This window comes from Paenibacillus sp. KS-LC4, assembly GCF_036894955.1.
Lineage (GTDB): Bacteria > Bacillota > Bacilli > Paenibacillales > Paenibacillaceae > Pristimantibacillus.
In genome coordinates, this window is record NZ_CP145905.1 from 5090343 (window position 1) to 5148013 (window position 57671).

Here is a 57671-nt window from a genome sequence, read left to right on the forward strand (position 1 = left end):
CTTTTCGCGGCGCCGGAAGCTTTTTTCTTATTCGTTTCACAGTCATCTCTTCATTCATTGCTTATTCATGACGTGTTGACCAAATCGACTACAACGTGACTAGGCGTGACTGTTCCAGACTAATCATCAACTTAAACGCCAACAGCGCGGAAACGGTAAACCTTGCTTGCATAGTCATTATGGAATTGCGGAGACGCAAGCCCCGCATACAGCAGCTCGTCGCCGCCATACGTCTCGCCATTCTCTTCCCATACATAATCGCGGCTTGGATCAAGCCCTTTCAGTACGAAGCGGTCAAGAGGCGCATTCGGCTCCTGCAAGACGGATGTGTAGACAGCAAACGCCTCGCTCTTGTCTTTGGAAACGAACATCCAAGCCGCAATATTGCCTTCGAAAGGGCTGGACAGACGATAGAAATCGCCGAACTGTACGAGATGGCGGATTTCTTTATAGAGCGCAATCTGACCTTTCACCGTTTCCTTCTCATCGTCGGTGAACTTCGTCAAATCCAGCTCATAACCAAAGTTGCCGGAAAGCGCCACATTGCCGCGAGTCTCAAGCGGCGTATTGCGGCCGACCTGATGGTTAGGAATATCCGATACGTGGGAGCCCATTGAGCTAATCGGATAGACAAGGCTTGTGCCATATTGAATTTTCAGCCTAGACACGGCATCGGTATTATCGCTTGTCCAGGTTTGCGGCATGTAATACAGCATGCCCGGATCAAAGCGTCCGCCGCCGCCCGAGCAGCTTTCGAACAAAATATGCGGGAATGCAGACGTGATGCGCTCCAGCACCTCATAAAGACCAAGCATGTAACGATGGGCCGTCTCACGCTGACGCTCGGCTGGAAGCAGCGCTGAGCCGATCTCGGACATATTGCGGTTCATATCCCATTTTACATAAGTAATCGGCGCGCTAGCGAGAACATCCGAAATCGTTTTAACAATGTAATCGCGAACGTCGGCACGGGACAGATCCAATATGAGCTGATTGCGCGCCTCTGTACGGCGTCTTCCCTCGACATGCAGACACCAATCAGGATGAGCACGATACAGCTCGCTGTTCGGTGATACCATTTCCGGCTCGAACCATAGGCCGAACTGCATATCCAGCTTGCGAATACGCGCTACCAGATCATCAAGACCGCCCGGCAGCTTGTTTTTGTCAACGAACCAGTCGCCAAGCGACGAATTATCACTATTGCGCTGTCCAAACCAGCCATCATCAAGGACGAACAGCTCCATGCCTAGCTCCTTGCCAACCTTAGCTATATCCTCAATTTTATCCGCTGTAAAGTTAAAATAAGTAGCTTCCCAGTTATTGATCAAAATCGGCCTGCTCTCATCACGGAAGCTGCCGCGGCAAAGACGCGAGCGATAGAGATCATGGAAGCTGCGGGACATGCCGCCCAGCCCTTCGGAGGAATGAACGAGCACCGCCTCTGGCGTCTGGAATTGCTCGCCCGGCTCCAGTCTCCAATTGAAATCAAACGGATTGATACCGATAAACAATCTTGCGGTATGGTATTGATCAACCTCAACGCCGCCGACAAAGTTGCCGCTGTAGACGAGGTTTACACCGTACACATCGCCATGATCCTCTGTCGCCCCTTCGGACAACAGCGCGATAAATGGATTTTGCGCGTGGCTGCTGGCGCCGCGACGGCTTTCCACCGATTGCAGTCCCGGCTCAAGATGGCGGCGATGAATGTAACGCTCGCGTGCCCATGCACCAGACAGCTGAAGCATATCATAGTGGTCATTCGGCAAATCCAGGCTCATACTAAGCGCCCGCAGCAGCTGCAGCGTATTCTCTCCGCCATTAATGACACGAGCTGAGCGGGTAATCGCATTATACGATTCGAATACGGTATAGCTCAGTACGACACGCAGGCCAGAATAGCTGTCTGCAAGTGTCATTTCAAGGGTCTGTGCTTCATCCTCGCCCTCAACATAAACAGAAGGCAATCCTTCAAGCGCAGGCTTGCCTTTTATGATACGGTGGGAATCGTAACGCAGATCCGTTACCGTCGTTCCGTCAGCCAGCTGTACTTGATACGCAGGATAGCGGAAATCCGAGTTGCCGAATGCCGGATATTCCTGTGGCAGCGTGTCTAGCGATATTTTAAAATCATCCGCTTCCGTTGAAGGACTAAAAGAGCAGCGCTCCTTCAGCTCAAGCAGTCTTCCGAGCTGGCTTCCACGTACCCGCTTGCCCCAATACACATGTGCCGGATAAGCGCCTTTCACCAATCCGATTACATAGCTGGTTTCTTTCGATTGCAGATGAAAAAGCTGATTTTGTTCGTCAAAAATAATAGCCATTATTCGTTAGCCTCCTTATTATGTCCAGCTGTCCCGCTGCTTTCACGCGCCATTAGCGTCGTATTCATCATGACATGCAGCGGAACCTCGCGGCCCTCAATCCGTTCTAAAAGCAGCTGCACGGCTGTCTTGCCCATTTGCTCCGTATACGCCTTAACGCTCGTTAGCGGCGGCTGTATGAAAGCTGATACCTCAATGTCGTCGAAGCCAACAATCGCCATTTGTCCCGGCACCTCCACACCGTGCTCATGCAGCGCGTGAAGCGCACCGATTGCCATTGGATCGCTGCCGACAAAGCATGCCGTGGGACGCTCTTCCTGTCCTAGCAGCTTGTTCATCAGCTCATAGCCGCTGCCTGTTGTCCATTCCCCCGCAAGCACCCATTCCGGGCGCAAAATGCCTTGCGACTCCAGCAGGCGCTGCATATGCTTGCGCCGCGGCTCGTCGGCGGCTTGAACGACTCCTCCGCCAATATAGCCAATGCGGGTATGTCCAAGCTCCAGCAAATGCTCCATTACATCGTCAACCGCCTGCTCAAAATTCAAGTTGACCGTGTCATAATCCCGCAGCTTGCCCAGATGGTCAATCAAAACCACCTTGTGGCCCTCGTACAGCATTCGAACATCGCGCTGCGCTACACCGCCAACGACAATGAGGCCATCCAGCTGCGGATGAGGCTCCATAGTCCCACCAATGCGCCATACTTTAACGATGGCGATCCCCAATTCCTCACAGCGGCGTTCAACCCCTCTGCGAATCGACAGAAAGTAAGGATCAATATCCTCATGTTCAAGCGTAAAGCTCAGCAATAAGCCAATTTGCAGCTGTGAGCGCTGGCTTTCTTGCTTGAGCCGTTTTAGACGCGATGGCTTGTACTGCAACTTTTCCGCTATCGCGAATATGCGCGCACGCGTCTCTTCGCCAACAGCGAGCGTCATATCGTTGTTGAGCACACGCGACACCGTAGCGGCGGACACCTCCGCCATAGCCGCAATTTCTTTAATCGTTGCCATATCCTCCACCACATTCGTTTAGTTAATAAATTTACTAAATATCCTACGCTTTATTTTAGCAAATTTCTTAGAGCACGACAAGCCCGGTCTCGAGGAACGCAAAAAAGAGCCCTCCCTTGTACGGGAAGCTCCTGCTGGCTTTTCCTTATTTTACTCCTAACTGGCTTAACTTACTCATGTCCAATCTAAGGCTTACAAGCATTACGACACATGCTTATGGTAAAGCTCAATAAAACGCTCAGCCGTAACCGGAGGGCTATAAATATAGCCTTGCACCAAATCGCATTTATGCTCGCGAATAATTTGCAGCTCCTCGTCCGTTTCGACGCCTTCTGTCACAACCTTCATGTTCAGGTTATGGGCAATGACAACCAATGATTTAAAAATCATTTGCTTCTTGAAATCCGAGACAATATCATGAATAAACGATTTATCCAGCTTCAAATAATGCAGCGGAATGTTCTGCAAATAGCTAAGGGACGAATAGCCCGTTCCAAAATCATCCAGCGAAAGCCTAATGCCCAGTTGCTGCAGCTCGCGCAATATTTTCAGCGTGTGATCGGGATTATCCATAAATATCGTCTCCGTCAGCTCAAGCTCAATTTGCTCTGGCCTGACAGAGGCTTCCGTTATAATAGACTGGATCGTCTCCACAATATGCTTTTGTTGAAATTGCAGCATCGACATATTGACGCTGACCGTTAGCGCCGTGACGCCTTTCTGCTCCCACATTTTAATTTGTCTGCATGCCGTTCGCAGCACCCATTCCCCAAGCGGAATAATGAAGCCCGTCTTCTCGGCAAGCGGGATAAAATCAAGCGGCGAGATCATGCCAAACTCAGGATGGCTCCAACGTATCAAAGCTTCAGCCCCGTATATTTGTCCGGATTTCAAGTCCACCTTCGGCTGGTAATACAATACGAACTGCTCGCCTTCAAGAGCAGGGAACAGACCATTCTCCAGCTCCTGCTCCCGCTTTGAAACATCCTTCATTGATGGAGAGTACAGCCTGCTTGTATTGCGCTGCTTCTTGGCGACAAAAAGCGCTGTGTCTGCCTCCTTAACCATACGATCGCCGGTTTCCTCCGTCAGCTCGTGCTGCAAACTAATGCCAATACTTGCGGTTATGTAAAAAAGTCTGTCATTCAATCGTATAGGTTCAGCAATAGCAAACAAAATATCATCAGCTACAAGCAGCAGCGGATTCATATGATTCACGTCATTCAAAAGCACGACAAATTCATCTCCGCCAAAACGGAACACCTGCCCATTAGCACCAATGGTCTGTTTAAGGCGGTCTGCAAGCTGCTTGAGCAGTTGGTCGCCCATTGCATAATCGAGCGTATCGTTAATAACTTTAAAGCGATCCACATCAATATAAAGCAGCGCAGCCTGCTTGCTGCTGTAAGGCACGGTCTGTATTTGCTTAATATGACGCGTATAGCCATAACGATTGGGCAAGCCCGTTAGCAAATCATGAGTCGCTTGAAATTCAATCAGCTCCTCGCTCGCCTTGCGATGATCAATCATACGATTGAACTGATGCGCCATAAATTCAAATTCATCCTTCGTGTCAATGTCCAGCTTCTGATCCGTGTCGCCCTCCACTAGCGCTGAGGACACATGCACCACTTTGCGAATGTTCTGGAGCACGATTTTGCGAATGAGCCATATCATGAGCATCGTTGTGAAAATAAAAGCAACCAGAGAAATAATAACGGTGTTGCTTAAGCCTTTATAATAGTCCTTGAGCATATTGCCCTTCGGAATGATCGTTTCAAAATACCAGGTTTGATCCTTTATATGTATCGGGTTAAGCAGCCTCATTACAGTCCCGCTAATCCTCGGGTCAGAGGTATACATAATGGTCAGAGCCTGCTCCTTCAGCTCCTCTAAAGATTCGCCATCTGGCAGCGGCAAGTAGGGCTTGGATACCAATGCGCGATCCAGCCCATTTGCAAGATAGCTGTCTTCTGCCGTAATCATCGTCGTGTAGCCGCCCATAGGACGAATCTTCTCCACTTCCTGCTGCACCATGTCAAGCGAAATATCCGCTCCAACGACACCTAGAAAGTTGCCCGCATCATCCAAAATGGGATAAACAAACGACGAAATTAAAAGCCGCTCGCCGTTAATATCATAATAATAGGGCTCCAATAAAGCGAATTTCTTCGTCTTCTTAGGAATTTGGTAATAGTCCCCGTCGCCGATATGCTCATAGTTTTTATTCGGGTAAGCAACGATCCTGCCGCCTTGACGCACAATATAGGGAACAAAACGCCCCGTCTCATCATCGTAGCTGCTCTTATTGCGAAAATTCCCATCCCGATTATCGAACGCATTAGGCTCCCAAACCGTAAAAACACCAAGTATATAAGGCTGTTCCTTCACAAAATTTTCAATAAGCCTAATGGCCTCCGTGCGGTCAGCCATGTTATATTCCTTCATTTGCTGCAAGGATTTCTGTAGACTCTCAAGTCTAATTAAGGCATTATTAATGTCAATGGACATCTTGGTTATGTAAGCATTGGACTGGTTCTGAGCAACCAGTTCCCCTTGGCGCAAGCTAACGTCGTAAAGCTTCATTAATTGAATGGAAGCAAGTAAAGTGAAAGACAGGATCATGAGGGCTCCCAATGTAAAAATTAATTTATGCGCAATACCAACCCTCATTGTTTTCAAGTGCCTATCCTCCTCCAAATGAAGCTGCTTATAGAATCGACGAATTTTGCCAAATTATGATATAGTTCTAGTATACTTGACGCATTAAACCAAACACAACGCCAAATTAATTTAATATTTTAAATTGCCGCGACAAATTGCGACAATTATTGTCGAATCTCAAATGAACTGCTTTATTACCTGATAAAAAGCTGTTTTCCCGAAATTTCCGCTTGGCTGCTGCTGTGCAAAAATCTGTATTCCTCTGGTTCGTCTTCTGTATGACCGAAAGCTCCCTTACAAGAGATGGGAGCTTTCGCACTTTCCGGTTTTACTTCGGCGGGCTCAATCGAACCTGCTTTCTGCTAGGAAAAAACAGCTCTTTTAACGTCTCTTATCGTCTGCCGCGTCCTTGGAGCGTTGAAACTTGCGAATATCCTCGCGCAGCTCCTCGGCCGTTCTTCCTTCTGTTTCAAGGCCATACTCTTTCGCAGCTTGGCGCAGCATTTCCAGACGCTTAGCCCGATGCTCCGCTTTGAAGGCTTCCCACTTCGCTGGATCTTTTTCCTTCGCTGCCTTTAGCTCGCCCTTTAATTGCTCGGAGGTTTTGCCTTCAACAGCAATGCCGAAATATTCAGCCATATAACGAAGCTTGGCTAGACGATACTGCTCATGGCCCAGCGCGTGCTCGCGATGCTGCTTTTTGTGCTCATCGTGAAAATGGCCCTTGGCAGCCGGCAGCTTGTCAGTCTGCTGCTCCGCCTGCGGGCGGGCTGGCTCTGCGGCATAGGCTCCAGGAGCCATGATGGCTGCCGCAAGCAGGCATGCGGCTGCTGATCGCACTATTTTTGACTTGTTCATCCTTGGACACAGCCTTTCTTCTGAGCATAAGCGAAGAAATAAATGTCTATTTCAGACGCCTTTCATCGCCATGCCTAAGTTCATGATGCTAGGGGGCGAATTTCACTTCAACCCCTTACTTGGTTATTTTGCCCATCAGCAATTTAACATAATCATGAGAATGGCAGAAGCAGCCAAGGTGAAACGGCTATCGCCGTCCTTTAGCGGCGCGGCTCGTTTCATTCCGAGAAATATAAGCCCATTTATAAGTGCAAAACTTATAATTGGGCTTATATTTATAAAAAAAACGCCAGAGCCTCTGCTCTGACGTCCGACATTTTTGCTATTGGCTGGCAGGATTGCTTTGTGCCCCAGATGAAGCGCCGTTCTCCAGCTGCGAAAGCTCGGCAATCAGCTCTTCCCGGGAAAAATGCTCGCCAATAAACACGGCTACATCATTAACTTTCCCCTGCGGTGTTATTTTCATAAAATCGCTTTCCCCATACGCATATTGAAACAAAAAACGGCTCGCCGTATCCGTGAACGTTACGATGCCCTTCGCCCGGTACACATGCTCCGGTAAATGGTTCAGCAGCGCCTCAAACTGGACGCTGTCAACAGGCCCCTGTAAATAATGGGTCAGCGCCATTACATGGTCATGCGAATGATGATGCGCGTGCAGCTCCTCCTGCTCCTGCGAATGATGGTGATGAATATGAGCTTCATCATGCTTATGGGAGCAGCCTGGGCCACAGGCATGTGCAGACTCTACGTGCTCTTGATTGGCAGGAGGCAGCGAAGCGGAAGAGCTTGCAGCAGCCGCTTGCTGGGTATCCAGCCAAGACCACTCGTCTATGATGCAGCGCATCGTCGCAACGATTTGTGCGTGGGCGTTCAGCTCCCGCAGCGCCTGCTGCGCTTCAACCAGTTGCTCCGGATCCAGCTTGTCCACCTTATTGAGCAATAAAAAGCTCGCGCAGCGAATTTGATCCTGCATCAGCTTAAGCGTGCGTCCTTTGCCGGCACGAGTTCGCTTTAACAGCTCGGGGCCATCTACGACCGTAATAACCGCTCTCAGGTCAATGCGCATATACATGGCCGCCTCGGTCACGCCGTCCAAAATCTCCATCGGATTCGCCGCGCCCGTCGATTCAATGACGATAATATCAGGCTGATGCTCATCCATCAGCAGCTTCATCTCCAGGCTCAAGTCACCGCGAATCGTGCAGCAAATACAGCCGCCCAGCAGCTCGGCCATCGGCACCTCGTCCCCGACCTCTTGCCCATCCAAATTAATATCGCCCAGCTCATTCATAATGACGGCTGCTTTCTTACCCTCAGTCTGCCAGTAATCGAGCATACGCTTCAACAGCGTCGTCTTGCCGCTGCCGAGAAACCCGGTCAGCAAATAGACGGGCACTGGTGGTTTGCTATTTTCCATCTTCAAAACTCCCGTATCCATTATCGTCCTTCTACATAAGCTTTATTATATCGTAATTGTTACGTTGTCGCACCATAAATACGGCCCCAGCTATGTAAAAGCCCGGAGCGCGGGATGCTCCGGGACGATTAAACCTATTTCATGGTTATGCATGCTCTGGAAATGATGCAAAACCTTATAAAGTTAAGTGACCTGCCTTCAGGCATCCATAATCATTCATTAGATGAAAGCACGAGTGATGATAACGAGTAGAATGAAAAGGACGAGGATCGCCCCTACGTTAGTGAAAAGACCACCGCCGTGGCCGTAGCCTGCACCTGCTAAATTGTAGCTCATTTGTTCAACTCCTTTTTGTTCAGATATACGTTCCTGCGACCCAGCGCCTAGCCCGGCACCGAGCCGCCTGATCCTATAACTGGACTATAGCCAGCAAGCGCGAGTAATAATAACAAGCAGGATGAAAAGCACGAGAATCGATCCTACGCTTGTGAAAGCTCCGCCTACACCGTAAGGGGCACAGCCAGTTCCAGCGTTTGCCACATTGTAGCTCATTTGTCCATCTCCTTTTGTTGAAGTACACAGTATCCTATGGACGAAATGGCGAAACGGTATAGGCACTTGCAAGAAATGTGCGTTTGCCCTGCTGGCTGCGAGCTTGCTGGCTTTAGGAGTCTTTTATGCAAAAACCTTGTCAAATCCGGCCTTTGAGCGGCTTAGCAGCTCATCCGGCGTTTCCTCAGGAGCAGTCTGGGTCAATATCTCCTGTACAACTGGCCCCTTGTAGCCGATGTCTGCGAGCGCAGCGAGAAAGCCTTTCAGGTCAACAACCCCTTCGCCCGGGTAGAGACGGTCATTGTCCAACAGCTCAGCAACAGGCAGATCACGTGCGTCATTGATGTGGACATGCACGACCTGATCAGCTCTGAGGCCCCGCAAATGCTCCGGCGTAAAGCCCGTCGTATGGCAATGATAAGCGTCTACCAGCAAGCCGACATTTGGCCGATTAATCGCCGAGATAAGGGCAAGCGTCTCCTGGGCCGTCCATATAAAAGGATTCGCCCATGCTGTCCGCAAATGATGCGGCCCCACAAACTCCAGCGCAAACCGAATGCCATATGCGTCCAAAATGTCGGCAATTAGCCGCAAACGGGATACCGCAAGCGCTGTGAACAGGGCCGATTTGTAGTCCGTCGAAGGTAAAATATACGTACAGCAGGCTGTACCTCCCAATTGTGCAGCCGCAGCCGCATGCAGCGGAAGCTGCTTCAGACCTTCCCGAAACTGCTCATCCGTGCCGCGCCATTCCACATTCAGCCCTATTGCACCTAAAGTCACCTGATGGTCAGACAGCAGCTTTGCCGCTCCTTGCTCTCCATGCTTGTCTACAAGCGCCTTGGCATCTAGATCAACGACATTAAAGCCATATGCTGCCGCTTTTGCAATCAGCTGTTCATCTGTAATAGCGCCTAATCCCGACTTGCTTAATCCTCTAATCATTCCCCTACACCTCTTCCCAGTTAAATAGCACGCCTAAATATTCATCCTTCTTATTGCGTAAGCCTTCATAAGCAGCAGGTGCATCAGCAGGGCTCATCATATGACTGATGAGCGGTTCGATCTTCAGCTTGCCATCCTGCATCAGGCGGAATACGACCTCAGAATTACGAACAAGGGAATGCTTCACGAAAGCTTCCGGCGTTAGCGGATAACGCCATTCATGTGCTCCCTTGAACGTCACGCAGCCGCGTCCATTCAAATGAATGCTGTTGAGCAAATCGGTTACATTGCTTTGCAGCTCTCCCCTAGGGCTGCCAAGCAGTATCGCTTCCCCATATTGGCCGACAAGCGCTACATTGTCCAATATCACCTGCGGCACCCCAGTCGCCTCAATAAGCGTAGATACCCCTTTGCCGCCCGTCAACTCCATAACCTGCTTATACGAATCCGCCCCTGCCTCAATGGCGTGCTGAATGCCGCAGCTTTGGGCGAGATCCCTGCGTTTTGTGGCCAAATCCATGCCAATAACCGAAGCGCCTTGAAGCCCGGCCAGCTGCGCAGCCATATTGCCGATGAGGCCAAGGCCTGTCACTGCAACATAATCGCCAAGCTCAATGGACGATACTCGCGTGCTTGTCATCGCTACCGTAGCCATTCGCGTGAATGGCGCCCACGCTAGTGGCAGGCTGTCCGGCACTTTAAGAAATACACCGCTTGTCGTTGTCAGCTCATAGCGGGAATGCTTCCCGTAATGAAACACCCTATCGCCAATTTGGAAGCCCTCAGCAGCCTCTGGTCCCATAGCCACAATTTCACTTGCTGCCGCATAGCCCGGCACAGACGGCATCGTGAACCAGCCTTCGCCCCCGGAAAGACACGCAAGCTCCGTGCCGGGGCTAATGAGCGTATAATGCTTTTTCACCAGCACCTGATTGCCTGTAAGCTCTGGAACCTGGGCTTGCAGCTCCTCCTGCTTCACTTCTACTTTCCATGGGGCTGTAAACTCAATTTGCGTATTTTTCATGAGATGCACTCTCCCGTTATGTAGTGGTTGGAGGACTACCGCTTATGACGCTCCGAATAGGACTGGAGGCTTCGGCCTTGAATTGGCTGGGCGTCAAGCCCGCCTCCCGTTTAAATATGCGGCTAAAATGATGAATGCTCGAAAGCCCACTGCCCGTCGCTATCTCAGTCAACGTCTCCTTGCCCGCCATAATCCTTTTTTTGGCATGCTCCATGCGCACATATGTCAAATACTTATGAAGCGTGACACCCGTCTGCTCTTTAAACAAGCTGGACAAATAGCCCGGCGACAGCCCCGACTGCTCGCTTATGCGGTCATTGTCCAGTTCAGGATCGGCATAATGCTGTTGGATAAAGTCAATACATTGCTGAATCGGCGCCCATGCTTTCGCCTGCTGGCCTTCCTGACGCTTTTGCCCGCTTTGATTACGCAGAAAAAGCACCAGCAGTTGCAGCGCAATTGCCTTAAGCTCCAGCTCGCTAGTTGCTCCGCCTTCAATGAATCTTTTTCGCATAATGGGAAAAAGCTTTTTCAGCTCCATGCGGTCTGACCCGCCGATGGCGGAAACGGGATGCAAGCCTTGCAGCAATTGCTCGCGCTGCGGAACGATCAATTGCTCGCCGCTCGCAATGCCAATCGACTGCCAGCGTCCCCGCGCCTCATCCTGATATAAATCAAAATGGAAAATATACTGAATCAGCGGCTCGCTGGATGTGGAGCGAATGAAATGCGTCATCAGCGGCGGCATAACGATCGCATCTCCTTCCTTCAGCTGATAGCGCACGCCATTTAGTATAAAATCGGCCTTGCCCTGCTCGATAAACGTAAACACATGGTCATAGTCCAGCCACTCGCCCGATAGCTCGGCGGATTTGGTGGTTTTAACAAAACGTACGAATGGAGATATGTTCTTTAATACTGCCGCCGAAAATGCCATCCGCTCGCCTCTCCTCCTGCAAAAATAGATTATAAGCTTTAGTTTAACATGAAGGAGACAATCGTTGGAGCGATAGATCGTTTCGCTATAATGGACTTGTTCGCAAAATAGGCTGCTTCCATATCGTTTTATTTTAACGTAATAACGCTTCCATTTCTTTAGTGGAAAGTATGACTATTTAACAAAAACTACGATATATTTTTCACAAGGATGGGGTAGGAAAATCGGATTTTCTGGTGAATATAGTTCAACTGAGGAGCGTGCACGTTTACACTTAAATGAAAGGAGGGTCACCCTAATCATGTCTCTGTTCTATTATATGGCATCAAGCCATGAGCTTCCAACAGGCTCGTTCGGGATGAAATGTACGACGATGACGCTAATCGACTACGTCACTCACGTGAATCCAGAGGCTAAAAATCATGGACATATGAAAACATTGCTGGAAAGCGACCCGAAGGGGGAACGGTTGATGGAAAATTATGAGACAAACGAGGATGCCGCAGGGCTATATGTACGCGGGCCTATGCAGGATCAAGAAACCTCGCTCATATTCCGTTTTCCCTATGTGTACGAAGTCCACCCCGATGGCGGCTCGTTCGAGATGAATGAGGAGATCAAGAATGCCTCTCCTACCGCTTATACATGCGGCAAAAAATGCTTAACGGAGCTGTTCCATTACCTTGACCGCAATCTGAGAAATGGCGAGGAAATCGAGCTTTTCTCCTGCTGGACGGATGGATTGGAGCGTTTTACGGAAAAGGAAGTACAGAGGCTTGAGCCTGATCTGATACTGGAAATAGCTGAATTGCTCCAGGCAGAGGCGTTCGAATGGAAGAGGCAGCAGTACATCGTCGTTAAAAAATAATCTTGCGACAAGCGCCGAAATGGAGAGCTTCTGGTGCGTAACGCAAAAGCGCGTCGGAGTCATGGCTTCTCTCCATTTCTTTGTGCATATTCTGTCCATGAATCGGTAGTGCGGTTCGCTGTATGACTGGATGAATGAATGGACGGTAAGCCTTATGCGGCTTATTGCTCTTTTTGTCCGCTAGCCTTGCGAAGCTCGTTGGCAAGACGGTGCGCTTCTTGCATGCCGGCTGTGTCGCCTTTTTGCTTGCAGGCTGCCCAAGCGGGCTGCAAATAACGTTTAATAAGAGCGTTGGCATCCTCGGCTTTCATCATATAGGATTCCTCCTTCGTAATAATGGCCATTGCGGCCGTAATCTGTGCTGCTGTTGGCCGGATGCCAGCTCGAAGCTGAGCGGTAGATAGGCCGAATGTCATCTCAAAATGGGGGTAATCCTTGAACGAGGTCCAGTCCCCTCCCCATGCAAAACCAAGCCGCTTTGCTTCATCTACTACCTCGGCCCAATCTGCTATCTGGTTAACGTTGCCGTCGCGTTTCGTGTCCCAAAATACCTGCTTCCCGTCCGGGGACAGCAGAGCAAAATCTATCGCCACACCAAAATTATGGTAGCTGTAGCCGCCTCTGGCGTTCGTGACAATGCTGCCCGCCGCCGTTCGGCCTTGCGCGTAGAGCTTGTCCTGCTCCGCTGCTGAACGATATCCCTGAGTTATTACAATCAATACACCGCGAGCATAGCAGTGCTCTATCAGTCGCTCTGTGGCTGTGGCGACTACTGGAATCAAATTTTCCAGTCGAGCAATCGATTTATTCTTTACCTGATTCAATGTTAGCATCTGTATCGTCTCCTTCCCGTTGTGCAGTTCTATCCACTTTCGCTTTTAATTCACTCTCAATAAGCTTCAGAATAGCAGCTGGAATCCACTTGCCCCACCCTGCCCGAAAAGCATTGGCCGTTAAAGACTGCCAGCTATGATAAATGAGCCCAATTGTAATTGCGTAGAAAAATGGACCCGGCATGTTCAGGGCCAAGTCTATCAAATTTGCCAGCGCGGGCAGCACGAGTAGAAATAGCGTTCGCGGTGCACCTCTCCGTAAGCCGTAGTCAGAAGAATAGGTTCCATCCTTGTGAGCTGCAGCAATCCCCGTGATCCAATCAAGGGAAATAGCCGTAATGAGCAGCACAATCGGAATGAACCTATCCGTACCATAAATTAATGCTACCCACGGTGCTAGAAAAGCGCCTATAGCTGTAAAAATCGCCTTGTCTGGTGTCAAATCTACCGAAAATATCTGTTTAAACATGCTTCTCCTCCTCTCTTTGCTTGTACAAATGAGCTGTCCAATAAGTTCCTAAATTTAATAGCGGCATGGCGGATGTCCTTCTTGTAATGACATATCTTTTCGTTTATTTAGTTACCATAAGGAATGAGAAAATCAAAACGTCAAAACTCGTCGCTTCCGCTCGAACTGACGCCCGCTTAAAGATTAACATCCGATATTTTAATTTGGGGTAAGGCAGCCGGTCTTCGCTGTGCTGCCCTTTTACTTTAAACAAAAGTGTCCGGCTTGCTGACGAATCGGCTATCAATAATAGTGGACTGATTTTATAACCGACTGTTCGAATAGTCCCGCTACCCATCGTTGTTGCACCGTCGTGAAACGGGTGGAGCGTAGGCATTTTAGGCGCGCCGCCCCACCGCTTATGCTTCTAATTAAGGCACACCAAATTAACGAGGCTCCCATCCTCGCCGACTATCCAACCGGAATGTATTTCTAGCCTTTGAATATTAGGCATTAGTACACCTCCTATTGTCCAATGATGATATATTTAAATGTCGTGTCCGAAAACCACGAAGGCAAACATATATAGCTTGATGTAAAATCGTTTAGATTAGCGTGTTTAGAAAAATCCGTTCTTGTTGCATTATTTTGTCTTGATCTGATTGGATAACCTGAAATCGTATCCGGGACTAGTTCCTCACAATAAAGTGTGTAACCTCCATAAAACGCATTGTTCATAAGCAACACGATTCTTGGCGTTACGTTATGGCCTGTTATCTCGACAATATACCCACCATCACTGCCTCCGCCATATGAGGGGAATCTATTTGATGTAGTTATCGAGCCATTAGTCACCGTTCCTGCTACAATTTTATACCCGACTGGCATAGTTCCTAGTAAACCAAAAATGTCCACGCCTTGCCGGATGTTAGTAGCTATAAAATCAGGGTCATAGATCAAAACCGTTCCAAATCCTGCGCCATTAAGCCCCGTTGTGTAAAATCCGGTTTTAGGCTCTATAACCAAATTTCCCATTGAATCAACTTTGATCGATTGTGCTAGGGTATACCCCTCGCCAAGCGCTGCCCTTGAGTAATTCGGCATTGTTCCTGTAACCAAACCCGATTCCGTCCCTATCGTCTTTCCTGCTAACACCTCGGCAGCGACAGCTGTCCCATACTCACCCCCTTCACCCTGTAATGTAAAAGCCGAGCCATTATAAACGAGCGTGTAGATTGAGCCTGCTTTAAGTAATCCCGCTGTTGGGGCACTGCCAGAAGGCTTGAGAATTCCTTTTGCACCCAGTCCATTAATATTAAGTGTTGGATTTGCCCCACTAGCTGCATGCAGCTTAATTGTGACACGTAAGCCTTCCGTGAGAGCCGCCACTAGCCCTATTGCCGCTGTATATGCTGATCCTGTTCCGCTTGTTGTACCATATCCAAAGGTTTGAACCGTATCCAACCGCGCAATATCATCCGCAGCAACAGGTGGAGCCACCTTTCCTCGACCGCTAGCATCCCTCAAAATCGTCCGATTAGCAGTAGCTGCCGCATCCGGCCTCATACTAATCCAATTCGGTGTAAAAGCTACATCAGCCGTCGTAGCAATAGCTCCCGTATCAAAATACTCAACTGAAGCTGACGTATGATTAAATCGAATACCCCTCGCACCTAAACTTGCATGAGTATTACTATAACGGTATTCATTGTTATTTGCCGTATAGCAGTTTTGTGCAAAAAGAGCATATCCCGTACTATTCGCACTCATATCAGCCCAAGACCCTGCACTGATCTCGCGCGCAGCTGTCTCGACGAATAACGCCCCTGTCATTTTGCCGCCGGATTTATCCAGCTTCTTCGTATGCAGCTCCCCAATCGCCCCAGCCGCATCCTTCGCTTCCGTCGGCACACTCTCCATATCACCAAGCTCAGCCTTCGCCTCATTCACTTCCTGACCCAGCTCATTCATATCCGTCTCGGTCACAATATCATTAAATTTCCAATCTGTTTTAGCCATGTGTATATTACTCCTCCTTCACAAAAATCGTTTGAATCATGAGTGTATCTGATGCAATCGGCAGGTTTACAGCGTTGTCGCTGACGGTTCCGGCTGCATTTTTCAATTCAATGCGAGTGACGGTAGCGACCGCGCCATCCGGAATCAAATAATTCAGGCTAAGTACGCCTTCGCTGACCGACTTCACTATAAAATCCGTAATCTCATAAGCCCCGCTATTGAGTACAACCTTCGTAATTTGCGAATCAATAAACTCCGCAACCTGCTGCTTAAACGTTGGCGTAATCACTTCACAATCACCTCTGCTTCCCTATCTGTAAATGGTGTAACGCCGAGCCTCCAGCCGCCAAGTCTAGTATTCCGCACGAGCGGAACGCCAACAATTCTCTCTTCCAGCACAACGCCATTCATAATCGCTGTCTGCTGCCGATACATAATATTGGCAGGCTTAATCGCAGAAACGGTGCGCTCCACCTCTTTAAAAATATTAGCGTCGTCAATTGCTGCTGTTACCGTCAATATGAAGCTTTGCACATCAACACTGGCAACTCCGCGTCCTTCTCCTACGAGAAAATCCAACCGCTCCTGCAAATATCGCATCGTAAAAGGAGGCTTGGTCGAATAACGATTGACGATCCGTCTCCGGCGAAAATCAATGCTCTCCACATTCGGATCGGCCTGAATGCCCAGCAACCGCTCTCTGCGCTTAATAGCAGGTAGGCTCGCCGTCATGACGAACCCATCATCCAGTTGCTGCAACTGTGCCTGCTCCAGCAGCTCCAGCTCTACATCTTCCGTAGCGGCGAGCTTGATAAACTCTCTTATGTCCGCATACAGCTCCGGCCAATAGGATGAAACCGGCTTAGTCATGTACAACCACCGCCCCCAATAACGGGATTTCATCCTCAGCCAAAGCTAAGTTGGCAGCAGCTCCGTTAAGCGTTGTGCCAAATACATCTACAACCCCTGAAACGGTCAAAAGCCGCGCCTCGATTTGAGCAATGCGAACGGTAAGCTCCTGCAAGTTCATCCACTCTTGGCGCAGCTCCAGCAAATACGCAGAGATTTTATCCTCAATATCGCTTTGAACCTGTCCTATCGTCCTACCTTCCGCAAGCATGATGGTGGTTTCCACAGCCACCTGCACCGCGTCGACACCAGTTACCGTTACCTCATGTCCAATAGGAGCCATTCCAAGCCCAAGTCCACTGTTGATGGTTGGATCGACAGCTGTCTGAACAAGCTCAAGGAGCGTCTCCGCTGGCTTTGTCCAATCCGCAGCAATTACGGTGCATTTGACCGTGCCGCCACCGTTCCAAACCGGGAAAATCTTCGCCCCGCCTACGCCGTCAATTGAGCTGATCATTTGCTTGTAATCGGCTATATTACCGCCAAACGCCGGCTCATTCACAACGCTGTAATACCTTGCCCGCAAAGCCTCATCCGTTTCCGCTTCCTCGCCAGGCACCAAAATTTGCGTTAGCTCGGCGCGCGCCAATCCATCAACATAAGCAAGCGGCAGCAGCGTTCCGTATTTCTGATTGCCAACAACGCCTGCTGTCTCGCAGGTCAAGGTGAAAAGTCCCGTTCCGATTTTCCCCGTCACCGTATACCTCAGATCATCAATGGCAAACCGGCTCTGCAAAGGCACATCTACAAGCTGACCATTGCTGCCGAAAAACTCCCCTTGCCGCTGGGCGAAGGTCGCTGGCTGCCTTTCCACACCAAACTCAGCCGTGCGCCGCTCCAGCCACTCGCCCGTAGCCGTATCCGCGAACAGCAATGTCTGATTCACATCAAGCTGCGCATACATTTCTGACAGCTCGGCAGCCGCTGGCGCCAAGGCATCATAAATAACGCTGCCCTCCCGCTTATCTACATCATCTGAAACCCGCTCCAGCATACGCTGTAAAATAAAGCTGTACGTAAATGCCTCATACACGGGCCATCACCTCCTCTTTAAAGCTTCCTTCATCGGTTACTACCGTAAAACTCACCGCTGCCTTGTCCCCCTCAACCGTCAGTTCAAAATCGGTCACTTCTGCTATGCGATCATCCGCCAGCAGCGCTTCAGTAACGCGCCGCTTGAGCTCGGATCGCACATAGAGATGAGAGGATTCATTCAATAAATCCAGCTCGGAGCCATAATCAAAGCTATAGATAAAAAAGCGATATCGCTCCGTTTGCAAAATTTTGAAAACAGCCTGCTTAATTGCACTGAGGCCATCGGTCATGCCGGACATACGCTTATTGGCAAAATCGATATAATACGTCCGGCTAGGCTCAATCGCCGTTTCGGTCTCCAGCTCGCCAATTACTGCACCTTGTGGAATCATGCGCTCACCCGATCCAGCACGACAAACTGTTGTCCGCCTTGAATCCGAAGCAGCAGCACAATATCATTCACTTCCAAAGCGCGGCGAATCCGCTGCACATCGCTCACGCCTTCCGGAATAATTAAAAAATCCTCCGAAAGCGTGAAACGTTGGTCAACGTTCACCTCCAGAGGATTTGTGCCGGTTACCCGGCCGATTAACACAGCGACGGGATTTCCCGACGCATGGGCGGCAGCGCCCGCTTTTTTAATCGCATCAAGCAGTGCCATCATATCACCTTCAATTCTAATGTCATCGTATGCGCGTCCGCTTCAAGCTTGTGGGAGCATTCATCGACCAGAAAATAATGTCCAATGTCCAGTTCCTCAATGACAATCGGAACATAGGAGCCTGCACGTACGCGTAAATCACCAATCGCTTCAATGCTGAGGCTGCGCTGCTCCCGATTTTTCAGCTTCAGCAGCTGATCCAGCAATTCATTAATTTGCGCACTGTTCATTTGCTCGTCGGCTACCTGATAAAATTGCAGCAGACCCCATTTGGCGATATTCGCGCTGTCCTGTCCAATGTAGACGTCGCGCTTCCCGGTTTCCTTATTGTTTTGCACTACTTTGATCTTATTGTAAGATTCGCTGTCGATTGAGCTTTTGTACCCAAAATCCGTCATCAGGCTCCAATCGCCAATAATAGCATCCGTCTTCATGTCCTCGATATTGCGAAGCGTCAAAGCACCTGCCTCATCGTACAATACAAAGTTGCCCTTATCGTTAATCAGCGTATAATCGAGCGCCTTGCACATGATGTCGAGCAGCTTTTTGTTATCCTCAACCATAGAAGGAATGACATATTCCGTCTCCGCCAGCGTTCCTATTTTCAAGCCCGTATCCTCAGCAATTTGCTTAATCATTTGGGTAGCAGTTTTGTTGCTGAACACATACGTATCGCTCATTAGCAAATAACGAAGCTGGTCATACGCCTTGATCGTAACACTTTCATCCCTGCCAAAATTGTATTCAAACACATAGCCGTAAAATATGACCTGCCCATCCTTCGACAGACGCACGACATCGCCATTATTAACGGTGAAAGCCTGATGCTGATAAGGAGCGCCCTTAATAAGCGTAAAATCCAAGCTCGATGCAGAGCCTGTCCGCTTCGTTTTATACGTTAGGGAAGGAACGAGATTTGTCACATTCCACACTTTTCCATTCCGGTTATCAATTAAAATTTCCAGCATCTTATCACCCCGGCAGCTTCAGCACCCTGCCGATTTGCAGCCTGCGCAGCTCAGAATCGGCGATGCCATTCAGCTTCTGTATTTCCTTCCAACGCGACTCGTTACCGAGTTGCTTTCGGGCTACCCCAATGAGCGTATCGCCTCTTACGAGCGTATAGGTTTTCGGGGTTTCCTTCGTCTGTCGCTCTTTCTTGCTGCCCTTCTTTTGGCTTTTATTAATCTCTACAGGCCTTGCCTTGTAGAACACATACTTCTTCAGTCCAAGGCTGTATTCAATATCACCAGAGCCCGCCGCTTCCCGCCATTCAAACTTCTCAATGCTGACGGCAAGATTCAGATCGAAGGAGGCACCTGTGAAAATAAAGCGGATCGGACGTTTCTTTTTCATCCAGTCCTGGATCAAGGTCAAATAAACATAGGGCTCAAGCAGCGTCTCACTGGCGATAAACGAATAATTCGCTCCGGGCGCAGGAAAAAAGCTGTCGAAGGAAATCTCCGTCAGCTTCGGGCTTTGAATCACATTAATTTCGCCAAGACCAGATACGTCGTAAGATTTGCCGCTAGTTGCGTCGCTAATTTGCAGCTCAGCCGGATTAACCGGCAGTTGAAAGCCGCTTTCCTGATTATTATAGCTGAGCCAAATACCGTACTCGTGATGCTTGTTCGTAATCATTAAGCATACACCCCTTCCGCCGACGAAGCGATTTGCTCATTCAAGGAGCGCTCAATACGGCTAATGATGGTGTCGATATCGGTGCCGTTGTTAATGTCGCCGGTTTGTACACTTACGGTCGGCTGAAGCGACACGAAGTTTTGAATGTTTTTCATCTCCGCAAGCTCGCGCATCGTCTTAAGGTCCTCGCTGGCGATGTCGACGGTGTCATTAACCTTGCCGACTTCGTCGACTTTGTTGACGTTGGCGATGTCAGGTGTCTGTCCCGCACCCATGCCGGTTGCTGCTCCTGCGCCGTTGTTTCCTGTACCACCTGGTGTTTCAGCCGTTTTAGGCTGCGTGAAACCTCCACCTAGATCAGTGCTAAAATCACCCAACTTATCCGTCAGGCTTGTAGTCATATCTGATCCTTTACCAAAGCCAGTTTTAAACGAATCTCCTAAATCCATATTGTCCATTCTGTTTCCAGAGAAATCCTTAACCTTTTTTTCAGACGTTGGCTTAAATTTTTCAAGAGAATCACTGTCAAGCTTCGCTATTATGTCCCATTCAGTTCCAGTTATACTGTTGACCTTTTCTATTATCCAGTTGATTCCATCTATAAATCCATTAATAAAAGTATTAAAGTATCCCATTAACCCCACGAGAATATTGTAAACCAAATTTTGAATAGCATACCACGGATCGATGATGAGATTAGCTATGAACTCCATGAAAGAAACAATAGCGTTCCAAAAAAGTGCAATAATATTATGAATATTTGCAAACATGACATAAAAGATACCTACTACAAATCCAACTATGTCCGCAACTGTCCCACCAAAGACAATGACAGCTGCGACTAATAATCCCACTACTAAAATAACGGCTAGTATCGGCCAATTCAGTGCTAACCACGCTAATACCTGCAAAAAAAGAGGAATCAGCATACTATATAATCCTGCGATCATAGTAGGAATCAAAAAGACTGCCGCTGTTAGTAACATCGCAGCAATTGCTGGCCAATACGTTATTATAGTTGTTACTACCCATAATGCTGCATCCCCCAGCATGACAAAAAGTTCTGCTGCAAAGCTTAATCCAGCACTGAGGATATCAAAAAAGCCTTGAAGTTGTCCGCTATTAAAAGCTTCCTGAACCCTTGCAATGAATGGGGAAAGGACATCCAATGCCCCCATTCCTGCGCCAGCCAAGGAGGTTTTCAAATTACTAACAAGTGTATTGATTTGACTTTGTGGACTTTTATATACAATATCCAATTCAGCTATACCGAGATTTGCATTTTCAAAAACTTGATTAAGTCCAGTCAAAAAGCCATCCACATCGCCAGTATTAATGTATGCTTGCGGATCGAAGCCCTCTGCCGCATCTGAAGAAATACCATATTGTCTCATTAATAACGTCATATCGCCGTTCATCGCAGCTTTTATGGCCTCACCCGACTTGGCAGTACCTCCTTCTTGTGGATCAAATGCCGCAAGCTGCATAGCCATAGAGGTCATCTTCGTATATTGATCCATATTCTCAGCCATCGGAAGAAGCGTCATCGTATTTTTAAGTGCTTCAGTAGGGTCAATCCCTGCTGAAATCGCCTGATTCCTTACCGTCTCAAAAATGGCCGTGCCTTTGTCCTTACTCCCCGTACGTGCAATTAACAAATCCTTTTGAGTACGTTCGCTTAATGCACCTTTCAGGGATATTGCTGCTAGCTCAGAAGCGAATTTCAAGAGCTGCGTTTTAATAGCACTGAAAGGAGTAAGAAACGAATCATCCACTGGTTTTTTCAATGCGTTAAGTAACGTATCCTTCAACGACGATTTTGCTGCACTGCCAGCTTCCTTTAGAGGCGTAGTTAGCATATCCTGGAACGTTTTTTTGAATATATTACCGACACCTTGTAGTGGCACATTGAGCATGTCCTTAAATGACGGTTTTGCTACACTATTATCTTCTTTTAGAGGTGTTTTCAACATATCCTGAAATGAATTTTGAAATACTTTTCCAACCCTCTGGGTCATATTCTGCAATTTTGAATCTATTGCATTACCCGCATCTGTTAGTGGTGTAATTAAGAGATTCTCCCAAGACAATTTTGGTGCGCTTGCTCCCTTTAGCATGCCACCTAGCCCTGACATACCTGAACCACTGCTCTTAGCGGCAGTCGCATTGAAGCTGCTTAACGTTTTGCCAAGTGTTGAAACTACTCGGTTCATCTCGTTCATCGTTTTGTTCAGCTTATTGAATTCCGAGGCTGCAGCAAACGTTTGCTGGGTTGAGGCGGCGCCGGTCTGTACCATGAACAACAACGTATTTTTCAACTGATCCAGCATTTTAACAGCACTTGCAGCAGCACTAGCATCCAATTTTACCGTATCGGCCATCCTTCCACCTCCTTAACAGAACAAAAGCGCCCTCTAATAGAGAAGCGCCGTCCCGTTACCTTCATTATTTCTTCTTCATTTTGGCCCGCTGCTTTTTCTCGCTGTCGATGCGGACGTCGATCATTGCGTAAATCGCCGCCCGCTCGCGGCGAGACATGCTCATTAGCTCATGGGGCAAAATGCGAAGCTCGTGGAGGGCGTAGTAGGCGTAATTCGCTTCCCCGTCGCCCTCTTTAATTAGTTTTTTACTTCATCGCTCAGCTCATTCAGACTTTGATTAAAGCCATTGATTTCCTGCACACGCTGTACGAGCGAAGCATATTCGCCCGGACGCAGCATTTTGCGGAGCAGGTGCTCAGCGCCCATCGTGCCGTACGATTTTTGCAGCTCGGCATCCTTCAAGCTCGGATACCCAATGCTGCTTACGACCAGCTTAGCCAAATATTCATCCGTATTCGTCTCCGGCACGAAGGTGCCGTTTTTACCCTTCACCTTGCGGGTTGCGGATTTGCGGCATTCCTCGTTCTCCGCCTCCGTCATGCTGCGCAGCTCCCAGGCTACCGGGTTGCCGTCTGCATCCTTGAATCGCTCGGATACGACGAATTTCTCCGTCGCCTCCGCAGCTGTATTTTGCGCAAAAAACAAGCTTAAGTCACTCATTTGCTACCTCCATGGATTGGGTTTATTTTAAATCATGCTATTTTATACGCGCGTTGGCGCTTTGAAGCTTTCAGCAATATCGACGCCGTCGAAGGTGAACTCCAGCTCTTCCTCAAGCGCTTCGCTCTCTGTATCGAGCTTGCCGATAATGACCTTGTTCAGATTGACGTTGTACAGAACAACCTCCTGGCGGCCGATCGTCGAGGTTGGATCTTCGTTGATGATGTGAACATCAAAGTTCGTATCAATGCCCGTTTTTACATAATCGAGCATCATTTGGCGGAATTTCGACGTCACATAATACACCGTCATGCTGCCGGTACCCGACCAGCCCGTCGCTTTATGCTGCAATGCGCGATGACCGAGCGTCTTAATTTCCGCCTTCGTCTTCTCCACGCTTGCTTCAAGCGTTTTAATATAGAACATTTCCTCGTTTTGGCCGTTGATTTTCGCATAAGCGCGTCCCTCTTGCCCCGAAATCGTATCTCCTGCATGCAAAAATGCCATATTACTTCACCGTCACTTTCATGTATACTTTTTCAATGCTGTCAACCGGCTGGATGTAGACGTTAATGATGATGCTGTCAGAAGCCTCGCCCGCTTCCACCGTAAGGTCGGTTTGGGAATTAAAGTTTTGAATCGCATTGCCATCCTGAAGCAGCGTCAAATATTTCACGCATTCGCTGCGGAATAGGCTGCGGCCATCTGGGTTGTTATCAATTTTGCCGATGTATTGCGTCTCGAACAGCTTTTTCATGTCGGTCGCAATGCCGTCCAGCACGCGGATAACGCGGTTTTTCGCAAAAGAAGGATTTTTTCCTGGCACATAGGTAACCAGAGAGTTAATGTCCTGCTCCACGATGACACGACCGCCGTTTGGCGTGAACAAAAACTCACCCGCACGCAAAGCCTGCTCGATTTGCGAATTTGAATAACGAACGTCCGTATCCACCGCACCTTCGTACACGCTGTAAGTAAGCGACTCACTCATGCTTGCGCCGGAAGTAGCAGCTGCCACCCATACGGTTGCCTGCTCGGCATTCACAGCTGTACCGTCTTCAAGCTTGACGCCATTTTTCACGCTGATGATGCCTTCATAATCCGATAGTGGAGCATTCGCCAGCACGACCTGAATTTTCTTGCCATCATTTTCGCGCAGTCTGCGGGCAAAAGCGGCGTAAACCGACTTCAGCGAGCTGTCGCCAGACACAAGCGCCACCGTATTAAATTGTTGCAGCTCAACAGCTGCCAAATAATCCAGATGATTTTGATTCGTCACCGTGCCGTTCGCACCTCCAGCAAGTACGGTGCCAGCTGTTGCAACAAGCGAGCCCGTGCCGCTGAAATCGACGAAGCGATTGGATTCAAGAGCAGCAATCGCAGCCACTGTCTGCGAATCCACCTCTTCACCTGCCAAGTAAGTAACAACGTCGAATTGATCTTCATCATCCACATTGCTCTGAACCGCTACTGTAATATCGTTACCCCGGATACCGCCAAATTTGGCTGTTGCAACTAGGCCGCCAATCGTTGCCGTCGCTTTCGTTCCTGCATTCAAGCGGTAGAGCAGCAAAGTCTGTGCCCGTTTCAAAGCCTCACGAACGAGCAGCACTTCCGGCGCAGTTACATCATAACCGAGCACACTGCGCAGATCGTCGCCTGCTTTAATGGAAATCATCGTTTGCGGAGCGCCCCAGTTCAGCGTCAGCGCCGTTGATACGATGCCGCGTTCCCCTACGTTTGCTGCCGATTGCGGCTCAGCCGCGAAATTAATGTATACCCCTGGTCTTGCTTTTGTTTGCGTTGTCCAAGTTCCTCCTGCCATGATTTACATGACCTCCTTTTGTGAATATGCTTGTAATTGCTGTTTGACCTGCTCATGGGAGTAAGTGCTCTGCTCGTCCAAAATGACGTTCAGCACATCCTTCTCTCCTGCGGAATACCTCGCTGCTGCCAGCAGCTTCTGCTTGCTGTGCTTTGCTTCCAGCGTGCCTTGCCTATGTTCCTGATCGTTCACCGCTGCTTCCCTCCTGTTTCCTCCAAGCTCGCCTTGCGGCTTTGTTCCCATCTCATCTGGCGATTACCAGACTTGACGCTGCTGCTGTAAAGGTTCCTTCATCTGGAGCTACATGTCCTCACCCCCTTTCCTGTTAAGATATTTAAATTACTTTAAATTATGAAAAGAGGATTTAAAATACCTAGCGAGCATCGCTTGTTGCCGTCGCTCATTTGGTGACAATATCATAATAACACGGTTTTGAAGGCTGTTTCGGACACCGAGCGGACACTATACGGACATAAACCGGACAATCTCAGAAACGGCTTTCTGACGCCATCTGCGGAAGGTGCGATCGACGATTCCGAGCTCTGAGGCAACGAAATCTGCTGGCTTTCCTTCAATATATCGCAGCCTTAACAGCGTCGCATATTCAGGGAAACAAGCTTCCAGCGCTTCCAGCGACTCATCAATCGTTTGCAGCTGACGCTCCAAATCCTGCAGCTCGCTCAAACGCTCAATAACTCCCTCATAGCCTTCGGGAGCTGAGCCCGCTCTCGCTTCAATCACTTTAGCGATTTTACGGCTGAGCTCCTGCACAAGCTGCTCTTCAGCCGCATTGCCTGGCTCAATTTGCTTCACTTCTCTTAATTGAGCTTTCGTTCCAATCGGATATTTCGTTAACTTCGCATGTGCCAGCTGCTCCAGCTGCTGCTCGTGCTTGTCTAAATACATATAGGAAGGAATTCCCCGCAGCTGGCGATGAAGCTCCTGTAGCTTGTCATCCTCATATACCGTGCTTACTGTCAGACCGCTTCCAACCTTTTGCCGCTCGATCAGCTTTTTCCGGGCGACGAGACGCTTGTACGACTTTAATTGCTCAATTGTCATTTTTTCTACGTCCATTAGAATACCCTCTTTCCACTCAATTAAGTATTTTTATTACCCTATGTTTCAAAAAAATAATAGCATCTCTCCGATATTGACAATACCATCGTTAAAAGGTAAAATATTATTATAGTATTAAAAATACGATTTCGCCGCTTTTCGGCTTAAATACTCGCTTTCAAGCCGTTAATCTGCTATTTTCAGTAGCATTTGCTGGATTGGCTCATAGCCGCTATCACGACTATGAATCTTATTATAATTGATATTTATAATACCGTCAAGTATTGTAAATACCTTTTAAGGAGACGGAGGGTATTACCATGGCGATGGGAGCAAGGATCAAGCAATTACGCACACAACGCGGATTAACACAGCAGGATATTGCCGAGCAGCTTGGCATGGGTCGTTCAAATTTTGGGCATATCGAAAATGATCGCGTCGTCCCAACGAGCGAGGATTTGCAGAAAATTGCCGATATTTTGCATACGACTGCCGACTATTTGCTTGGACGCCGCGATGCGTTTGCGGAGCAGGTGCCAGATTGGGCAACCGCCAAAGACAAACGGGATTTTAAGAAAATGCTGGAGGAAGACGGAGAAGTCATGTTTGACGGCGTTCCGATGAGTCAAGGCGACCGTCAGCGTGTCATGGATGTTCTAACCGGATTATTCTGGGAAGCTAAGCAGATGAACAAACGTACCCCCAAATCAGATACGACGGACAAAACAACAGATCATACCGAAGGGTAGGTGCTGCCATGGACAAACTAATACTGCGCCTTGTGCGAAAATTCCAGACAAGGGATCCTTTCGTGATTGCAAATGGACTGGGTATTCATATTCGCTATGCCGATCTGGGCCAAGAAACACGTGGCTTCTATTATAAGAAGCTGCGCCGCCGCTTTATCGTCATACATGAGCGTCTGCCGGACGACTGGCAGCGCTTTGTGTGTGCCCATGAACTGGGGCATGATCGGCTGCATCCCGGCTTCAGCCGTTTTTGGCTGGACGAGCAATCCTTTATCAATGTTGGAAAATATGAGCGTCAGGCGAATAAATTCGCCGTCCGCCTATTGACCTCCGGGGATACGATCGGCCGCTCGGAATCCATCGGTGAGCTGCTGCAGCGCAATGGCGTCCCGAAGGAAATGGATAAATTTTATTTCTAGCTGTATCCCCCACCATGAGACTAGCGCTAGTTTTTAACCGCTGAACGAACGAAGAGCTCCAGAACGCCAATCGGCGGCCTGAAGCTCTTTTCTACATTAATCTCTAAATATACTTCTCCAAAATGCCCACGAATGCTGTTAGCGTTGCGACATCTGAATGATCAAACCGTGAGAAAAGCGGGCTGTCGATATCGAGCACGCCAATAACAACTCCATCCCGTTTCAAGGGAATGACCAGCTCGGAGTTCGATGCGCTGTCGCAGGCAATATGGCCGGGAAATTGATGCACATCCGCTACCAATACCGTCTCGCTGCGGCTAACCGCTGTTCCACAAACACCTCTGCCCACTTTGATGCGCGTACATGCCGGCTTGCCTTGGAAAGGTCCGAGCACAAGCTCCTCCCCATCCAGCAAATAAAAGCCGACCCAGTTAATATCGCTCAAAAACTGCTGGAGCAAAGCCGCAGCATTGGCCAAATTAGCGAGCTGGCTAGGCTCATCCTCGATAAGCCCCTCCAATTGCTTCAGCAGCAGGCGTTCGTTCTCTTCGTTTGTTCCTGTATACAGTTGTTCAGTAAACATGACTTACTCCTGACTGATTTTGATCGCTTGCTCCAAATCATAAATAATATCGTCAATGCCTTCCGTGCCGACAGATAAACGAATGAGTCCTGGTGTAACGCCGGATGCAAGCTGGCTAGGCTCATCGAGCTGCTGGTGCGTCGTGCTTGCCGGATGGATAATGAGCGACTTCGAATCGCCGACGTTGGCAAGATGTGAAAATAGCTCCACGCCATGAATCAGCTTTTTGCCTGCTTCCACGCCGCCTTTAATGCCGAAGCTAATAATAGCGCCTTGGCCCTTCGGCAAATATTTTTGCGCCAGCGCATGCGACGCATGGCTTGCAAGACCCGGATAGCTTACCCATTCCACGGATTCGTGCTGCTCCAGAAAGTTCGCTACCGCAAGCGCATTGGAGCTATGGCGTTCCATCCGCAAATGCAGCGTTTCTAGTCCTTGCAGCAGCAGGAACGAGTTAAATGGAGACAGCGAAGCTCCCATATCGCGAAGCAGCTGTACGCGTGCTTTAATAATATAAGCAATAGCGCCAACAGCTTGCGTATATACAAGACCGTGGTAGCTTGGATCCGGCTCAGTCAGACCTGGAAATTTGTCATTTTGCGCCCAGTCAAATTTGCCTCCGTCTACAATAACGCCGCCAATGGATGTGCCATGACCGCCAATGAACTTCGTCGCTGAATGAACCACGATGTCTGCTCCATGCTCAATTGGACGAAGCAAATACGGGCTTGGGAATGTATTGTCCACGATAAGCGGAATGCCATTCTCATGGGCAACCGCAGCAACCGCTTCAATATCGAGCACATCGCCGCGCGGGTTGCCAATCGTTTCAGCAAAGATCGCCTTCGTATTCGCATTAATTGCCTTGCGGAATTTTTCCGGATCGGAGGAATCAACAAAATGAACTTTAATGCCGAGCTTCGGCAGCGTATGGGCGAATAGATTGTAGGTGCCGCCATAAAGGCTGGCGGAGGAAACAATTTCATCGCCAGCAGATGCAATGTTCAGGATGGAGTAAGTGATTGCTGCTGAACCGGATGCCACGCCAAGTGCGCCAACTCCGCCTTCAAGCTCAGTAATCCGCTTCTCGAACACATCTGTCGTCGGGTTCATAATGCGTGTATAAATATTGCCAAATTCCTCAAGACCAAACAATCTTGCCGCATGATCTGTATCTTTAAAGCCATAGGAAGTCGTCTGATAAATCGGTACCGCACGCGATTGTGTTGCTGGATCAATTTGCTGACCTGCGTGTACCGCTAAAGTTTCAGGTGAATATTGTCTCTCTTGCTTAGCCATTAAAAAAAACCTCCCAGAACGTTAGTTTTTCCAAGCTTATGAATATAACACCCTGCGTCATCACTATTCCTACCCCAAAAGTAGGAATTAAAAATGATTATAGCAGATCTATGCAAAATTATACAGTAGGGAGACGAGCTTTGATATAAAAAAATATTCCGCCAGCCCTTGACAGAACTGGCGGAATACTGATTAAGCAGTCAACATTTGCTCTTACTCAAACGCCTCAAACGGCGTCACAAACTCCGGCATGCCTTCGGCATACGACGTATATTCATACTGCTCGAAAGCAATGGCGATTCCCTCATGCTTCAAATAGAAGGAACGATTCGATTTAATGCCGTTGAACGGTGCAATCAGCGGCAGCTTGCGTTCTTTAATTTGCTTGTTGATCGAAGCATTGATAATGGATAAATACTTCGAATTATAATCGGCAGCTTCCTTCAGCGTCAGCAGCTCGCCGTTACCCAGATCAAATGTATAAGGCACGCGGATGGTTATGCCATGCGCTCCGCCCAGGTAGGAGTAATAATCCACATACAGGCTAAGGCGTCCCTGTTCATTATAAGTCACGTTAAATACGCCCTCGAAGGTAGGCTTGGGAAGCGTAGTTCCCGGATTTTTTTTGATATAAGCTTCGTTTGCGGCCGTTGCTTTAGAAAGATCCTTCTGCCCCGCTGCCACATAGGATTCCGCCTCCTGCTTCAAAAAGGTATTAATTTTCTCCTCAACGGTCTTGTCCTTGAGATCCTCAATGACCGGATAATTGACCAGCAGCGCTTGCTTCTGATTGTTCTCCTGAATCGTGCCCAGCGCAACCGCAAGCTCATTTTCCTTAATGGTATGAATGACTACCGTTTTGCTGCCTTTCTCATAGGAAATGCCGTAGCCCATACGCTCCAGCAAAAAACGCAGCGGCACATAAGCCGAGCCTTTATAAATAAGTGCGGGATCACCATACATCCGCTGGCCATTAATCACATAGCTGCCATCCTCCGGATTCGAGGTTAGCTTGCGGCCTCTGCCATCGAGTGTAATCGTGCGGCTCGCCACATTCCACGTAATATCCAAACCTAGCTTCTCATTGAGCGAGCGAATGCCAATATAGGTGTTGCCGTTAACATTAATCGTTGGGATCGAATATTTGTAGTCGTCAATGATAAAGGGCTGTGGGACGACGCGATAGGTTTGCACAGCCGTTGCCGCTGCTGCCTTCTCTATTGCGGGAAAACCAAATATTGCGGGCGATGCGCCCACTATAAGACTTGCTGCCAAAATCGAAGCAAGGGTACGTTTGTAAGTCATCGGTTTAAAAAGGCTCCTATTCATCATTCATCTTCCTCTCCGTAAATTCATTATCATTGTAGACGCTCCTACCATCAAATAAGTTACAAACTAGGTTTGAAAAATAGGGCTTGAACGGGGAGTAGCCAATCGCCCCGCTACTTGTTCCGATTTACAATAACCAGCTTCATCTCCAGCATTTCTTCGACTGCATATTTAATGCCCTCGCGCCCGGTGCCGCTAAGCTTCACGCCGCCGTAAGGCATTTGATCAACGCGAAACGTAGGAATATCGTTGATCAGAACGCCGCCCACATGCAGCGCATCCGCCGCATCAAGCGCTTTGCCGATATTTTGCGTATAAATGCCTGCTTGCAGACCGTACTCGGAGGCGTTTACTAGCTCAATGCCTTCCTCAAGGCTGCTAATTTTATTGATAATCACAATGGGCGCAAATACTTCCTTGCAGGAAACCTTCGCCTCTGCCGGCACCTGAAGCAATACGGTCGGCTGCATAACGCCATCCTCGTCCGCTCGGCCCCCAATAGCAAGCTCGGCACCAAGCTGAACCGCTTCCTCCACCCAATCCATCGCCCGCTTCGTCGCCGCTTCCGATATAAGCGAGGACACATCCGTAAGCTCGCTTAACGGGTCGCCTGTCCGCAGCGCTGCTGCCAAAGCCACAAATTGATGCACGAAGGCTTCATACAAATCCTCCATGACAAAAATCCGCTGCAGCGATATACAAATTTGTCCTTGATAGGAATAAGCTCCAGTTACGCAGCGTGCAGCAACAGCATCGACATCGCTATCGTTGTCAATAATGACAGCCGAATTGGAGCCCAGCTCCAGCGTTACACGCTTTAGTCCTGCCTGCTTGCGAATGCCCATTCCGACCTCCGGGCTGCCGGTGAACGTAATCATCTTCACACGGGCATCCTGCACCAGCCTCTCCCCAAGCAGCTTGCCGTCTCCAGTAATGACATTAAGCGCTCCCGGAGGCAGACCAGCCTCCTCGAACAGCTTGGCAATGAAATAGGCAGACAGCGGTGTCTGCGGTGCTGGCTTTAGGACAACGGTATTACCGGCAGCAAGCGCCGGCCCGACTTTATGCGCAACGAGATTTAGCGGAAAATTAAACGGCGTAATCGCGCCAATAACGCCAAGCGGCTCGCGCAGCGTATAGGCAAGTCGCCCTTCACCGCCGGGTGCTGCGTCAAGCGGCACCATCTCGCCATGAATCCGCTTCGCTTCCTCCGCAGCGAATAAATACGTTTGGACGGTGCGGTCTACCTCAGCGCGTGCTGTCCTGATCGGCTTCGCCGCTTCCATAGCTATGATTCGTGCCGCTTCCTCCTTGCGTTCCCGCAAGAGCGCTGCCACCTGAGCCAAAATTTCCGCCCGGCGATAGGCGGGCAGCTTGCGCATAACGGCTCCCGCTTCCAGCGCCGCCTCAATCGCTTGGTCGACCTGCTCGACCCCTGCTCTCGCTACCTCTGCGATCACCCCGCCCGAATAGGGGGAGCGTAACGAATCGTACTGCTGTACACTTACTTCTTGACCAAACACATATAAGTTTTGTTTCATTGGAGCCCGTCCCTTCTCTAGCCAAACCATGCCTATCCACTAGCCCTATGTAACTATTTATAACCATAATTCGAGCCATTGAAGCGAAATCCCTTCTAGCACGCTTGCTTCAAGCTTCATTAATATTTATACACGCTCACACAATTGATTCTGTGCATCAAACGAAAAAAAATGATATTATGGATGATGGACAAAGGAATTTGCCATAGCCTGTATCGTTTTTATATATTGCAACAAGAGGAGATATTATGAGTAACGAACAAAACTTTTGGCTGAGCTTACCGAAGCCATTTTTCATATTAGCGCCAATGGAAGATGTCACAGATGTTGTATTTCGCCACGTCGTTAGCGAAGCTGCAAAGCCCGACGTATTTTTCACGGAATTCACAAATACAGAAAGCTATTGTCACCCTCTAGGAAAAGACAGTGTACGCGGCAGGTTAACGTTCACCGAGGATGAGCAGCCGATAGTCGCTCATATTTGGGGCAATAAACCAGAGTTTTTTGAACAGATGAGTATAGATATGAAGAAGCTTGGGTTTCGTGGTATCGACCTAAACATGGGATGTCCTGTTCAAAACGTCGCCTCCAATGGAAAAGGCGCTGGATTAATCCAGCATCCTGAGCTTGCAGCAGAAATTATTCAAGCCGCAAAAGCAGGGGGATTGCCGGTTAGCGTCAAAACAAGATTAGGCTACTATCATATTGACGAGTGGCGCGATTGGTTAGGACATATTTTGAAGCAAGATATTGTGAATCTTTCCATTCACCTTCGTACGAAAAAAGAGATGAGCAAGGTTCCTGCACACTGGGAGCTCATCCCTGAAATCAAGAAATTACGCGATGAAATAGCTCCAAATACGCTGTTAACGATTAATGGGGATATTCCTGACCGTGCAGCAGGATTAAAGTTAGTAGAACAATACGGCGTCGATGGCGTCATGATTGGCCGCGGTATTTTCACCAATCCATTTGCGTTTGAGAAAGAACCTAAAGAGCATAGCGCGAAGGATTTTCTCCAATTGCTTCTTTTACAGTTGGATCTTCACGATAAATATTCAAACGAAATTCTGCCGCGCTCCTTTAAACCGCTGCTTCGCTTTTTCAAAATCTACGTACGGGGATTTAGAGGCGCAGGCGATCTGAGAAATCAATTAATGGAAACAAAGTCGACAGATGAAGTGCGTCTTTTAGTGAAGGCTGTTTTAGAGCAGGAATTAGATTGAACCGTTAAATAAGGAGAGACCTCTCAAAAGTTGATGCATTGCAGAACTTGCTCACATATAGCAACATTACAACACATGACAAAATGCCGCTCATGCTTTTGGGCGGTTTTTTAATTCTTTCATTTCCATAAAGTCAAGTATATCAAGGGATTCAGTCCCCTGTTTCCGTTGAAAATCAAAGAGTAAAAATGATTATGTGGGGGAAATGTGTGGGGAATCTACTCCAACATCTTAAGCGGAATTTTCAGAATCAGGATTTAAACCATTTTTGAACTCTGACCCCCCGGCGACTTCCTGTAACCTAACATTGTAAATATGTTCAGCCATTCTAGTGACCGTCTCCATTAGTCCTACATTCTGAATAACCTGAATATCTATTTCAAACATCTTTGCTGGCTGGATCACATCTATGTATGACTCAAGCCATTCTCTATTCACAGGGCATACCTGAGCAGTGCTCACGTAGCTATCATGCTCCAGAAAGGGATAGTCTGCTTTCAAAAGTGGTATATATGAAGGCAATACTGATCTGCCTTCTCTCGCTGCCTTCTGTTTCTCGGCAGTAGCTGATGTAATGGGAACTACAAGCGCCATCTTGGGGTTAATATCTGCAAAATCACTGTCATGAAGGACAATTAAACTATGCTGGCCTTGTAGAATAAAGCTTGGAGGCGGCGTATCCGTTCCTTTTCTAACATCTTGAGCAGGTATGTATCCTTTAATGATATATCCTCTTTCAAAGTAATCTTGCGCCAAGATCATTTCCCCTTTCCAAATAAACAAAAAACCCACATCGAAGTGGATTCTTTAGGACTTATGATTATTTAAACCCGTTTCTTCTTTAAGTGACTGTTCCATCCGTGCTTGTGTGTCAGCTGAACGCTTACCATTTACCCCCAAGTAATCTTGAAAGGAAACACCAAAACGATTCTCAATGGCTGCCATTGCTTCATTAAACGGATCTGATGGAATCGCATTATTTTGATGAGGGAACTGCAGAACTTTTGCCATGTTCACTCCTCCATTCTTATTACACTAATAATAACATAATTGAATACAACTTGCACAGAAGCATTATAGATCCTAGCTAAGGAATTCCAGCACTGATTGTAGAAAGTGCCACTATCCCGAAAAGAGCCCGGCAGAGGTCCTGTTACCTTATGTGGGGAATGAACTTCCCAGCTGGCCAAAATCCTTATGCACTATTGCGTCATGCCGCCCATAGGGCCAGACTATTTCGATGGGTTTTGGATGGTAAGTTAGGTCCGATTGGTGCGTGAAATGAAGAAAAACTAGTCTAATTAGTTCAGACTAGTTTGTTCGTCTTTGTTGGAGTATAGTAACCTTATAATGGTCTACACGCCCCTTACAACTAAACCGATTCTATTTTCTTTCACTAGTTACCTTTTAATGCCTAACACCTCAGCGATGCGAGGATAGGGATAAACTAATGATATTTTTGCTTTGTTTCAGCAATCCACTCTGGAAGTTTAGTAGTTAACATCATATTATGCTTCAACTTATTCCCTGCTGATTTATTAGTTGCTTTATTAAAGTCCACACTTCTAATGAGATCATGAATATAAGGAACAACACTTGGTTGTGTAGTAGAATAAGCAAGTACTGATTTTTCAAGCGTAACGCTATCTAGTCCCCATTCAACCGCAAAATCATGCACCGCATTTTGTAGCTTACTCCATTTCCAACGTTCGAATGCTTCATCAAAATTCAAACTGTTTGATAGGTTGCCAGGTACAAGCTCAGTGTCTACAAACTCCTTCAATAACTGCGCTTGTTCATGTTCCCCCATATTACTCAGCTCTTGAATTTGTTCGTAAATAATACGGAGCGTTTCTTTATCTACGGTTTGCACACCATATGGTGAAGTGACTTTTGAACCGATTAAACTAAGAATATGGTTTGCATCAATTACCTGTGTCCCTGCTAACTTTGTTTTTCCGACAAGTGCATTAACAGGTGTGGGCGGCGATGGAGTGCCGGGTTGCCACGTTAAGTTTCTATACGCACCGAGATATTGCAACCACGTATGCTCGTCAATCCCAAAAGAAACGTCATTCCACTTATACTCATAATATTGTTGAACCAAATTTAACTGTTCGGCGGCATCCTCAAAAGCAAGTATAAATGCTTCTTTTGCCTCTTCGTCATCTTTAATTGTCTGCCAGTCGGTAGGATTAGGTAGAGTAGGAAGCAATTCAGCAATTTTGATCTCTAGCTTTTGTACCGCAGTTACATAGGTATCAACAATTGCCTTACTGCTCTTTCCACCACTGCTATATAACCTCAAAGCCTCATTCACAATTTCTTCGGTAATCCGTGGATATTGGAAGTTTATAATCGTTCCAAACTCTTTAGTAAAGCCAAATATACGGTTTGTTCGTGAATAGGCTTGAATCAAGCTTTGAAGTTCAAGAGAACGGTCAACATAAAGCGTATTAAGCCGCTTAGAATCATAGCCGGTCAGTAGTTGATCTGCCACAATCACAAGGTCTATGTTCTTGGCGTTACGCCCACTACCGCCCCTTGTGGCACGTTCCACAATATCTTCAAAGTAAGCATCCTCACCATGTTTTTTATCACCAGCGATAAATTCAATGCCCGTAAATTCAGCATAGTCCTTAAACATGGCTTTTACAATTTTAGGATCAAGTGGCGCAGGATCATTTTCATTCCCAAAACTAAAGGTCATAGCAATATTTAATGTTTCCCCACGCTCCGTCAGCTGCTTCTTAAATTCATCATAATAAGCCATCACTCGATTTTTATAAGCAACGGTCAAAATCGCATTAAATTCCCTAGCTTGTGATTGTGATTCCCAGTTATTCAAAATCTCTTCAACGACACGCGGAATATGTGTTTCATCTTGATAGATTAGTAATTTGTGTTTCTTCGCTTGTTTTTCAACTTCAAGTTCTGAAAATGCTTGAACTTGACGTTCGATATCTCTTTCTAGTTTATCTGGTTGTTCTTCTTTCATTTTCTCAATAAGCCGTTCTCTCAAATCTTCGTAACTTTTAAACTCCCCCGTATTAATATAGTCAACGTGAAAGCCTAGTACGTTTTTATCTGCAATCGCTTGTTCTATCGTATACTCATGCAAATTAGGTCCGAATAGCTTTTCGGTCGTATTAATGACTTCGCTCTTTTCATTGATCATTCCTTTGATCAAGTTTTCATCAAATAAAGGCGTACCCGTAAAACCGTAGAAGAGTCCATTTTTCTTGAAGTATTGATTTATGCTCCCCATCATCTGTCCCATTGTTGTACGATGTGCTTCATCAATAATAAAGATAAATTTCTTATCCGCCAAACTAGCATCGTGAGCTTCTTTTAGTTCCTTCACTACATTATTTAGTTTGAAAGTTGTTGTCACCACAATGCCATTTTTAGCTGATTTAAGTATCTTTTTTAACTGATAGGTGTGTTTAGTGTCATCAACGGAAACCGACTCATAAGCTGCATATGCTTTGAAATTCTCGCTCGTCCGATTGTCTAGTTCACGTCGATCAACAAGAAAGATCACCTTATCAAATCCTGCTCTAGTCGATAAGAACAAAGCTGTTTTGAAGCTCGTAATCGTCTTTCCTGAACCAGTCGTATGCCATACAAAACCACCATGAGGTAATTTTTCATCATTATCCCAACCAAATGCAGCACCTTCAACGGCTTGCAAGGCATGGACTTGATAAGGACGCATAAGCATATGTCGTCTATTTTCTTCCTCACGTGCTTCATCAATAACTAAGTAATCGCCTACGATCTGATGCGCCATAGGAATCATTAGAAATTGTCCAATTACTTGTTCCCAATCGTTTACAACATTATTTTTCTTATCCGCCCAATGGAACACGAAACTAGGGTTAAAGTCTTCATATGTTTTTGGTGTAGCGAAATAACGAGTAGCGATTTCAGAAGTCATGACCATCATCTGTGAAAACGCCATGAAGTTATTGTTGTATTCACCGTCACGATAGTAACGCATAAACTGTCCAAATGCTTCATCCAGCGTTTTATCTGTCCGTTTTTGCTCGATATTGATAAGCGGCAAACCGTTTATCAGCAGGACAATATCAAAACGGTTATCGTTAGCTGTCCGCACCTCTCTAGCAATTCGATAACTAGAGTCTCCCCCACGTACTTCCGCTTTTTTGAAAATCGTCAAGGTGATTTGTTTTCTTGTGATGTTTGGATTATCGTCACGGTAAATGCCGTCAATCTTGCCTTTCGATTCTTCAATGGCTAGTATCTTCGCTGCTTCATAACTGTTGCTGATTTGATGAACTTTAGCCATCACTTGGCTGAACTCGCTATCCGTCAATTCCACACCTTCAAGCTGATCGGCATTCATACGATTGAGTTCACTACGCCAATGATTAACCAAGTCAGCAACGGTAACTTTTTGCTTGTTACCATTTAGAAAGTCAGGCGCTTCCCATTTATATTTTTGCAGTTCTTTGACAAAATTCTCTTGGAACGTTTTCTCTGACGCATTTTTTGGTGTATCGCTCATGACTATCCCTACCTTCTATACAAACATCTCATTTAGGAATGCTTCTTTTAGATTTTGTAGTTTTTCTAACTTACGCTGATGAAGGTTGATGAGGTTGTCTAGGTCAGAAAAATATTCGCCAATTTTCTCTTGTTCTTTTATTGCTTTTGGGAACATTATATCCAATTTACGTTGCCCTGTAATTCCAATATAAGCACGTGTTGATTGTGTTGCTTCAAGTTTTAGAGAATTTTGAAAATCTGGTGAGTTAAAATATGCATAAAGATATTTTATAGCTAATTTTGATTTGTCAATAACCCTATAATATGTTACCTGCGGTGTCAAAACAGCATATTCACTACTTAAACCACTCAAAATAGCAACTTCACCAATTGTTGCTTTATGTGTAATCAACACATCCCCATTCTTCGCAAATCCCTTGTCTAGTTTTTTCGACCTTTCTGTAGTTATAAAATTACATTTTTTAAAATCTACCAATCCATTTTTTATATCTGTAGCCATTAAAAATGGAATACCGTAATCAACATATTCACTTGCTGTCGGATGCTTTTCCCCATGATTTCCATCCATTGGTTCTTCAATGATGCCTTCATCAATCAGCCATTGAACCTCACGCTGTTCCCAAGCTCCAGTAAATCCAGCAAATCTCCGTTTTGGTTCACGCTCACCTTCAGCGGGAAACATTTCTGAAAGATATGCAGATTTTAACTCTTTTGTCTTTTCTAACTTACGCTGATGAAGGGTGATGAGGTGGTCGAGTTGTTTAAAAAACTGTCCAATTCTCATTTGCTCATCATAATTTGGAAATTTAATATCTAATTCTTTTACGATTGATCCAGATAAATTCCCTTGTCCACCTTGTAAATATTTATCAATAATTTTCTGTTTTTGAGCACGTAACCACTGCATAATAAATTGAGAATCATAACCTTCATCTGGCATTATTGCTAAAATTGCTTGATTAATTGCACCATTTATCCTTGATATACCAACTTCTCCGCTTGTTGCTCCGTAAAGTGCATAAAGAATATCGCCCTTTTCAACCAGCTTAGCTGATGAGTTATTTAAACCAGTTTTGGTAATGGTTAATTCAGTCCTATTACTCTTGATTTCCGCAGAACGAATAAATGGAATATCACCATTGTAATAATCATTTTTACCAACTAATGGCGTTCCACCTGAGTAAGATATTGAAACATTCCCTAACTTCCGCTGTTCCCAATCGTGGCTATTTAGAAATTTCTTAAATCGTCTTTTTGGTACTAAATCTGTTTGTTCAGTCATTGTCTCACCACCAATTCACTCATCAATGCTACAAACGCCGATTCCAAGTCACGACTTTCCTCGTCAAGCGCTGCTAATGTATCGACATAACGATTGTGCAACATCTGTAGCGTGTTTAGTTCTGCTTTTAGTGGTAACTCTGCCAAACCGACAATAGCTTCCACTGTGTTTCCGAACCATTTGTCATACATCAAATAATCAATTTCTTCTTTTGTCAACGTTAGGATACGTTCTTGTACAGCTTCTTTAAGTGCTTTTTCATCTACTTTTACTGCTTTGCTAAGTGCTGATTTATCTGTAAATAACTCTTCAACATTTTTCAGAAGTTTATATTCAACCGTTCCTTTACTTGCTTTCTTTAATTCCGCCTTGACCAACTTATTTTCAAAAGCCTCGCCAGCTTCATTTAAGATTCCACCTAAAGCATCGGCCTCATCGCTATCTTCAACTTTCGCTGCCTCTACTAAGTCCGAAAGTTCATTTTCGATTTCTTGAATACGCATTTGCTTTGTTTTAATTCTTTCTAATTCATCACTGTACAAATGTTTTGCTATCAACTCATTCGGTACGATCATACCAACCCAACCATTTTGCTCTACACGTTTTTTATCGCCTGATCCTTTCGTCACCATATTAGGCACACGAGTACGTCCTGCTGTATAGAAATCACTCAATGCGATAATTTCTGTATCATGTGTCAGTGCATTCTTCCAAATCTCCGCCACAATCTGATACCCGTTATAAACATCAATATGATTAAACTCCGCCAACATCGTCTTGACTTCAACAAGCATGTCATCCATTAACTGATTCAAATTGCTGTTGTCGTCTACGACTCGCAAAATATCCCAATACTTATCAACATATGATTTTGCTTTACTTTCAATCTCTTTCGATTTTGCAACAATGCGAGCGTCACTTAATATTTCCTTAGATATTTCATCAACTGGCTTCAAAAGCTCAACATAACCATTACGAATTTCCTTCAAAGACTGATCTAAAATATCTGGTACTGTAGACTGCAAAACCTGCAAGTCATCAATATTCTGTCGAGGAATCCCGCCAAGTAAATGTGCATCCACATCTTGGGGAATTTCTTCGTCTATTGCTTCAACATAACGAGGAATGTTCATGTTATATTGGTTTTCAACAATTTCTCCACGATTAGCTAAATGGCTATAGCCCTTTTCCTCTCTACGCTCTACATATGTATCTACGATTTTTGCAATATCTTTTTCTTGTAGAACATTCTGTTTCCCGACTTTAATAAAACTGCGAGAGGCATCAATAATCAAGACAGGCTCATCAATTTTACGACCTTTCTTCAAGATCATCACAGCTACTGGAATACCTGTATTGGTGAATAGGCTACTCGGCAAACCAATGATACTATCAATGTAGTTTTTCTCCAGCAGCCTTTCACGAATCTCTCCCTCAGCCCCGCCTCGGAATAACACGCCATGAGGCAAAACAATCGCCATCGTACCATTTTGACCTAAGTGAAATAATCCGTGTAAAAGGAAAGCAAAATCACCTTTAGAATCTGGCGGCAATACCCCAGCAATTTCAAAACGAGGGTCGCTGACTTTTAACCCTGCTTTGTTCCAGCCTTTTACAGAATAAGGTGGATTCATAACGACTGCATCAAACTGTACACCTTCATTCGGACGTTCGGGGTCTTCCGGCCAATCATGCGAAAGCGTGTCCCCATTTTTAATCGTCATTTTTTCTGGACGGACACCATGAAGTAATAAATTCATGCGAGTCAAGTTATAGGTCGCTGTATTCTTTTCTTGCCCGTAATAGCTCAAATCCTTTTGGACTTCTTTACCTAAATGCTTCTTAACCGTCAAAAGTAGCGAACCAGAACCAACGGTGGGGTCATAGATCGTCTTAACATCAGACATTTTTGCTACAATTTGTGCCATGACTTCACTAACTTGTTGTGGCGTGTAGAACTCCCCTGCCTTTTTCCCTGACTCCATTGCAAACTGACCGATAAGATACTCGTACGCATCACCTAATACATCACCTTTTTGCAAGGCTACCATGTCCAATTCCGCAAACAGCAAAATCAGAGACTTAATATTTTTACTACGTTCGTTTAGATTGCTACCTAAAGCAGTATCCGTTAAATCAAGTGTCGAACTTGAGAACAATCCTTTAAAGTCATTAGAACCACTAGCTACAGCAATTGTGCGCTCAAAATTATTTAAGCTATCCGTTACTTTTTGAACTTCAAAATTTCCTGAATTTATGTCTTTTAGCCACGTTTGGTAGAGATATTCAGGAGCAACATAATAGCCAAGTGCTATTTGAAGCATGTTATCTAATTCTTCACCGTACTCTATTTTTGCCTTTACATACTCCTCAACTAATTCAGATTCCGTTATTTGCCCTAAACCGCTGCTTATTTTGAATTCTTCCAACGTTTTATCACTCAAAAATTTATAGAACATCAGACCAAGCATGTAATCTTTATAACGGCTGGCATCCATTGAGCCACGTAATTCATTTGCTCCGTCCCATAATTTACGTTTAATTTCTTCTGATGTAATCACTTTGCAGCCTCCAATATTTTTCATTAATATGACATGTTACTGATGTAAGTTTGGTCAGATTATTTCTCTCTTTAGCTAACGTGACCCTACACATAAATATCCATAGGGAAATACTTCAAATTCATGAATATGTGTATATACGACCATTATTGCATCTTACGAACTACAACTTCAAGACTCCCCGTCCCTTTAGATATTTTTTCTACTAACTATTGTTGAAAGTTGCATCTGATCACTAAGTGAAATCAGGTCAATACATCGGGTCGAAGCAGATCGTATTCAAAATTATAAAGACATCTCTGATAATACGCAAAAAGACGTCTTAGAGAAACCCGGGACGTTTATCCCATTTTCTCTAAGACGTCTTATTTTTACGCAAACTGGGTTTCTCCAAGGAGAAACCCTTGCCACTACAGGCTTTTCAGCCTGATTACCGCATGGAGCATTAGTCTGCTCCAACGGCGATGTAATCTACCGCTTACGCGCGGTCACTCATCATCGAATTACTCCGATAATGATGTTATTACATCATGCCGCCCATTCCGCCCATGCCGCCCATATCAGGCATGCCAGCGCCAGCGCCTTTAGGCTCTGGCTTGTCAGCAACAACCGCTTCAGTCGTCAGGAACATAGCTGCAACGGAAGCTGCGTTTTGCAGCGCGGAGCGTGTAACTTTAGCAGGGTCAACGATACCTGCTTCGAACATGTTAACCCATGCTCCAGTAGCAGCGTTGTAGCCTACGCCGATTGCTTCATTTTTCAAGCGCTCAACGATAACCGAACCTTCTTGACCCGCGTTCGCAGCGATTGTACGAAGCGGCTCTTCAAGGGAACGAAGCACGATGTTAACGCCTGTTTGCTCGTCGCCTTCTGCATGAACAGCAGCAACTGCTTTGTATACGTTGATTAGAGCTGTACCACCACCAGATACGATACCTTCTTCAACCGCTGCGCGAGTCGAGTTCAGGGCATCTTCGATACGAAGCTTGCGCTCTTTCAATTCTGTTTCAGTAGCAGCGCCGACTTTGATAACCGCTACGCCGCCGGACAATTTAGCCAGACGCTCTTGCAGCTTCTCACGGTCGAAGTCGGAAGTTGTTTCTTCCAGCTGCGTACGGATTTGGCTTACACGAGCCGCGATGTCAGAAGCGTCGCCGCTGCCGTCAACCACGATTGTGTTTTCTTTAGTTACACGTACTTGACGAGCGGAGCCCAATTGCTCAACCGTAGTCGATTTCAGCTCAAGGCCCAGTTCCTCAGTGATTACTTGACCACCAGTCAGAGCAGCGATATCTTGCAGCATCGCTTTACGACGGTCGCCGAAGCCTGGTGCTTTAACCGCTACGCAAGTGAATGTGCCGCGCAGTTTGTTCACAACCAGAGTAGCGTTCGCTTCGCCTTCAACATCTTCTGCAATGATCAGAAGCTGTTTGCCGGATTGAACGACTTTCTCAAGCACAGGAAGAATTTCCTGAATGTTTGTAATTTTTTTGTCAGTGATCAGGATATACGGGTTATCCAGAACAGCTTCCATTTTGTCTGTATCAGTAACCATGTAGTGGGAGATGTATCCACGGTCGAATTGCATACCTTCAACCACTTCAAGCTCCGTTACAAAGCCTTTCGACTCTTCAACGGTAATAACGCCGTCGTTGCCCACTTTTTCCATAGCTTCTGCAATCAGTTGGCCAACTTCATCGTCAGCGGAAGAAATAGCCGCAACTTGAGCGATGGATTGTTTGCCTTCGATTGGTTTAGCGATGTTTTGCAGCTCTTCAACTGCAGCTTTAACCGCTTTTTCGATACCTTTGCGGATAACCATTGGGTTAGCGCCAGCTGTTACGTTTTTCAGACCTTCGCGAATCATCGCTTGAGCCAAAACGGTAGCTGTAGTTGTACCGTCACCGGCAACATCATTTGTTTTTGTTGCTACTTCTTTAACAAGTTGCGCACCCATGTTCTCGAATGCATCTTCCAGCTCGATTTCCTTCGCGATGGATACACCATCGTTCGTGATCAACGGGCTGCCGAATTTCTTCTCCAGCACGACGTTGCGGCCTTTAGGTCCGAGTGTAACTTTTACAGCATTTGCAAGTGCATCAACACCACGCAGCATTGCGCGGCGAGCGTCTTCGCTAAATTTAATTTCCTTTGCCATTATCATTTACCTCCCGAAAATATATTCATATAAGTATGCTTAACGGTCTGCACCGTCTCGTTTAAGTCCAGTCAAGCTGTATGTGAGCAGCCTATTCAAAGATCGCGTGAATGTCGCTTTCTTTCATAATCAAATACTCTTTGCCGTCGTATTTGACTTCTGTTCCCGCATATTTGGAGAAAAGAACGCGATCGCCTTCTTTAACTTCAAGCGCTACGCGAACTCCGTCTTTCAGCGCGCCGCTGCCAACAGCCACCACTTTACCTTCTTGCGGTTTTTCCTTAGCCGAATCTGGCAAAACGATACCGCTTGCAGTCGTTTCTTCTTTCGCGATCGCTTCTACTAATACACGTTCACCCAAAGGTCTGATCATTGAAAATAGCCTCCTTTAAAAATTTGTCGCTTATTTTTGTTAGCACTCATGAGCATGAAGTGCTAACAATCATGTTTATCATACTTTTTTTCGTTATTAATTTCAAGTGCTTGGGAACGATTTTTGCAGGAAATTTACATACCATTGGAAAAAAGACCGTTTTATGAAGCCCCTCGCTTCAACTACGCTGCATAAGCAAAGCCCCTCATCCATTGTTGCCGAGCTTGCTCCAACGTAAACGGTCACCCTCGAAAGTTCGAAGCGCGGCAGAAACTTGACAGCTATACAAAATGTTATTCAAAAAGCAGCTCAAATAAGAGAAAGCGCGCCTGTACTATACAGCCGCGCCGCTACCCTTAATCTAGTTGTTGTCGTTTATAATTCCACTAATACTCTTATAGCCTATGATGAGGCTACCCCTTCAGAGCCTGATCAATTGAAAAAACGGCCCCCGACCACGCTTTACGCGCTGTCCAATCCTCAGGCTCGCCGCTCCAGAAGGGATGCTCCGCAGCAAGGCCCAGCGGCAGAAACACAGCCGCGCATAAATATAGGCTGCCTGTGGAAATATAATGCTCGCCAATATCCGGCTGGCTGCCGCTAAAGCCGATCGTCAGCCAGCCGTCCTCTGTAAATGTGCCGGGTACAGATAGGCTGCGCCGAATAACCGCAGATAATGCACAGCGTGCCTGCGCGGGAGAAACACTGCCCGGCAGTTCGCCGAGCAATGCGCTTTGCGCCAAGCTTTGCATGGCGCCGCAGCGGTAAGCAAGCGAGCGACCAAGCGGCGGAAAGGTGCCCTCCGGTGAAATAAGCCGCTCCTGCACCTCCGCCCAGCGCTTCGCTCGCTCCTTGATGCTCGCCTGCATCGCATCCCAATCTTCATAGCAGCCTTGAACAGCCGCCACGATGTCCACAAGCATAGGCTGGATGACAAAGCTGTTGTAATAGTCGAAGTGGAACGATGGTCCGTCGCCATAGGCTCCATCGCCAACATACCACTGCTCATGCTGCTTGAGCGCATAATCAATGCGCATCGGGTCCCAATCGCTTTCTCCCATACGGTACAAAGCCGCTTCAATAATGGCGGAGAAAAGCAGCCAGTTCATGGCAAAAGGCTTGCGCGTGCGCGTTTGCTTGAACGCTTGGATAACCTGCTTCTGCACCTTGGCATCCAGCTTGTCCCAAAGCTCCGTCGGCGCACGCAAAATCGCCTGCGCCAGAAACGCCGTATCCACAATGGGCTGGTAGCCTACAGCGAAATTCATATAATCAGGCGACTGCGGATCGCAGCCAGCGGCAATTGCGCCGCGAGACAGCTCGGCATATTGCTGGCGCAGCCGCTCCTCCTCTTCGTCTGCCCCGCCGCTGCCTTCAATCCAGGGCGCTATTCCACATAAGAGGCGGCCAAGCGCCTCCAGGTGGGTCACATCGGAACGATCCTGCCCCGCAGCAGCTTGGATGGGCATCTTTTTTCTCAATTCACGAGCCGCGAGCAGACGCAGCACAGGCTCAGCCATTCGACATAGCTCGCTCACCCAATACTTGCGTTCCTCCGCTATCTGCACGCTTTCGCCTGAAGCTGTACCTTTTTCCCGAATCAACGCTCGTTCGCCCCTTTCTGTTTCTTATCTATATCAATCAGAAAACATCCAGCCTCCGTCTAAAGCTTGCTTACGACCAAAAGCTAGAATGGCCGCGCAGCTTGGACAACCCTTCTGCAAAGAAATAATCGCCGTAGATGAGCGGGACGTCGAGATTTTTGCGCTCGGGGTAGTGGCTTGTTCCATGCAGCACCAGCCCTTCCTCCTGTGCGTCGTCCTCCCATGCGCCATAGTTGTCGTAAAGCGATTTTAAAATCCGCTCCCCAGCACTGCGATACAACTCACGCTCAACCTCTGGCACCGCATCCGCAATCGCCAGCAAGCCGCAAGCCGCGCAAGCGCCTGCAGATGAATCACGGTATGGCTCCACGCCTTCCGGCAGCCGGAAATCCCAATGCGGTACGGAATCCTCCGGCAAATTCGCCAGGAAAAAATGGGCCGCGCGCTTCGCCGCATCCAAATATCGCTGCTCGCCGCTATGGGCATAGCTGAGCGCCATCCCATAAATCGCCCAGGACGCGCCCCTCGACCAAGCCGATTCAGGTGCAAAACCCTGCCCGCCATGCTTTGCGGCTACTTCACCGCTTTGCGGATCAAACTCTACGATATGATAAACCGAGCCATCCGGCCGAATAAAATGCTCCAGCACCGTATCGGCATGCGCCATCGCTAGATGCTTGTAACGCGGGTCCTCCGTCGTGCGCGAGGCCCAGTAGAGCAGCGGCAAATTCATCATGCAATCAATAATAGCCAGCCCGTCATTGCGCTCTCCTTCCCGCCAAGGATTCCAAGCCCGAATATAACGACCTTGAATATTGAAGCGGCCGCATAGCAGGTTGGCTGCAAGCAGCGCCCGCCTCCGCGAGTCCTCCTCCCCCAGCAGCTTATAGCGTGCCACACTAGTCAGCGTCCACATGAAGCCGATATCATGGTCAAGCCGGTCATAGCCCATAATTACCTCATCGAGCTTAAGCTCACAGGCTTCGGCAAGCTCTTTGTAGCGCTCTGTACGCGAATGCTCATCTTGATAGAGCAGCCATAGCAGCCCTGGCCAAAATCCCGCCGTCCACCAATGTGCCGGCTCCAGCACATATGCTCCATTCACACTGGCATGTGGAAATTGCGAGCCGATTCGACCGCTGGTACGTCCAATCTTCTGATTCACCTTGTTCCATGCTTCATTCACCCATTCTAACTGCACCTGCTTCTGCACTGTCATTGCTTTGCTCCCCTTTTCTTCGACGCATTGATAACACTTTATTGGCGCTTTTGTTCCCTTTTTTAGCTATTTCACCTATTGCTCGAAGCGAAAAACAAAATCACTTTCCACCGTCATAGCTCCCGTCTCCAAATGATGAAAATCCAGCGTATACCAGTGCCGTTCACGCCCAAAATGATCCCTATCGCTCCGCTGCGTCACCACTGGCTTCCACTGCTGCGCATCAAACGCAATCGTCAGCCTCTTGCGTCCCTGCAAAACCACGACACCGTCGGCCTCCCCGGCCTCCGGCATCCGCCGCACAACGAAGCGCTCGATAATCTCGCGCCCGCCGTCCACTTCCTCCCGAAGCCGATACCGGCTTCGGATCGTCAGCACAGGCAGCGCACCCTTCTTGCTCCACTCGAAGCGCCGCCTCAGCCCAACAAGGCCCGCTTCCTCGCCGTACGCGGCCTGCATTGCAAGCTCCAGCACGTCTAGCTCCGCGCTGGTCGCCGCCTGCACAACCTCGGCGCGCGCGTCCGCTCCCTCTCGCTGGCGCGCGCCGCCAATGATCGGCACGGAATGTCCGTGCGAGCCGTTGCACCAAAGCGCATACCGCTGCGGGCCAAAATAATCCGCCGTATACTCCCCGCTGCCCAAATCCGCCAAATAGGCTTCTCCGTCCGCATGAAGCACAAACTGCCCAACATCATTATGATTGTGCGGCTCCGCATTATGACCGCCTTTGGCGGCAAAGCTATATGTAGCGCCATCCTCCGCGACATAACGGGACAGCAGCCACTGCACATTTTCCAAATAATGCGATTCTGTCGGCCATAGAGCTGCTTCAGCAGCTTTTACAAGCTGCCTCTCCGTACTTGCCTCTTCTTTTTGAGGTCCTTCTTCCCTGAACTCTTCCCTGATCTTTTTACTGGTCTCTTTCCTGAACTCTCGTCGGTTCTCTTCCGGCTCCTCTTGCTGTCGCTCTTCCAGAGCCTCGTTCCGTCCCACTTCCAGCTCCTCTTGCTGTCGCTCTTCCAGAGTCTCTTTCCGTCGCACTTGCAACTCCTCTTGCTGTCGCTCTTCCAGAGTCTCTTTCCGTCGCACTTGCAGTGCCTCTTGCTGTCGCTCTTGCCGTGCCGCATCCTCCAAATCGTTCACAGAGCCGCTTCCTGCGCCATCCGTCCACCAAAGCAAATTCCGCACCGCAGGCGCCCACCTTGCGCAATGATCCCCTGTATAAGCGTCACGCAGACTCGCATGCGGCAAAGCAACAGACGGAAACTCCTGATGAAGATAGCAGCTCAGCCCCATGAAGATGCCGCTTTCAGAAGGCGCATCCGAAAAATTCACAATGCTGCGTCCTCCTGTAAAGCACTTCTGCTGAAACATCGCGATTTCTTGCACTTTTGCGCTGCGGAATAGATCAATGACTCCCTCCGTTGCCGCCTTAAGCAGCTGTGCAAAATAAACATAAAAGCCGTAGCCATATTGCCAATACGAATACCCTTCCGCACACGCTCCGTCATCGCCATAGCCGTCCAAATAACAATCCATTGCGACTATCGTGCGGGATATCACGGCCTCCAGCCGCTTTTGATCATCCATCAAATGCAGCGCCGCCGCCCCAATCGAGCCGGCACATACCGCCGCCCAATTATGCTCCGCGCTCTCCCAAAAATAAGGCCCCTCGGTCAAAAATGGCTGAAACAGCCGTCTTTCCACTTCCTCATGAATACGCTGGTGCAGCTCCTCTGGCAGCCGCGAGCCCAGCAGAACGCTGATTTCACTGAGCGCAAAGCCCGTCTCCGCAGCGAACAAATCAATGGGCGTCTGCTGCTCTGACCCGCCAAGATGCGCAGGCAGGCACCACGTCCGCTCCTCGCAGATCGACCAAAGCGCAGCCAGCAGCGCCTCCAAATAGGACGGCTCCTCCTGCTCAAGCAGCGCCATAAGAGCGAAAGAATTAAGCCGCCGCCTTTTTTGAAAATAAACCCGTTCATATGGCAGCCGTTCACCTGTCTCCTTGTACATGCGAAACAGGGCTTCGCTCAGTTCCGGCTCAACGCTCGCCAATTGGCGCTGTGCCTCGGCGCGAATCTCCTCAACTAACGGACGCTGCATCTCGGATCGACGCAGCTCGCCATACCATTCATAGCTTAGTTGTCCCTCAGGCAGCTTCACTCTATTAACTAGAAGCGCCAGTCCCCTTCGACGCTCTCGCGGCAAATGCAGCTGTCCCAAAAAACGCTCTGCAAGGCGCCTGTGCAACGGTGCTTGCTCTTGCTCTTGCTCTTGCTCTTGCTCTTGCTCTTGCTCTTGCTCTTGCTCTTGCTCTTGCTCTTGCTCTTGCTCTTGCTCTTGCTCTTGCCTCTCCACCTTCTCCACTCCTCCCTACATATGCTTAACAAATCTCTTATCTTTTCTTCTTGTCCTTCTATCTTCATTCTTTAATCTTTAATCTTTAATCTTTAATCTTTAATCTCCATGCTTCATGCTTTATTCATCGTTCTTCATTCTTCCTTCTTCGTCCTTCGTCATTCATTCTTCGTTCTTCGTTCTTCATTCTTCGTTCTTCATTCTTCGTTCTTCGTTCTTCATTCTTCGTTCTTCGTTCATCGTTCTTCATTCTTCCTTCTTCGTCCTTCGTCATTCATTCTTCGTTCATCGTTCTTCATTTTCCCAATCATTCTACTCTTTGACCGATCTTCCTCTATTCCCTATCCATCCTGGCATCTTTATACCACGTTCCTGCCTAATATTTAAAATATCTATCCACACCAGCCATGATATCGCTTACAATCGTTTCTGCCCTCTCCGGTACTCCACAGGAGTCACACCCGTACATGACTTAAACAGCTTTATAAAATAGCTCTGGTTATCGTAGCCCAGCGTCTCGCATATTTTGCCGACGGGCGAGCCGGTTTGATCGAGCAGTTCCTTGGCCCGGTGCATTTTCATCCTGATTACATATTCGATAAAGGTCTCGCCCATTTCCTTCTTGAACAGGCGGCTGAAATAGCTGGGGTTCATAAACAGCTGCTCCGCCACCTCGTCAAGGCTGATCTTTTTGTCCAGATGCTGCGATACATATTCGCAAGCATCAATAACCTCAGCACGTTTACTGCCGCTCACGCCATTCTCGGAGGCCGTTATCGCTGACAAGCAGTGGGCGATCAGCCAAGCCTGAAGCTCGGCGAGGCTGCCGAGCTCCCACACCTCATGATGGCTGACGTCAATGGAGCTCGCTGAGCGGGTATGCTGCATCAATTGCAGCTTGAGCTTTACGTCCAGCAGCAGCTTAAACACCCAATCCTTCACCTGCTCAGGCGGCAGCCTCCGCTGCTCCGCAAGCGACAGCCACTGGCGCACCAGTCCCTCTGCCGCGTCGCGCTTATGGCCCAGCAGCGCCTCCCGCAGCAGCTCGGCCGCCTCGCCAAAGCCTTCCAGCAGCGGATTGTCGCTGCCTGCCTTGGCGAGCTGCGCGGACTTCCCCGCGCCTGCCTTCACAATAGAGCCAGGCGCGCGGTAGAAACGCGCCTCCGCCCCGGAAAGCAGCTCCGCCATCGCTTCCCGCAAGCGCAAGGGATCGCCTCCGCTAGCGCCAATCAGAAAGGACATCGTCAGCTTCAGCGAGCTTTTGAGCGTCCGCTGCACCTCCGCAAGCAGCAGCTTCACCTCGTCGAAGCCGTTTATTTTCAAGCCCTGCGGGCATACCTGCATAATAAAGGATTCCTGCGGGCTGTAGACAAAATGGGCAGCAGGGCGCCCCCTCTCCCGGCTTGCCATTATCTCACGGGTGACATTGTCCACGACAAAACGCAGCATCTCTTCGGAGCGAAAGCGCTGAAGCGCCTGCGGATAATCGTCGATGATGCCCAGCACCGGAATAACGAGCTCGCCTGCTCCGAATGGAAGGCCAAATGCTCCCAGCTCCTGCTGCCATTTGACGGGATCTAGCATTGGCTGATGAAGCGTCGCCCGAATAAACTGCTCCTTCAGCAGCGCCTTGTTGCGATCAACCATATTCTCCTTGCGGAGCTGCTCCATATGCAAATCCTTCGTCTCATTCAGCTCTGACTGAAATTGCAGCAGCAGCTTGCGTATATCCGAAGGATCAAGCGCATCCTTGAGCAAATAATCCTGCACCTTCAGCTTGAGCGCCTGCTGCGCATAGCTGAACTCGTCATGGCAGGACAGCACCGCTACGCACAGCTCCGGCTTGTACGCCTTAAGCCTGCGAATAAGCTCCAGCCCGTCCATGCGAGGCATCCCGATATCTGTAATCAAAATATCCGGCATTTCCTCCAGCGCTGCTGCCAGCGCGACCTCGCCATTCTCATGCATGCCGATTAGCTGAAACCCCAGCTCCTCCCACTCAATGGCAAAAGCCAGCAGATCCAGCACCGGGTAATCATCATCGACCAGCATCACCTTAACCATCAGAATTCACCACCTGCCTCGGAATGTACAGCGTAATAACTGTGCCTTGCCCGCTATCGCTGTCTATCGTCATCTGGAAGCGTTCGCCGTAGGTTATGCCCAAACGTTCATATACATTTACAAGCCCGATGCCTGAGAACTTGCCTGGCAAGGCGACTGCCTCATCCTCGACCTCGCCTGCCGCTCCCTGCTCATGCTTTTCTAAAGTGCCTGTAGCAAGCTTTTGGCGCAGCCGCTCGAGCCTTCCCTTCTCAATGCCTTGCCCGCTATCGCTGACGGTTATGCGATAGCCACCCTCTGCCTCGCTTGCACTAATCGTCATTAAGCCAGCCTGCTGGCTGAGGCCATGAATGAGGGCATTTTCAATGATTGGCTGCAAGCAGAAGCGCGGGACGAGTGCCGTTAAGCTTAAAGGCGATAGATCAAGAGCCAGCTCCGCCTTCTCCTTTTGCCTCATATTCATTAGCCTTACATAATCTATTGCGAGATCGACCTCCTCATGAAGCGGAATAACGCCTTTATCCTGGCTAATGGTCATCCGCAGCAGCTTGGACAGCGAGCTGATCATTTCCGCGCTTTCCGAATCCCCTTTGCGCAGCACCTTCATCCGGATCGAATTCAGCACATTAAATAGAAAATGCGGATTAATTTGCGCCTGAAGCATAGCCAGCTCCGCCCTGCGCTTTCGCACCTGCGTCTGCGTAATTTCGCCAATCGTCTCCTTTACCTTATCGAGCATTAAATCAAAGGATTGACCCAGATAGCCCATTTCGTCCTCTCCGCGTATGCCGGAGCGCACCTCCAAATTGCCGCGCTGCACCGTCTCTGCTACCCGCCCTAACCGAACGAGCGGCCGTGTGAATTTTCCCAGCAAATAAAGCAGCAGCACCATAAACAGGCAGAAGGAGACGAGCTGAAACATAAAGACGCGTTTGAAAATGACATTCAGCTTAAAAACAGCACGGTCATAAGGAGTCAGCGACACCAGCTTCCAGCCCGTAAGCGAATTTGTGTGCCAGGCCAATAAATAATCCTCTTTTTCAATTTGCAAAAAAGGCGGGTCTGCCTGCTCGCTCGCGAGCAGGGCGTAAGGAAAAGCTTCACCAACGCGCTTTGCGTCGGGATGCGATAAAATTTGGTTCTCGCTGCCGAGCAGCATCGTTTCCTGCTCCAGCTCGATTTTTCGAAAAATATCGCTCACCTTAGTTTCCAGTATCGTAACAATGACGTAGCCATAGGGATTTACACTGTCACCGCGCAAGGCCCGGGCAATGGAAAGCTGATAGGGACTGCGAGCTTTATCGCTGTCAAATACCGTCGGCGTAGCTCCCGGCCAAAACGATTGCAGCCCGGACAGCTCATTTAATTGCGCGAACCACGGCTCCTCGCGAAACAAGGCGGGATCGTATTCATCAAACGAATAGTTGGCAAAATTCGTCCCGTCCTTTAGCAAAATCGTCACATACGCCTTATCTCCGACGACGGTCATATTTTCAATCTTGTTCATAATCTTCATACGGTCGAGGTAGCGGTCATATTCTGCGCTTGCTCCTTCATAGGTTTTGCCTGAAGCAATCGCTTTCATAATTCGATTCATTTCGGAGTCAAGCTGCACGTTGTTGGCGATATAAAACATATAATTAAACAAATTTGATACATAGCCGTCCACCAGCTCCAGCTTTTGCTGCGACTGCGTGACTGCCTCCTGCTTCATTGCATCCTTCGTCAGCATATTGTAGACGGCGAGCGTAATTAAAGCGGGGAGGAGCAGGCAGACGACCGCCGCTGCCATCAGACGATGGCGAAAAGACCTCAGCCGCAGCAGCGATAGCCATTGACTAGACACAACCCCACCCCTTTTTTTGATCGTTCCTTCAAGTGTAACTGATATGAGCCTTTTTCGCGTCGTTTTCTCTTCAGATTTTTTCGATATCGGTTGGACTAAAGCATATATAAGCGGGAAGCTTCTGTCGATCAGCTTTGACCCTAAGATTACGCTATTTTTAATAAAAGGAAATGATTTTGTGTCGGACAGTGAGGCCGTTATTTGTGAGCAAAACAAGCTTTGACCGTGCTCGCGGACACAGAAGCCGCTATTTGTGCTGTCTAACGTGAAATGAGCCTAGTTTGAGGGAAATAACGGCCTCACAGTCCGCAGCGATGCAAATAAGGACGAAAATAGGGAAATAAGGGCTTTACAGTCCGTGAGCAACGCAAAGACCGCAATTATATCAAGATCACCACGTTACAAAGGCGTTGGAGCCACAGCTGTAATAGCTAAAGCTGTATCAACTAAGTGAATGTCATCCAGCAGGAAATATCCGTCCCAGTTGCAGCAGCTTGCTCAAAGAAGGAGCAGGGTAGCTGGAATCTTTAGCTCAACCTAAACAGCTATAGCATTAATTTTCTGCGGTTCTAGGCAAAAAGAAGCGCAGCAACAGCTCTGCACTTCTCCTTATAGTTTCAGCTGTGCGGTGACAAAGCTTACTCAGAAATCCGACTTTCTCCCGCACTCCGGCTACTTATTCGAATCAATCACCTGCTGTACACGCTCCTGCAAAGCGGCAATCGTCTGATCAATGTCCTGCTGATCAAAAATCAGCTTCTCGTACTCCTCATTGATCACCTTATAAATTTCCGCTTGATACGTAACAGGCGGAATGATTTTGGACGATTTGGCGTTTTTCAGCACCGACAGCAGAGACTGCTTGTCGACCTTCTCCGGATTTGCTGTCGCGCTCAAAATCGTATCAATAATCGTTTCCAGCTGGGAATCGTCAATGCCGTTCCATGAAGGAACATTTTTCCCTTGAGCAATCTGCCCTTCGGTCGTATACCAGCGAACAAACTGGTACGCTGCATCCTTATGCTTGGAGGAAGCCGCAACTGATACATAATCCGTCGTTACCATCGTGTAGCCGCCTTCGTCTGACGCTGCATTTTTCGGAATTGGAGCGACCGCCACTTCAAAGTTAAGCGGGAATTGCTCGGTTCCGCCTAGCTCCGTGTTCATCCAGCTGCCGATCATGACCATGCTGACCGCCTGATTGAAAAACTGGTTGCGGTAATGCAGCTTCTGCGAAATCATATCGGTGTAAGGGGAGGCCGATTTATCCTGCTTCTCCATCTGCACGCGCAGCTCCAGCGTTTTGCGCATGAGCGGATTGTCCAGATTGGACGTGCCATCCGCCTTCAAAAACTCGGTATTATCCGGCTGATTCGCCAGCGCAAGCTTCAGAAATTCCATCCAGCCGCCATTTTGCGGGCCATGGAAATACGTGCCGTAATGCTTCGATGCGCCGTCCCCTGTCGTTAGCGTCTTCGCATAGCTCATAAAGTCATCCCAGGTCCATTCAGTTGGTACATCGAGTCCGGCAGCCGTTAGCTGTGTCTTGTTAAGCAGAACGTACCAAGGATTGAACTTGCCTGGCAGCGCATAATATTTGCCGTCGAGCATCGTATCAACCTTGTATTCCTCACTCACCTTAAAGCCATCCTTGGCAATATAATCATCAATTGGAGCGACCATTCCAAGGCCAACGCGCTGCGCATAGCCAGCTGGATCGCTGAACATAATGACATCCATTTGTTCATTAGAGGAAGCCGCGAGATCCAGCTTCTGGATCGCCTCCTGCGTATCGCCCTTCTCGCTCAATACGACGACATCCACCTTGATGTTTGGATTTTTCTCCTCAAATGCCGCAATCGTCTGCTTCCAATTGTAGCTTGCTTCGTTGCCGAACGTGTGAAGCTTAATCGTAACCTCTTCATCAGCCGCCTGCGCCGGACTTTCCGTGCCGCTGCTCGCTGCTGGCGAAGCCGCTGCCCCGCCGCTATTTGTGTTGCCTCCTGATGAGCAGCCCGCCGCCACCAGCATAATCGACAGCAGCAGCAGCGATAACCATTTCATTTTTCTAAACATCCAAACCCTCCTCTTTAAAATAAAAAATAACGATAGCTTTGCCAATGATGTTTGTATGCGCTTTCTGTCATTATTGTAGCAATGCGGCAGCCCGCTCCTATACTACAATATTGACTACATTTACGACTATTTTGACTTCCCATAGCAGCCTGTTTAGGAGAGAAAGCACGATGGAGCTTTCCTCTGTCTGACGAGATTAGCCCTTTACGCCGCCCATCGCAATGCCTTCGATGACGCTTTTTTGTCCGATGACGAAAATGATCAGCAGCGGAACGATGGACGATACGGCAGCCGCCATAATCAGCGAATAAAACTCGCCGTTGATGGTCGTAAACTTTTGCATCGCCAATTGAATCGTGTAGAGGCTGTCCGTTCTTAGGAAAATGAGCGGATTCTGATAGTCATTCCAGGTCCAAATGAAGCGCAAAATCGCATACGTCGCCACAGCAGGGCGCACAAGCGGGAACGCAATTTGCAGAAATATCCGGCCATGCCCCGCCCCGTCGATTTTTGCTGATTCAATGTATTCATTGTGGACGCCCATAAAAAATTGCCGAAGCATAAACGTGCCAAGCACGCTAAAGCTGCTGAGCATAATGAGTCCCAAGTGGCTGTCGAAAAAGCCAATCGAGCGGTACAAAATAAACTGCGGCACCAATATCGCCTGATGCGGAATCATATAGGTGGCGAGCACAATAATAAACAAATATTTTCCTGCTGCAAACTGGATTTTGGAGAAGCCATAAGCAGCAAGGGCAGAAACGATACACGATAGTATCGTCGTGACTACCGTAATTTTAATGGAATTCAAATAGTATTTATAGAACGGAAATTGTCCGTTCCACACCTCCTTGTAATTTTCGATCACATGCCAGGTTTTCGGTATCCACTGAATCGGATAAGTGAATACGTCTGCCTCGATTTTGAAGGAGGTGGACAGCATCCAGACGAAGGGCAGCAAAAACAATATGCTCATCCCCATCATTAACGCCGTAATGATCGATTTGCGAACCGTATTTATCGTTTTTTGGTTCATTCTCTTCTTGCCTCCCTATTTTATAGTGAATCATAAGCCTTTAATAATTCACCCACTTCTTCTGACCAATCCATTGCAGCAGGGTAATGAGCAGCACGCAGGCGAACAGGACGACCGCCATCGAAGAGGCGTAGCCGATTTTCAAATTAACGAAGGCCGTATCGTATAAATACCAGACAATCATGCTGGTCGAGGACAAGGGCCCCCCCTTTGTCAATATCGCAATTAAATCAAACACCTTGAACGTCGAAATAACACCGGTGACGAGCAGGAAGAAGGAGGTTGACGACAGCTGGGGAAACGTAATGCTTTTAAATTTCACCCAAGCATTCGCCCCGTCAATATCGGCTGCCTCATATAAGTCCCGCGGAATCGATTGCAGCCCGGCAATATACACGATCATATTAAAGCCAATAGATGTCCAGACGGTAATCATCATGAGCGAGGGGAGCGCATATTTCGGATCAGCGATCCACTTCGGCGGATTTTCAATGCCGAGCGCCGTGAGCAGCTGATTGACCGGACCCGCCGACGGATGAAATAGCACCTGCCAGACGATAGCAACCGCTACTATACTGGATATATACGGCATGAAATAAGCGACCTTGAAATAGCCCTTCAAATACACATGCTTGTCAATCACAATCGCCAGAAACATGGACACTGCCAAATAAATAGGAACTGTTAGCAGAAAATAAGCATTATTTTTCAATGATTTCAAAAATGCCGCATCGCTTGCCAGCCGTTCAAAATTATCGAAGCCGACCCATTTCAGGCCATCAAAGCCCGCGATAAAATTCCAGTCCGCCAGCGATAGCGCGAAGGTTGCAAGTATCGGCAGCAGCGTAAGCACCGTCACGCCGATGAGCATCGGGCCTACGAATAGAAAACCTGCGAGCGTTTCCTTTCGCTGGACCGCACTGCCGGAGCGTCTCGTGCTCAGCTTCTGATTGTCTGACTTATTTGGCTTCGCCGCAGCTTCTTGTAGCGGATTCATGAGCCTTCACCTCGATCTATAATGGATACCCTTATCATAAAAAAAATGAAGCTTGCGCTGTGACGGTATTTTGCCAACCTATATCATTATTTTGACTTTATCTCAGACAAGCAAAGCCTGCACGCATGCAAAAAAAGCGATGACCGGCACCTTACAGTGCCAATCATCGCTCATTCCTTTTTTGGCTCACGCTTACGCTTGAAGCGGCTCTTTCTTTTTATCAGATGGGAGAAATACGGTAAACAGACCGAGCAGCGGCAAATACGAGCAGCACTGGATTACAAACACAATGCTTGTCGCATCCGCAAGATTGCCGAGAATCGCCGACCCCGCACC

General features: G+C 47.9%; 50 protein-coding genes (1 of these 50 only partly in view). 4 read left to right on the forward strand and 46 right to left on the reverse strand.

The genetic code is table 11. The features are described from left to right. Positions 1-131 precede the first annotated feature (131 nt). From V5J77_RS21505 to V5J77_RS21550, 10 genes are all read right to left on the reverse strand, one after another. On the reverse strand, positions 132-2327 hold the full coding sequence (locus tag V5J77_RS21505) for an alpha-galactosidase (protein WP_338552872.1): 2196 nt from the start codon (positions 2325-2327) through the stop codon (positions 132-134). Continuing rightward, positions 2327-3340 carry a LacI family DNA-binding transcriptional regulator gene (locus V5J77_RS21510; protein ID WP_338552873.1) on the reverse strand — a complete coding sequence of 338 codons (1014 nt, stop codon included), beginning with the start codon at positions 3338-3340 and terminating at the stop codon, positions 2327-2329. The genes V5J77_RS21505 and V5J77_RS21510 overlap by 1 nt, the downstream gene beginning before the upstream one ends. A gap of 201 nt (positions 3341-3541) precedes the next feature. Then, the gene (locus V5J77_RS21515; protein WP_338556975.1) at positions 3542-6013 is read right to left on the reverse strand and encodes an EAL domain-containing protein; all 2472 of its coding nucleotides are present in this window, start codon (positions 6011-6013) and stop codon (positions 3542-3544) included. Between the two features lie 372 nt (positions 6014-6385). Continuing rightward, positions 6386-6862 carry a hypothetical protein gene (locus tag V5J77_RS21520; protein ID WP_338552874.1) on the reverse strand — a complete coding sequence of 159 codons (477 nt, stop codon included), beginning with the start codon at positions 6860-6862 and terminating at the stop codon, positions 6386-6388. Positions 6863-7184: 322 nt separating this feature from the next. Further along, positions 7185-8282: a GTP-binding protein gene (locus tag V5J77_RS21525; protein ID WP_338552875.1), complete on the reverse strand. Its 1098-nt coding sequence runs from the start codon at positions 8280-8282 to the stop codon at positions 7185-7187. A 219-nt stretch (positions 8283-8501) separates the two neighbouring features. Continuing rightward, positions 8502-8618, reverse strand: a complete 117-nt coding sequence (locus V5J77_RS21530; protein ID WP_338552876.1) for a YjcZ family sporulation protein — start codon at positions 8616-8618, stop codon at positions 8502-8504. Between the two features lie 84 nt (positions 8619-8702). Next, the gene (locus tag V5J77_RS21535; RefSeq protein WP_338552877.1) at positions 8703-8834 is read right to left on the reverse strand and encodes a YjcZ family sporulation protein; all 132 of its coding nucleotides are present in this window, start codon (positions 8832-8834) and stop codon (positions 8703-8705) included. A gap of 123 nt (positions 8835-8957) precedes the next feature. Next, complete coding sequence (locus V5J77_RS21540; RefSeq protein WP_338552878.1) at positions 8958-9779, reverse strand: sugar phosphate isomerase/epimerase family protein; 822 nt, start codon at positions 9777-9779, stop codon at positions 8958-8960. A 4-nt stretch (positions 9780-9783) separates the two neighbouring features. Next, positions 9784-10803 (reverse strand): zinc-binding dehydrogenase, encoded by a 1020-nt coding sequence (locus V5J77_RS21545; protein WP_338552879.1) that lies wholly within the window; start codon positions 10801-10803, stop codon positions 9784-9786. A 16-nt stretch (positions 10804-10819) separates the two neighbouring features. Beyond that, positions 10820-11740 carry an AraC family transcriptional regulator gene (locus V5J77_RS21550; RefSeq protein ID WP_338552880.1) on the reverse strand — a complete coding sequence of 307 codons (921 nt, stop codon included), beginning with the start codon at positions 11738-11740 and terminating at the stop codon, positions 10820-10822. Positions 11741-12041: 301 nt separating this feature from the next. On the opposite strand from V5J77_RS21550, the gene V5J77_RS21555 reads away from it, so the two are divergent. Beyond that, a complete protein-coding gene (locus V5J77_RS21555) occupies positions 12042-12608 on the forward strand; it encodes a hypothetical protein (protein WP_338552881.1) in 567 nt (188 codons plus the stop codon). A 161-nt stretch (positions 12609-12769) separates the two neighbouring features. Here V5J77_RS21555 and V5J77_RS21560 read toward each other — a convergent pair whose 3' ends face one another. From V5J77_RS21560 to V5J77_RS21635, 16 genes are all read right to left on the reverse strand, one after another. Next, positions 12770-13441 (reverse strand): M15 family metallopeptidase, encoded by a 672-nt coding sequence (locus V5J77_RS21560; protein WP_338552882.1) that lies wholly within the window; start codon positions 13439-13441, stop codon positions 12770-12772. Further along, positions 13413-13910: a phage holin family protein gene (locus tag V5J77_RS21565; protein WP_338552883.1), complete on the reverse strand. Its 498-nt coding sequence runs from the start codon at positions 13908-13910 to the stop codon at positions 13413-13415. The genes V5J77_RS21560 and V5J77_RS21565 overlap by 29 nt, the downstream gene beginning before the upstream one ends. A 504-nt stretch (positions 13911-14414) precedes the next feature. Continuing rightward, complete coding sequence (locus tag V5J77_RS21570) at positions 14415-15908, reverse strand: hypothetical protein (RefSeq protein WP_338552884.1); 1494 nt, start codon at positions 15906-15908, stop codon at positions 14415-14417. Positions 15909-15915: 7 nt separating this feature from the next. After that, entirely contained in the window at positions 15916-16197 is a 282-nt protein-coding gene (locus tag V5J77_RS21575; RefSeq protein ID WP_338552885.1) for a ketopantoate hydroxymethyltransferase, read from the reverse strand. Further along, positions 16194-16778, reverse strand: coding sequence for a putative phage tail protein (locus V5J77_RS21580; RefSeq protein WP_338552886.1), 585 nt, complete (start codon positions 16776-16778; stop codon positions 16194-16196). The genes V5J77_RS21575 and V5J77_RS21580 overlap by 4 nt, the downstream gene beginning before the upstream one ends. Next, entirely contained in the window at positions 16771-17850 is a 1080-nt protein-coding gene (locus tag V5J77_RS21585) for a baseplate J/gp47 family protein (RefSeq protein ID WP_338552887.1), read from the reverse strand. The genes V5J77_RS21580 and V5J77_RS21585 overlap by 8 nt, the downstream gene beginning before the upstream one ends. Then, a complete protein-coding gene (locus tag V5J77_RS21590) occupies positions 17843-18244 on the reverse strand; it encodes a DUF2634 domain-containing protein (protein ID WP_338552888.1) in 402 nt (133 codons plus the stop codon). The genes V5J77_RS21585 and V5J77_RS21590 overlap by 8 nt, the downstream gene beginning before the upstream one ends. Then, positions 18241-18516: a DUF2577 domain-containing protein gene (locus tag V5J77_RS21595; RefSeq protein WP_338552889.1), complete on the reverse strand. Its 276-nt coding sequence runs from the start codon at positions 18514-18516 to the stop codon at positions 18241-18243. The genes V5J77_RS21590 and V5J77_RS21595 overlap by 4 nt, the downstream gene beginning before the upstream one ends. Continuing rightward, positions 18513-19481, reverse strand: a complete 969-nt coding sequence (locus V5J77_RS21600; protein ID WP_338552890.1) for a hypothetical protein — start codon at positions 19479-19481, stop codon at positions 18513-18515. The genes V5J77_RS21595 and V5J77_RS21600 overlap by 4 nt, the downstream gene beginning before the upstream one ends. Positions 19482-19485: 4 nt before the next feature. Next, positions 19486-20154 (reverse strand): LysM peptidoglycan-binding domain-containing protein, encoded by a 669-nt coding sequence (locus V5J77_RS21605; RefSeq protein ID WP_338552891.1) that lies wholly within the window; start codon positions 20152-20154, stop codon positions 19486-19488. Then, positions 20154-22535, reverse strand: coding sequence for a hypothetical protein (locus V5J77_RS21610; protein ID WP_338552892.1), 2382 nt, complete (start codon positions 22533-22535; stop codon positions 20154-20156). Before V5J77_RS21610 ends, V5J77_RS21605 begins: the two co-directional genes overlap by 1 nt. A gap of 237 nt (positions 22536-22772) precedes the next feature. Then, positions 22773-23195, reverse strand: a complete 423-nt coding sequence (locus V5J77_RS21615; RefSeq protein WP_338552893.1) for a phage portal protein — start codon at positions 23193-23195, stop codon at positions 22773-22775. A gap of 42 nt (positions 23196-23237) precedes the next feature. Next, positions 23238-23702: a phage tail tube protein gene (locus V5J77_RS21620; protein WP_338552894.1), complete on the reverse strand. Its 465-nt coding sequence runs from the start codon at positions 23700-23702 to the stop codon at positions 23238-23240. Position 23703: 1 nt separating this feature from the next. Further along, on the reverse strand, positions 23704-25020 hold the full coding sequence (locus V5J77_RS21625; protein WP_338552895.1) for a phage tail sheath family protein: 1317 nt from the start codon (positions 25018-25020) through the stop codon (positions 23704-23706). A gap of 3 nt (positions 25021-25023) precedes the next feature. Further along, complete coding sequence (locus tag V5J77_RS21630; protein ID WP_338552896.1) at positions 25024-25212, reverse strand: hypothetical protein; 189 nt, start codon at positions 25210-25212, stop codon at positions 25024-25026. A 270-nt stretch (positions 25213-25482) separates the two neighbouring features. After that, positions 25483-26097 carry an RNA polymerase subunit sigma-24 gene (locus V5J77_RS21635; RefSeq protein WP_338552897.1) on the reverse strand — a complete coding sequence of 205 codons (615 nt, stop codon included), beginning with the start codon at positions 26095-26097 and terminating at the stop codon, positions 25483-25485. A gap of 302 nt (positions 26098-26399) precedes the next feature. On the opposite strand from V5J77_RS21635, the gene V5J77_RS21640 reads away from it, so the two are divergent. Both V5J77_RS21640 and V5J77_RS21645 read left to right on the forward strand, forming a co-directional pair. Beyond that, on the forward strand, positions 26400-26828 hold the full coding sequence (locus V5J77_RS21640) for a helix-turn-helix domain-containing protein (protein ID WP_338552898.1): 429 nt from the start codon (positions 26400-26402) through the stop codon (positions 26826-26828). An 8-nt stretch (positions 26829-26836) separates the two neighbouring features. After that, positions 26837-27247, forward strand: coding sequence for an ImmA/IrrE family metallo-endopeptidase (locus V5J77_RS21645; protein ID WP_338552900.1), 411 nt, complete (start codon positions 26837-26839; stop codon positions 27245-27247). Positions 27248-27350: 103 nt separating this feature from the next. Here the strand turns inward: V5J77_RS21645 and V5J77_RS21650 are convergent, their stop codons facing one another. From V5J77_RS21650 to V5J77_RS21665, 4 genes are all read right to left on the reverse strand, one after another. Beyond that, entirely contained in the window at positions 27351-27830 is a 480-nt protein-coding gene (locus tag V5J77_RS21650; protein WP_338552901.1) for a GAF domain-containing protein, read from the reverse strand. Positions 27831-27833: 3 nt separating this feature from the next. Further along, complete coding sequence (locus V5J77_RS21655) at positions 27834-29129, reverse strand: homocysteine synthase (protein WP_338552902.1); 1296 nt, start codon at positions 29127-29129, stop codon at positions 27834-27836. 213 nt (positions 29130-29342) lie between these two features. Then, positions 29343-30434 (reverse strand): DUF4163 domain-containing protein, encoded by a 1092-nt coding sequence (locus tag V5J77_RS21660; protein WP_338552903.1) that lies wholly within the window; start codon positions 30432-30434, stop codon positions 29343-29345. Positions 30435-30571: 137 nt separating this feature from the next. After that, on the reverse strand, positions 30572-31999 hold the full coding sequence (locus tag V5J77_RS21665; protein ID WP_338552904.1) for an aldehyde dehydrogenase family protein: 1428 nt from the start codon (positions 31997-31999) through the stop codon (positions 30572-30574). Between the two features lie 248 nt (positions 32000-32247). Here V5J77_RS21665 and V5J77_RS21670 point away from each other — a divergent pair, with 248 nt between their 5' ends. Continuing rightward, positions 32248-33225: a tRNA-dihydrouridine synthase gene (locus V5J77_RS21670; protein ID WP_338552905.1), complete on the forward strand. Its 978-nt coding sequence runs from the start codon at positions 32248-32250 to the stop codon at positions 33223-33225. 231 nt (positions 33226-33456) lie between these two features. On the opposite strand, the gene V5J77_RS21675 is transcribed toward V5J77_RS21670, so the two are convergent. The 16 genes from V5J77_RS21675 to V5J77_RS21750 all read right to left on the reverse strand — a co-directional run. Continuing rightward, entirely contained in the window at positions 33457-33981 is a 525-nt protein-coding gene (locus V5J77_RS21675; RefSeq protein WP_338552907.1) for a PemK-like protein, read from the reverse strand. 51 nt (positions 33982-34032) lie between these two features. Next, positions 34033-34236, reverse strand: a complete 204-nt coding sequence (locus V5J77_RS21680) for a hypothetical protein (protein ID WP_338552909.1) — start codon at positions 34234-34236, stop codon at positions 34033-34035. Between the two features lie 436 nt (positions 34237-34672). Continuing rightward, positions 34673-37756: an HsdR family type I site-specific deoxyribonuclease gene (locus V5J77_RS21685; RefSeq protein ID WP_338552910.1), complete on the reverse strand. Its 3084-nt coding sequence runs from the start codon at positions 37754-37756 to the stop codon at positions 34673-34675. 15 nt (positions 37757-37771) lie between these two features. Further along, positions 37772-39040 (reverse strand): restriction endonuclease subunit S, encoded by a 1269-nt coding sequence (locus V5J77_RS21690; RefSeq protein ID WP_338552911.1) that lies wholly within the window; start codon positions 39038-39040, stop codon positions 37772-37774. After that, positions 39037-41601: a type I restriction-modification system subunit M gene (locus V5J77_RS21695; protein ID WP_338552912.1), complete on the reverse strand. Its 2565-nt coding sequence runs from the start codon at positions 41599-41601 to the stop codon at positions 39037-39039. The genes V5J77_RS21690 and V5J77_RS21695 overlap by 4 nt, the downstream gene beginning before the upstream one ends. 523 nt (positions 41602-42124) lie before the next feature. Next, the gene (gene groL / locus V5J77_RS21700; protein WP_338552914.1) at positions 42125-43759 is read right to left on the reverse strand and encodes a chaperonin GroEL; all 1635 of its coding nucleotides are present in this window, start codon (positions 43757-43759) and stop codon (positions 42125-42127) included. Positions 43760-43850: 91 nt separating this feature from the next. After that, positions 43851-44132 carry a co-chaperone GroES gene (gene groES, locus V5J77_RS21705; RefSeq protein ID WP_046229112.1) on the reverse strand — a complete coding sequence of 94 codons (282 nt, stop codon included), beginning with the start codon at positions 44130-44132 and terminating at the stop codon, positions 43851-43853. Between the two features lie 413 nt (positions 44133-44545). Further along, the gene (locus tag V5J77_RS21710) at positions 44546-45694 is read right to left on the reverse strand and encodes a DUF2264 domain-containing protein (RefSeq protein ID WP_338556978.1); all 1149 of its coding nucleotides are present in this window, start codon (positions 45692-45694) and stop codon (positions 44546-44548) included. A 112-nt stretch (positions 45695-45806) separates the two neighbouring features. Continuing rightward, the gene (locus tag V5J77_RS21715; RefSeq protein WP_338552916.1) at positions 45807-46955 is read right to left on the reverse strand and encodes a glycoside hydrolase family 88 protein; all 1149 of its coding nucleotides are present in this window, start codon (positions 46953-46955) and stop codon (positions 45807-45809) included. Positions 46956-47030: 75 nt separating this feature from the next. Further along, entirely contained in the window at positions 47031-49316 is a 2286-nt protein-coding gene (locus tag V5J77_RS21720; protein ID WP_338552917.1) for a heparinase II/III family protein, read from the reverse strand. Positions 49317-49733: 417 nt separating this feature from the next. After that, positions 49734-51380 carry a helix-turn-helix domain-containing protein gene (locus V5J77_RS21725; RefSeq protein ID WP_338552919.1) on the reverse strand — a complete coding sequence of 549 codons (1647 nt, stop codon included), beginning with the start codon at positions 51378-51380 and terminating at the stop codon, positions 49734-49736. Beyond that, on the reverse strand, positions 51373-53226 hold the full coding sequence (locus tag V5J77_RS21730; protein ID WP_338552921.1) for a histidine kinase: 1854 nt from the start codon (positions 53224-53226) through the stop codon (positions 51373-51375). Before V5J77_RS21730 ends, V5J77_RS21725 begins: the two co-directional genes overlap by 8 nt. Positions 53227-53898: 672 nt before the next feature. After that, entirely contained in the window at positions 53899-55302 is a 1404-nt protein-coding gene (locus V5J77_RS21735) for an extracellular solute-binding protein (RefSeq protein WP_338552923.1), read from the reverse strand. A gap of 196 nt (positions 55303-55498) precedes the next feature. After that, positions 55499-56338: a carbohydrate ABC transporter permease gene (locus tag V5J77_RS21740; RefSeq protein WP_338552924.1), complete on the reverse strand. Its 840-nt coding sequence runs from the start codon at positions 56336-56338 to the stop codon at positions 55499-55501. A 40-nt stretch (positions 56339-56378) separates the two neighbouring features. Beyond that, on the reverse strand, positions 56379-57335 hold the full coding sequence (locus V5J77_RS21745; RefSeq protein WP_338552925.1) for a sugar ABC transporter permease: 957 nt from the start codon (positions 57333-57335) through the stop codon (positions 56379-56381). A gap of 192 nt (positions 57336-57527) precedes the next feature. Beyond that, positions 57528-57671 carry the final stretch of an MFS transporter gene (locus V5J77_RS21750; protein WP_338552926.1) on the reverse strand. 1089 nt of this gene lie beyond the right edge of the window, so 144 of the gene's 1233 nt are visible here — the last part of the coding sequence; its start codon lies beyond the right edge, outside the window; the stop codon is at positions 57528-57530.

Coding starts and splice junctions, on each gene's coding strand:
- V5J77_RS21650 (WP_338552901.1), bottom strand. CDS start 27,830: ATGTTTACTGAACAACTGTATACAGGAACAAACGAAGAGAACGAACGC.
- V5J77_RS21505 (WP_338552872.1), bottom strand. CDS start 2,327: ATGGCTATTATTTTTGACGAACAAAATCAGCTTTTTCATCTGCAATCG.
- V5J77_RS21555 (WP_338552881.1), top strand. CDS start 12,042: ATGTCTCTGTTCTATTATATGGCATCAAGCCATGAGCTTCCAACAGGC.
- V5J77_RS21570 (WP_338552884.1), bottom strand. CDS start 15,908: ATGGCTAAAACAGATTGGAAATTTAATGATATTGTGACCGAGACGGAT.
- V5J77_RS21670 (WP_338552905.1), top strand. CDS start 32,248: ATGAGTAACGAACAAAACTTTTGGCTGAGCTTACCGAAGCCATTTTTC.
- V5J77_RS21525 (WP_338552875.1), bottom strand. CDS start 8,282: ATGGAAAATAGCAAACCACCAGTGCCCGTCTATTTGCTGACCGGGTTT.
- V5J77_RS21520 (WP_338552874.1), bottom strand. CDS start 6,862: ATGAACAAGTCAAAAATAGTGCGATCAGCAGCCGCATGCCTGCTTGCG.
- V5J77_RS21690 (WP_338552911.1), bottom strand. CDS start 39,040: ATGACTGAACAAACAGATTTAGTACCAAAAAGACGATTTAAGAAATTT.
- V5J77_RS21620 (WP_338552894.1), bottom strand. CDS start 23,702: ATGGCATTTTTGCATGCAGGAGATACGATTTCGGGGCAAGAGGGACGC.
- V5J77_RS21510 (WP_338552873.1), bottom strand. CDS start 3,340: ATGGCAACGATTAAAGAAATTGCGGCTATGGCGGAGGTGTCCGCCGCT.
- V5J77_RS21660 (WP_338552903.1), bottom strand. CDS start 30,434: ATGACTTACAAACGTACCCTTGCTTCGATTTTGGCAGCAAGTCTTATA.
- V5J77_RS21680 (WP_338552909.1), bottom strand. CDS start 34,236: ATGGCAAAAGTTCTGCAGTTCCCTCATCAAAATAATGCGATTCCATCA.
- V5J77_RS21610 (WP_338552892.1), bottom strand. CDS start 22,535: ATGGCCGATACGGTAAAATTGGATGCTAGTGCTGCTGCAAGTGCTGTT.
- V5J77_RS21625 (WP_338552895.1), bottom strand. CDS start 25,020: ATGGCAGGAGGAACTTGGACAACGCAAACAAAAGCAAGACCAGGGGTA.
- V5J77_RS21655 (WP_338552902.1), bottom strand. CDS start 29,129: ATGGCTAAGCAAGAGAGACAATATTCACCTGAAACTTTAGCGGTACAC.
- V5J77_RS21715 (WP_338552916.1), bottom strand. CDS start 46,955: ATGACAGTGCAGAAGCAGGTGCAGTTAGAATGGGTGAATGAAGCATGG.
- V5J77_RS21590 (WP_338552888.1), bottom strand. CDS start 18,244: ATGATTCCACAAGGTGCAGTAATTGGCGAGCTGGAGACCGAAACGGCG.
- V5J77_RS21640 (WP_338552898.1), top strand. CDS start 26,400: ATGGCGATGGGAGCAAGGATCAAGCAATTACGCACACAACGCGGATTA.
- V5J77_RS21515 (WP_338556975.1), bottom strand. CDS start 6,013: ATGAGGGTTGGTATTGCGCATAAATTAATTTTTACATTGGGAGCCCTC.
- V5J77_RS21545 (WP_338552879.1), bottom strand. CDS start 10,803: ATGAAAAATACGCAAATTGAGTTTACAGCCCCATGGAAAGTAGAAGTG.
- groES (WP_046229112.1), bottom strand. CDS start 44,132: ATGATCAGACCTTTGGGTGAACGTGTATTAGTAGAAGCGATCGCGAAA.
- V5J77_RS21615 (WP_338552893.1), bottom strand. CDS start 23,195: ATGAGTGACTTAAGCTTGTTTTTTGCGCAAAATACAGCTGCGGAGGCG.
- V5J77_RS21600 (WP_338552890.1), bottom strand. CDS start 19,481: ATGCTGGAAATTTTAATTGATAACCGGAATGGAAAAGTGTGGAATGTG.
- V5J77_RS21560 (WP_338552882.1), bottom strand. CDS start 13,441: ATGCTAACATTGAATCAGGTAAAGAATAAATCGATTGCTCGACTGGAA.
- V5J77_RS21635 (WP_338552897.1), bottom strand. CDS start 26,097: ATGGACGTAGAAAAAATGACAATTGAGCAATTAAAGTCGTACAAGCGT.
- V5J77_RS21735 (WP_338552923.1), bottom strand. CDS start 55,302: ATGTTTAGAAAAATGAAATGGTTATCGCTGCTGCTGCTGTCGATTATG.
- V5J77_RS21535 (WP_338552877.1), bottom strand. CDS start 8,834: ATGAGCTACAATGTGGCAAACGCTGGAACTGGCTGTGCCCCTTACGGT.
- groL (WP_338552914.1), bottom strand. CDS start 43,759: ATGGCAAAGGAAATTAAATTTAGCGAAGACGCTCGCCGCGCAATGCTG.
- V5J77_RS21685 (WP_338552910.1), bottom strand. CDS start 37,756: ATGAGCGATACACCAAAAAATGCGTCAGAGAAAACGTTCCAAGAGAAT.
- V5J77_RS21665 (WP_338552904.1), bottom strand. CDS start 31,999: ATGAAACAAAACTTATATGTGTTTGGTCAAGAAGTAAGTGTACAGCAG.
- V5J77_RS21565 (WP_338552883.1), bottom strand. CDS start 13,910: ATGTTTAAACAGATATTTTCGGTAGATTTGACACCAGACAAGGCGATT.
- V5J77_RS21540 (WP_338552878.1), bottom strand. CDS start 9,779: ATGATTAGAGGATTAAGCAAGTCGGGATTAGGCGCTATTACAGATGAA.
- V5J77_RS21595 (WP_338552889.1), bottom strand. CDS start 18,516: ATGATGGCACTGCTTGATGCGATTAAAAAAGCGGGCGCTGCCGCCCAT.
- V5J77_RS21580 (WP_338552886.1), bottom strand. CDS start 16,778: ATGACTAAGCCGGTTTCATCCTATTGGCCGGAGCTGTATGCGGACATA.
- V5J77_RS21550 (WP_338552880.1), bottom strand. CDS start 11,740: ATGGCATTTTCGGCGGCAGTATTAAAGAACATATCTCCATTCGTACGT.
- V5J77_RS21740 (WP_338552924.1), bottom strand. CDS start 56,338: ATGAACCAAAAAACGATAAATACGGTTCGCAAATCGATCATTACGGCG.
- V5J77_RS21605 (WP_338552891.1), bottom strand. CDS start 20,154: ATGATTACGAACAAGCATCACGAGTACGGTATTTGGCTCAGCTATAAT.
- V5J77_RS21745 (WP_338552925.1), bottom strand. CDS start 57,335: ATGAATCCGCTACAAGAAGCTGCGGCGAAGCCAAATAAGTCAGACAAT.
- V5J77_RS21530 (WP_338552876.1), bottom strand. CDS start 8,618: ATGAGCTACAATTTAGCAGGTGCAGGCTACGGCCACGGCGGTGGTCTT.
- V5J77_RS21725 (WP_338552919.1), bottom strand. CDS start 51,380: ATGGTTAAGGTGATGCTGGTCGATGATGATTACCCGGTGCTGGATCTG.
- V5J77_RS21645 (WP_338552900.1), top strand. CDS start 26,837: ATGGACAAACTAATACTGCGCCTTGTGCGAAAATTCCAGACAAGGGAT.